54 protein-coding genes and 2 pseudogenes (1 of these 56 running past the window's edge) are annotated in these 56,534 nt (G+C 62.5%); 25 read left to right on the forward strand and 31 right to left on the reverse strand.

Annotated features, from left to right (window positions below; all coding sequences use genetic code 11):
* Positions 1-147 precede the first annotated feature (147 nt).
* Positions 148-354: a hypothetical protein gene (locus NJU76_RS14440; RefSeq protein WP_254529866.1), complete on the reverse strand. Its 207-nt coding sequence runs from the start codon at positions 352-354 to the stop codon at positions 148-150.
* A gap of 255 nt (positions 355-609) precedes the next feature.
* Positions 610-1,494, reverse strand: a complete 885-nt coding sequence (locus NJU76_RS14445) for an IS1595 family transposase (protein ID WP_254529868.1) — start codon at positions 1,492-1,494, stop codon at positions 610-612.
* Positions 1,495-1,794: 300 nt separating this feature from the next.
* Here NJU76_RS14445 and NJU76_RS14450 point away from each other — a divergent pair.
* From NJU76_RS14450 to NJU76_RS14465, 4 genes and pseudogenes are all read left to right on the forward strand, one after another.
* Positions 1,795-2,410 (forward strand): annotated as a pseudogene (locus tag NJU76_RS14450) (ISH3 family transposase); the annotation flags it as partial.
* Positions 2,411-2,809: 399 nt separating this feature from the next.
* The gene (locus tag NJU76_RS14455; RefSeq protein WP_254529870.1) at positions 2,810-4,159 is read left to right on the forward strand and encodes an erythromycin esterase family protein; all 1,350 of its coding nucleotides are present in this window, start codon (positions 2,810-2,812) and stop codon (positions 4,157-4,159) included.
* A 392-nt stretch (positions 4,160-4,551) separates the two neighbouring features.
* Positions 4,552-5,808: a Glu/Leu/Phe/Val family dehydrogenase gene (locus NJU76_RS14460; RefSeq protein ID WP_254529872.1), complete on the forward strand. Its 1,257-nt coding sequence runs from the start codon at positions 4,552-4,554 to the stop codon at positions 5,806-5,808.
* Positions 5,809-5,934: 126 nt separating this feature from the next.
* Positions 5,935-6,600, forward strand: a complete 666-nt coding sequence (locus NJU76_RS14465) for a DUF6517 family protein (RefSeq protein WP_254529874.1) — start codon at positions 5,935-5,937, stop codon at positions 6,598-6,600.
* Between the two features lie 156 nt (positions 6,601-6,756).
* Here the strand turns inward: NJU76_RS14465 and NJU76_RS14470 are convergent, their stop codons facing one another.
* Together NJU76_RS14470 and NJU76_RS14475 are read right to left on the reverse strand one after the other, a co-directional pair.
* Entirely contained in the window at positions 6,757-7,899 is a 1,143-nt protein-coding gene (locus NJU76_RS14470; RefSeq protein ID WP_254529876.1) for an acyl-CoA dehydrogenase family protein, read from the reverse strand.
* A 63-nt stretch (positions 7,900-7,962) separates the two neighbouring features.
* The gene (locus tag NJU76_RS14475) at positions 7,963-9,096 is read right to left on the reverse strand and encodes a DUF7544 domain-containing protein (RefSeq protein WP_254529878.1); all 1,134 of its coding nucleotides are present in this window, start codon (positions 9,094-9,096) and stop codon (positions 7,963-7,965) included.
* A gap of 181 nt (positions 9,097-9,277) precedes the next feature.
* On the opposite strand from NJU76_RS14475, the gene NJU76_RS14480 reads away from it, so the two are divergent.
* The 4 genes from NJU76_RS14480 to glmU all read left to right on the forward strand — a co-directional run bounded on the left by NJU76_RS14480 (position 9,278) and on the right by glmU (position 13,882).
* Complete coding sequence (locus NJU76_RS14480) at positions 9,278-10,087, forward strand: RIO1 family regulatory kinase/ATPase domain-containing protein (protein ID WP_254529880.1); 810 nt, start codon at positions 9,278-9,280, stop codon at positions 10,085-10,087.
* Between the two features lie 82 nt (positions 10,088-10,169).
* Positions 10,170-10,523, forward strand: coding sequence for a hypothetical protein (locus NJU76_RS14485; RefSeq protein WP_254529882.1), 354 nt, complete (start codon positions 10,170-10,172; stop codon positions 10,521-10,523).
* Positions 10,524-10,877: 354 nt separating this feature from the next.
* Positions 10,878-12,410, forward strand: coding sequence for an aldehyde dehydrogenase family protein (locus NJU76_RS14490; RefSeq protein ID WP_254529884.1), 1,533 nt, complete (start codon positions 10,878-10,880; stop codon positions 12,408-12,410).
* Positions 12,411-12,691: 281 nt separating this feature from the next.
* Entirely contained in the window at positions 12,692-13,882 is a 1,191-nt protein-coding gene (gene glmU / locus NJU76_RS14495) for a bifunctional sugar-1-phosphate nucleotidylyltransferase/acetyltransferase (RefSeq protein WP_254529886.1), read from the forward strand.
* A gap of 455 nt (positions 13,883-14,337) precedes the next feature.
* Here glmU and NJU76_RS14500 read toward each other — a convergent pair whose 3' ends face one another.
* The 6 genes from NJU76_RS14500 to NJU76_RS14525 all read right to left on the reverse strand — a co-directional run bounded on the left by NJU76_RS14500 (position 14,338) and on the right by NJU76_RS14525 (position 19,093).
* Entirely contained in the window at positions 14,338-15,186 is an 849-nt protein-coding gene (locus tag NJU76_RS14500) for a carbon-nitrogen family hydrolase (RefSeq protein ID WP_254529888.1), read from the reverse strand.
* 58 nt (positions 15,187-15,244) lie between these two features.
* Positions 15,245-15,679, reverse strand: coding sequence for an SRPBCC family protein (locus NJU76_RS14505; RefSeq protein ID WP_254529890.1), 435 nt, complete (start codon positions 15,677-15,679; stop codon positions 15,245-15,247).
* Between the two features lie 126 nt (positions 15,680-15,805).
* Positions 15,806-16,030, reverse strand: a complete 225-nt coding sequence (locus tag NJU76_RS14510; protein WP_092928986.1) for a DUF7123 family protein — start codon at positions 16,028-16,030, stop codon at positions 15,806-15,808.
* Between the two features lie 213 nt (positions 16,031-16,243).
* Complete coding sequence (locus NJU76_RS14515) at positions 16,244-16,429, reverse strand: DUF7525 family protein (protein ID WP_254529892.1); 186 nt, start codon at positions 16,427-16,429, stop codon at positions 16,244-16,246.
* A gap of 167 nt (positions 16,430-16,596) precedes the next feature.
* The gene (locus NJU76_RS14520) at positions 16,597-17,628 is read right to left on the reverse strand and encodes a phosphate signaling complex PhoU family protein (RefSeq protein WP_254529894.1); all 1,032 of its coding nucleotides are present in this window, start codon (positions 17,626-17,628) and stop codon (positions 16,597-16,599) included.
* 130 nt (positions 17,629-17,758) lie between these two features.
* A complete protein-coding gene (locus NJU76_RS14525; protein ID WP_254529896.1) occupies positions 17,759-19,093 on the reverse strand; it encodes an ATP-NAD kinase family protein in 1,335 nt (444 codons plus the stop codon).
* A gap of 162 nt (positions 19,094-19,255) precedes the next feature.
* Here NJU76_RS14525 and NJU76_RS26570 point away from each other — a divergent pair, with 162 nt between their 5' ends.
* Positions 19,256-19,381 carry a hypothetical protein gene (locus NJU76_RS26570; protein WP_256566069.1) on the forward strand — a complete coding sequence of 42 codons (126 nt, stop codon included), beginning with the start codon at positions 19,256-19,258 and terminating at the stop codon, positions 19,379-19,381.
* Between the two features lie 33 nt (positions 19,382-19,414).
* Here NJU76_RS26570 and NJU76_RS14530 read toward each other — a convergent pair whose 3' ends face one another.
* Positions 19,415-20,098 (reverse strand): competence/damage-inducible protein A, encoded by a 684-nt coding sequence (locus NJU76_RS14530; RefSeq protein WP_254529898.1) that lies wholly within the window; start codon positions 20,096-20,098, stop codon positions 19,415-19,417.
* Positions 20,099-20,266: 168 nt separating this feature from the next.
* Here NJU76_RS14530 and NJU76_RS14535 point away from each other — a divergent pair, with 168 nt between their 5' ends.
* The 4 genes from NJU76_RS14535 (at position 20,267) to queC (ending at position 22,998) form a co-directional block, all read left to right on the forward strand.
* A complete protein-coding gene (locus NJU76_RS14535; RefSeq protein ID WP_254529900.1) occupies positions 20,267-20,623 on the forward strand; it encodes a winged helix-turn-helix domain-containing protein in 357 nt (118 codons plus the stop codon).
* Between the two features lie 328 nt (positions 20,624-20,951).
* Positions 20,952-21,431 (forward strand): 6-pyruvoyl trahydropterin synthase family protein, encoded by a 480-nt coding sequence (locus NJU76_RS14540; RefSeq protein WP_254529902.1) that lies wholly within the window; start codon positions 20,952-20,954, stop codon positions 21,429-21,431.
* A gap of 1 nt (position 21,432) precedes the next feature.
* Positions 21,433-22,227, forward strand: a complete 795-nt coding sequence (locus NJU76_RS14545; protein ID WP_254529904.1) for a 7-carboxy-7-deazaguanine synthase QueE — start codon at positions 21,433-21,435, stop codon at positions 22,225-22,227.
* A gap of 30 nt (positions 22,228-22,257) precedes the next feature.
* Complete coding sequence (gene queC, locus NJU76_RS14550; protein WP_254529906.1) at positions 22,258-22,998, forward strand: 7-cyano-7-deazaguanine synthase QueC; 741 nt, start codon at positions 22,258-22,260, stop codon at positions 22,996-22,998.
* Positions 22,999-23,083: 85 nt separating this feature from the next.
* Here the strand turns inward: queC and NJU76_RS14555 are convergent, their stop codons facing one another.
* From NJU76_RS14555 to NJU76_RS14570, 4 genes are all read right to left on the reverse strand, one after another.
* Positions 23,084-24,481: a PQQ-like beta-propeller repeat protein gene (locus NJU76_RS14555; protein ID WP_340681221.1), complete on the reverse strand. Its 1,398-nt coding sequence runs from the start codon at positions 24,479-24,481 to the stop codon at positions 23,084-23,086.
* Between the two features lie 218 nt (positions 24,482-24,699).
* On the reverse strand, positions 24,700-25,926 hold the full coding sequence (locus tag NJU76_RS14560; protein ID WP_254529910.1) for an iron-containing alcohol dehydrogenase family protein: 1,227 nt from the start codon (positions 25,924-25,926) through the stop codon (positions 24,700-24,702).
* A gap of 117 nt (positions 25,927-26,043) precedes the next feature.
* Positions 26,044-28,695, reverse strand: coding sequence for a PAS domain S-box protein (locus NJU76_RS14565; RefSeq protein ID WP_254529911.1), 2,652 nt, complete (start codon positions 28,693-28,695; stop codon positions 26,044-26,046).
* 167 nt (positions 28,696-28,862) lie between these two features.
* Positions 28,863-29,822 carry a VOC family protein gene (locus NJU76_RS14570; RefSeq protein ID WP_254529912.1) on the reverse strand — a complete coding sequence of 320 codons (960 nt, stop codon included), beginning with the start codon at positions 29,820-29,822 and terminating at the stop codon, positions 28,863-28,865.
* Between the two features lie 216 nt (positions 29,823-30,038).
* Between NJU76_RS14570 and yqeC the strand changes: the two genes are divergently transcribed.
* The gene (yqeC, locus tag NJU76_RS14575) at positions 30,039-30,788 is read left to right on the forward strand and encodes a selenium cofactor biosynthesis protein YqeC (RefSeq protein ID WP_254529914.1); all 750 of its coding nucleotides are present in this window, start codon (positions 30,039-30,041) and stop codon (positions 30,786-30,788) included.
* A 15-nt stretch (positions 30,789-30,803) separates the two neighbouring features.
* Here the strand turns inward: yqeC and NJU76_RS14580 are convergent, their stop codons facing one another.
* Both NJU76_RS14580 and NJU76_RS14585 read right to left on the reverse strand, forming a co-directional pair.
* Complete coding sequence (locus NJU76_RS14580; RefSeq protein ID WP_254529916.1) at positions 30,804-31,442, reverse strand: molybdenum cofactor guanylyltransferase; 639 nt, start codon at positions 31,440-31,442, stop codon at positions 30,804-30,806.
* Positions 31,443-31,529: 87 nt separating this feature from the next.
* Positions 31,530-32,084 (reverse strand): hypothetical protein, encoded by a 555-nt coding sequence (locus NJU76_RS14585; RefSeq protein ID WP_254529918.1) that lies wholly within the window; start codon positions 32,082-32,084, stop codon positions 31,530-31,532.
* A 279-nt stretch (positions 32,085-32,363) separates the two neighbouring features.
* Here NJU76_RS14585 and fdhF point away from each other — a divergent pair, with 279 nt between their 5' ends.
* Positions 32,364-34,490, forward strand: coding sequence for a formate dehydrogenase subunit alpha (gene fdhF / locus NJU76_RS14590; protein ID WP_254529920.1), 2,127 nt, complete (start codon positions 32,364-32,366; stop codon positions 34,488-34,490).
* A 33-nt stretch (positions 34,491-34,523) separates the two neighbouring features.
* Here fdhF and NJU76_RS14595 read toward each other — a convergent pair whose 3' ends face one another.
* Entirely contained in the window at positions 34,524-34,952 is a 429-nt protein-coding gene (locus NJU76_RS14595) for a DUF8054 domain-containing protein (protein ID WP_254529922.1), read from the reverse strand.
* 245 nt (positions 34,953-35,197) lie between these two features.
* Here NJU76_RS14595 and NJU76_RS14600 point away from each other — a divergent pair, with 245 nt between their 5' ends.
* Genes NJU76_RS14600 through NJU76_RS14610 form a run of 3 tightly spaced genes read left to right on the forward strand, consistent with a single transcriptional unit; the run spans position 35,198 to position 38,983 of the window.
* A complete protein-coding gene (locus NJU76_RS14600; protein WP_254529924.1) occupies positions 35,198-36,100 on the forward strand; it encodes a hypothetical protein in 903 nt (300 codons plus the stop codon).
* 6 nt (positions 36,101-36,106) lie between these two features.
* A complete protein-coding gene (locus NJU76_RS14605; protein WP_254529926.1) occupies positions 36,107-37,816 on the forward strand; it encodes a pyrroloquinoline quinone-dependent dehydrogenase in 1,710 nt (569 codons plus the stop codon).
* 30 nt (positions 37,817-37,846) lie between these two features.
* Positions 37,847-38,983 carry a cupredoxin domain-containing protein gene (locus NJU76_RS14610; protein ID WP_254529928.1) on the forward strand — a complete coding sequence of 379 codons (1,137 nt, stop codon included), beginning with the start codon at positions 37,847-37,849 and terminating at the stop codon, positions 38,981-38,983.
* Between the two features lie 70 nt (positions 38,984-39,053).
* On the opposite strand, the gene NJU76_RS14615 is transcribed toward NJU76_RS14610, so the two are convergent.
* From NJU76_RS14615 to NJU76_RS14640, 6 genes are all read right to left on the reverse strand, one after another.
* On the reverse strand, positions 39,054-39,944 hold the full coding sequence (locus NJU76_RS14615) for a DMT family transporter (protein ID WP_425604303.1): 891 nt from the start codon (positions 39,942-39,944) through the stop codon (positions 39,054-39,056).
* Between the two features lie 72 nt (positions 39,945-40,016).
* Complete coding sequence (locus tag NJU76_RS14620; protein WP_254529932.1) at positions 40,017-40,613, reverse strand: nitrous oxide reductase accessory protein NosL; 597 nt, start codon at positions 40,611-40,613, stop codon at positions 40,017-40,019.
* Positions 40,614-40,720: 107 nt separating this feature from the next.
* Complete coding sequence (locus tag NJU76_RS14625; RefSeq protein WP_254529934.1) at positions 40,721-41,200, reverse strand: SRPBCC family protein; 480 nt, start codon at positions 41,198-41,200, stop codon at positions 40,721-40,723.
* Positions 41,201-41,275: 75 nt separating this feature from the next.
* Entirely contained in the window at positions 41,276-41,704 is a 429-nt protein-coding gene (gene lrpA1, locus NJU76_RS14630; protein WP_254529936.1) for an HTH-type transcriptional regulator LrpA1, read from the reverse strand.
* Positions 41,705-41,825: 121 nt separating this feature from the next.
* A complete protein-coding gene (locus tag NJU76_RS14635; protein ID WP_254529938.1) occupies positions 41,826-42,761 on the reverse strand; it encodes a thiamine pyrophosphate-dependent enzyme in 936 nt (311 codons plus the stop codon).
* A 3-nt stretch (positions 42,762-42,764) separates the two neighbouring features.
* Positions 42,765-44,669 carry a 2-oxoacid:acceptor oxidoreductase subunit alpha gene (locus NJU76_RS14640; protein ID WP_254529940.1) on the reverse strand — a complete coding sequence of 635 codons (1,905 nt, stop codon included), beginning with the start codon at positions 44,667-44,669 and terminating at the stop codon, positions 42,765-42,767.
* Positions 44,670-44,982: 313 nt separating this feature from the next.
* On the opposite strand from NJU76_RS14640, the gene NJU76_RS14645 reads away from it, so the two are divergent.
* Positions 44,983-45,807 (forward strand): OsmC family protein, encoded by an 825-nt coding sequence (locus NJU76_RS14645; RefSeq protein WP_254529942.1) that lies wholly within the window; start codon positions 44,983-44,985, stop codon positions 45,805-45,807.
* Positions 45,808-45,972: 165 nt separating this feature from the next.
* Here NJU76_RS14645 and NJU76_RS14650 read toward each other — a convergent pair whose 3' ends face one another.
* Together NJU76_RS14650 and aroC are read right to left on the reverse strand one after the other, a co-directional pair.
* Positions 45,973-46,752 (reverse strand): PHP domain-containing protein, encoded by a 780-nt coding sequence (locus NJU76_RS14650; RefSeq protein WP_254529944.1) that lies wholly within the window; start codon positions 46,750-46,752, stop codon positions 45,973-45,975.
* 91 nt (positions 46,753-46,843) lie between these two features.
* Entirely contained in the window at positions 46,844-47,995 is a 1,152-nt protein-coding gene (gene aroC, locus NJU76_RS14655) for a chorismate synthase (RefSeq protein WP_254529946.1), read from the reverse strand.
* A gap of 134 nt (positions 47,996-48,129) precedes the next feature.
* Between aroC and NJU76_RS14660 the strand changes: the two genes are divergently transcribed.
* Entirely contained in the window at positions 48,130-48,501 is a 372-nt protein-coding gene (locus NJU76_RS14660; RefSeq protein WP_254529947.1) for a DUF7344 domain-containing protein, read from the forward strand.
* Positions 48,498-49,229, forward strand: a complete 732-nt coding sequence (locus NJU76_RS14665) for a DICT sensory domain-containing protein (protein WP_254529950.1) — start codon at positions 48,498-48,500, stop codon at positions 49,227-49,229. Before NJU76_RS14660 ends, NJU76_RS14665 begins: the two co-directional genes overlap by 4 nt.
* 151 nt (positions 49,230-49,380) lie before the next feature.
* On the opposite strand, the gene NJU76_RS14670 is transcribed toward NJU76_RS14665, so the two are convergent.
* Both NJU76_RS14670 and aroA read right to left on the reverse strand, forming a co-directional pair.
* Entirely contained in the window at positions 49,381-50,523 is a 1,143-nt protein-coding gene (locus NJU76_RS14670) for a thiolase family protein (protein WP_254529952.1), read from the reverse strand.
* A gap of 96 nt (positions 50,524-50,619) precedes the next feature.
* Positions 50,620-51,918: a 3-phosphoshikimate 1-carboxyvinyltransferase gene (gene aroA, locus NJU76_RS14675; protein ID WP_254529954.1), complete on the reverse strand. Its 1,299-nt coding sequence runs from the start codon at positions 51,916-51,918 to the stop codon at positions 50,620-50,622.
* Positions 51,919-52,170: 252 nt separating this feature from the next.
* Here aroA and NJU76_RS14680 point away from each other — a divergent pair, with 252 nt between their 5' ends.
* Positions 52,171-52,611 (forward strand): universal stress protein, encoded by a 441-nt coding sequence (locus tag NJU76_RS14680; protein WP_254529956.1) that lies wholly within the window; start codon positions 52,171-52,173, stop codon positions 52,609-52,611.
* Between the two features lie 188 nt (positions 52,612-52,799).
* On the opposite strand, the gene NJU76_RS14685 is transcribed toward NJU76_RS14680, so the two are convergent.
* Both NJU76_RS14685 and NJU76_RS14690 read right to left on the reverse strand, forming a co-directional pair.
* Positions 52,800-53,105, reverse strand: coding sequence for a hypothetical protein (locus NJU76_RS14685; protein WP_254529958.1), 306 nt, complete (start codon positions 53,103-53,105; stop codon positions 52,800-52,802).
* Positions 53,106-53,526: 421 nt separating this feature from the next.
* On the reverse strand, positions 53,527-53,931 hold the full coding sequence (locus NJU76_RS14690; RefSeq protein WP_254529960.1) for a DUF5518 domain-containing protein: 405 nt from the start codon (positions 53,929-53,931) through the stop codon (positions 53,527-53,529).
* Positions 53,932-54,296: 365 nt separating this feature from the next.
* On the opposite strand from NJU76_RS14690, the gene NJU76_RS14695 reads away from it, so the two are divergent.
* Both NJU76_RS14695 and NJU76_RS14700 read left to right on the forward strand, forming a co-directional pair.
* Complete coding sequence (locus NJU76_RS14695) at positions 54,297-55,325, forward strand: AI-2E family transporter (protein WP_254529962.1); 1,029 nt, start codon at positions 54,297-54,299, stop codon at positions 55,323-55,325.
* A 207-nt stretch (positions 55,326-55,532) separates the two neighbouring features.
* Complete coding sequence (locus NJU76_RS14700) at positions 55,533-55,985, forward strand: universal stress protein (RefSeq protein WP_254529964.1); 453 nt, start codon at positions 55,533-55,535, stop codon at positions 55,983-55,985.
* Here NJU76_RS14700 and NJU76_RS14705 read toward each other — a convergent pair.
* Positions 55,984-56,327, reverse strand: a pseudogene (locus NJU76_RS14705) (transposase); the annotation flags it as partial. The gene NJU76_RS14700 and the pseudogene NJU76_RS14705 overlap by 2 nt on opposite strands.
* A gap of 186 nt (positions 56,328-56,513) precedes the next feature.
* On the opposite strand from NJU76_RS14705, the gene NJU76_RS14710 reads away from it, so the two are divergent.
* Positions 56,514-56,534, forward strand: partial view of an AI-2E family transporter gene (locus NJU76_RS14710; RefSeq protein WP_254529966.1) — the start only. It continues 1,194 nt past the right edge of the window; the window shows 21 of its 1,215 coding nt (coding positions 1-21); it begins with the start codon at positions 56,514-56,516; the stop codon falls past the right edge of the window.

The raw sequence follows: 56,534 nt of genomic DNA on the forward strand, positions 1-56,534 counted from the left end.
TTCCGCCTCTATCACCGCTGCTATTTCCTCTTATAGTTCGTCAATGAGTGGCTGGCCTCGGCCTATACCCGTGCTTCGGAGCGACCGAGTGAAAGCGTCCGCCGGACACTGAAAGTAGTTCTTCAGACGCCGTCACGAGGTCGCCGTCTAGCTGCCGTGTTTGTCGTTCAACTTGGGGAAACACTGCGAGCAGGGCGTATAGCCGTCGTCTAAGAGGTCTTCGACAGGGCGGCGTTCAAACTCGTGGCTGCGGTCGCCCATCGTTTGCAGGTCACAGAAACTTGACCACTCGTCTTCGTCTTTTGTTGACGGCCAGTCCGCTGGGTTCTTCGGGATTGCACCGTGTTGGCTCATGCTCAGTCGATCACATCGGATTAGGATGAGTGTCTGCTTGGAGAAGATATGCAATCAACCGTCTTGATGAGTTCCTTGAACTCCTCGACGGCTTGACACGCAGGTCAAGGCCGTCTACAGTAATACAGCGAGAGTGCCTCGGGGCTTGACCCCGAGGGTGAATCGCGTAAGCTATATGGCCCATTCCACCGTATTGAGGAACACAGTTGCGACGTGGATTAAAGACCTTCGCTCTTGCGTAGCCCGTTGTTGATTTCATAGAGTTGCTTGGATAGCGTGTTTGAGTGCGTCTCGTCCCGGTTTTCGATATAATTCTCGGCGGGGTTGGAACGCTCTGAGATATTGTGTTAGCTTATATTTCGAGATACCTCGATGTGGCGAGAGCCACTGTCGTGTCAGCGACGCGTGGCTCTCGCAGGTATTGACGTGGATCTCGTCGTCGGCGTATTCACCGACACCGTGGACGACGTATTCACGAGTGAATGCGTCGTCCTCTTCGAGTGGGTCGTACGCTCGAAAGCCGTCAGTAAAGACGGTCAGCGACTCCTCTTGGCGGTCGGCCAAGAGGAGTCGAATCGTCGATTCGTCAGCGGCTTTCGCTGGGATCACGTACCGCTGCCCCGTCCCGCGATCAGCGAGGATGAACACGGGTGGCTTGTCGCCATCATACGTTCCGCGCCCACGCGTGGAGAGGCCACGCGAGCGCGACCAAGAGTCGCGCTCGCGGCCTTTCTTCCCGGCAGATACGTACACTTCGTCGATTTCAACCGGCCCGACGAGATCGAGGGAAGGCGCATCGAGCGCTCTGGCGAAGCGCTCGATGCGCCGGTGGATCGTCTTGTGTGTCACCTCGATTTCGCACTGTAACTGCCGGAGACTCGTGTTAAACCGGAGAAACGCGTATATCGAGAACAACCACCGGCGGAGCGCAATCTTCGAGTGAGCAAAAATCGTGCCCGTCTTATCGTTGAATGTGCGGTCGCAATCCTTACAGAGATACCGCTGAAAGTGCCCATAGCTGCCGTTTCTGACCGTGAGGTCAGAACGGCAGCGAGGACAGGTAACACCGTCACGCCAGCGAACCTGTTGGAGCAGGTCCGCTGCGACCGATTCCGACCCAAACACATCTAGCGGAATCATCCGTGTCGGGCACCGCTAACGCGGTGCCCTTGTCCTCTTCGACTTTGCAGCGACAGCTCAGCAGTATCAACAATCACCTACGGAAGAGCGAAGACCTTAATCCGAAGCAACTGCGCGCAGTTGCGAGGAAATGCGACACCTCTCAAAACCCGCGCCTTCGGCGTGGTGCGACGGGTGTTGTCGGGCGGGGTGGAGCCGCCGACCCTCACGGACGCACCGGGCGTTCGGGTGTAAATTCCAGCCGACCCATCACGGGAAGGTCGAGGGGAATTACATTCGCCTGCGTTCATCCGTCCGTTTTTGGACGGCATGGACAAAACGGTGAAGCCTCGGGGCTTGTCCCCGAGGTACTTCACCAATAGCACCTGTCTCGAACTACTGTACGCGCACAACTATGCCTACATCATGCCAATCGTTAAGGTGGGGCGAGACGATACAAGACGAACTTAGCAGAGGCTGAAGTCGCGTGATCGAACACGAACTCGCTGGGCGGGTAACATTCCCTGTGTTCATGGATTGTGTCTACCAGCGAAGACGATACGACGAGCACGGGGTGGCGCGTCACGGCTACGCTGCTGACGCGCCGTTCATCGACACACCACAGGATGCACGAGAATACAATCGCAAGCGCTTCGGCATCGAGTCGAGCTATCGATTAGCCAAGCAGAGCCTCGCTCTTACCAGTTCTCGGGAGACTGGACTTCGGCAGGTGTTGTTCGTGGTGAGTCTGTTGCTCCAGAACGTCTGGGGGTACCTTCACTGGATGTACGTGGCGGCGCCCCGCCGAGGGGGGCGCCGCCTCTGGGAGTGGTCGTTCACGGGGTTCTGTGAGATGATGGTTCGTGCTGCTTGGGCAGCTCTCGGTGTGCGCAGAGCTGTCCCAACGAACCAACCACTCGACCGGTTCTTCCGGTAGTTGTCCCTAAGTTGGGGTAGCGGTCGTGAGTAGCAACATTGTCGCGTCGGCGGCGATCCGCCGCCGCCAGCGACTGACCGACGTCGGAACTCACTATCACCATCGTTCCGAAGGCTATCCTGACATCACAGACGTAGATTCAGTGCCTACTGGAGGAAATCGTGAGCCTCTCGATGTGATCAATTGATCACAGGTCGAATCCTCGAGCGAGAGCAGATCGAGCACGTTCGTCCGGAGATGCGGTTCCGGATTACACAGCGTTTCGATTCTCCCGTTTGGTTGCCCCATTTTTGGTCAATCAATGTGGCGTTCGTCGGCGATTTATCCGCGAACGCGACCGACGCTCGCAAGGATCAGTTCGAAATCGATTCGCGGGGAACGACTGTGCGGGTGAATCACGTGACCACACGCCGATTCGAAACGACCGATACCAATCCGTCTCGGGTGGTCGAGGCGATCGCTGAACGCGCGACGTCGATCGAGGACGGGTTCGACGCTCTCGTGGACAGCATCGCCGACGCCGACGTGGTCCTCCTGGGGGAGGCGTCTCACGGCACGTCCGAGTACTACCGCCTGCGGGCGCGGTTGACGGCCCGTTTGCTCGAGGATCACGATTTCGCGTTCGTGGCGGTCGAAGGGGACTGGACGGACTGCTACGACGTAACAGAGTACGTCACCGGTCGGGCTGACGCGACTGCGGCGAGCGACATCCTCGACGGCTTCGAGCGCTGGCCGACGTGGATGTGGGCCAACTGGGAGGTCGCCGAGTTCCTCGACTGGCTCGCAAAATACAATGCGGGCCGGGCCATCGGCGACAGGATGGGGTTCTACGGTCTCGACGTCTACGGCCTCTACGAATCGATGGCCGCCGTGATCGACGCCCTCGAGGATCTCGATCCCGAGTTGGCCGACCGCGCCAGAGACGCCTACCACTGCTTCGAACCGTACGGGGCGGACGCCAGCGAGTACGCCCGATCGATCCGACTGATTCCGGAAGATTGTGAGGACGAGGTGATCGACGTCTTGCAGACACTCCGAGAGGATGTTGCCGAATTCCACGCCGACCACGACGGGGACGATCCGCTCGCGTTCTTCGCGGCCGAGCAGAACGCCCTCGTCGCGAAAAACGCCGAATCGTTCTACCGCGCGATGGCCCGTGGCGGGGCCGACTCGTGGAACGTGCGAGATCGGCATATGAGCAGAACATTAGAGCGGCTGCTCGAGTTCCACGACGGACAGGGGATCGTCTGGGCGCACAACACGCACGTCGGCGATGCCCGCGCGACGTCGATGCACGATCGCGGACAACTCAACCTCGGGCAACTCGCTCGAGAAGAGGTCTGTGACGACGACTCGGACGTCGCCATCGTCGGCTTCGGGTCCCATCGTGGCACCGTCATCGCCGGCACCGAATGGGGTGCGGAGATGGAACGGATGCGGGTCCCCGAAGCCAGAGCGGGCAGCGTTGAGGACGTCTTCCATCGGCTCGACCGCGAGGACGTCCTCCTCGAGTTCGCTCGCGGGTACGCCACGGCTGACGAGTCGGAGCGAGGTCCTCTTGCAGACCCTCGCGGCCACCGCGCGATCGGAGTGGTTTACGATCCGAATTACGAGGGCAGTAACTACGTGCAGACGGTGCTGCCGGACCGGTACGATGCGTTCGTCCACGTTGACGAAACGACCGCGCTCCATCCGTTCAATATCCAAGGCGGCGAACGGCCGCCGGAGACGTATCCCTGGGGCGTGTAACCTGCTCGTGCACGGCGGTCCCGTTGCGTGCACCCGCGGTTACGGGCGGCGCCGGTGACCGAGCGACGTCGACGCGGTGCGACACCCTAGTTAGCTGCCTGACATGTAACGTCCAACTCACCCGTGTCGTTTCTGATCCGGGTGGTATGGACGGACTCGAATCGATCTTCACTCGTGGCGTATATGTCGGTACACGAATCTCTATCAATGAGCCAACAGCTATATCATCGGAAGCGAGTAGAACTGCTCTGGGAACGACGATCGACCAAACGATCGAGTTACGGTCGATACCATTCCAGTATATAATCATATTGAGATACCTAATATTGTAACTAATGGACTATGAGGGGCATTCGTCACGTTTATTTCGGTTTCCTCGGAAGCAATGTACAATGTCTGACGACGCAAACCCATTCGAAAGCCTACAGTCGCAAATCGACGAGGCAGCGACATACCTCGACGTTGGCGACGACGTGATCGAGCGACTCAAACACCCCGAGCGAGTCCTCGAGACGAACCTCACGATCGAACGCGACGACGGTGAACTGGAGCGATTCAAAGCGTTCCGGTCGCAGTTCAACGGCGACCGTGGGCCGTACAAGGGCGGAATCCGCTACCACCCGCAGGTGTCGCGCGACGAAGTCAAGGCGCTTTCCGGTTGGATGACCTACAAGACCGCGATCGTGGACATCCCACTCGGCGGCGGAAAGGGCGGCATCATCATCGACCCCGACGAGTTCTCCGAAGCGGAACTCGAACGGCTCACCCGTGCGTTCGCTCGAGAGCTCCGACCGATGATTGGCGAGGACCGCGACGTTCCCGCGCCCGACGTGAACACGGGTCAGCGGGAGATGAACTGGATCAAAGATACGTACGAAACGCTCGAGAACACGACCGAGCCAGGCGTTATCACGGGTAAGGCGCTCGACTCGGGTGGCAGCGAGGGTCGCGTCGAAGCGACCGGCCGCTCAACCGTCCTCGCCGCGCGCGAAGCATTCGATTACCTCGGCAAGGAGCTTGAGGGCGCGACGGTCGCCGTCCAGGGCTACGGCAACGCCGGCTGGATCGCAGCGAACCTGATCGACGAGATGGGCGCGACCGTCGTCGCGGCCAGCGACTCGAGTGGCGGCATCTACAACCCCAACGGATTCGATCCGGTCGCGGCGAAAGACCACAAGAACGAGACCGGCAGCGTCGTCGGGTACGCAGGGAGCGAAGAAGAGATCACCAACGAGGACGTCCTCACCCTGGACGTCGACCTGCTGATCCCCGCCGCACTCGAGAACGCAGTCGACGCAGACCTCGCCGAAGATGTCGAAGCAGACGTCATTTCCGAAGCCGCGAACGGTCCGCTAACTCCGAGGGCCGACGAGGTACTCGAGGGGAAGGACGTCTTCGTCATCCCCGACATCCTCGCGAACGCCGGCGGCGTTACCGTCTCGTACTTCGAGTGGGTCCAGAACCGCCAGCGCTTCTACTGGTCTGAAGAGCGCGTCAACGAGGAACTCGAGACGCTCATCGTCGATGCCTTCGACGCACTCGTCGAGACCTACGAGGAACACGACCTCGACAACCCCCGGACCGCGGCCTACGTCGTCGCGATCCAGCGGGTCGCCGACGCCTTCGCGGAAGCCGGTAGCTGGCCCTGATCTAGGAGCTAATCCCCTTCCGAAGCGACGTTCGGATTCCCACCCGAAGGAGGGAGGGACGTCTCGATCGACAGGCCTTCTCGATCCCAACAGACACTTATGATTTGAATCGTCATATGTATAGAGATGAATCGACGAAACGCCCTGGCGGGTCTGGGGGCCGCCGGTCTCGCAGGCCTCTCGGGCTGTCTGGGACTGGTCGGGATGGCCGAACACAAGTCCTCGCCGGCGGGCGCCGAGGCCAGCACTCGTGACGAGACGGGATACGAACAGACCAATGTGAAGAAAATCAACGTCGAGAGGGACGTTCCGGGCGGTGGTCTCACCGGGACGGTATCGGTCGGGAATCACATGACCAAGCACGAGAAGGCCGTCGAGATACCTCTCCTCGGTCGACAACGCGGGGCTGTTTTCAACGTTCTGACAAGTCCGAAGGTCTCACTCCTCGGACAGCAGCTGAATCCGGTCAAGGACATGTCGACGAAAGAATTGATCGGGCTGGTCGAGAATAACTACAGCGGAATTGACAACATACAACATCAAGCGGACGCCGAGATTACGATCCTCGACGAATCGACGACGCAGTCGCGGTTCACGGCGGACGCGAAATTCAACGGCCAAAGCGTCACGGTCGATTTCCTCATCACCAAAGCCGTCGACGCCGGCGACGACCTGCTCGTAACGATCGGCGTCTATCCCCAGCAACTCCGGAGTCAGGAGGAGCCGAACGTGACCGCCCTCACCGAAGCGGTGACGACCGAGGTCGACAGCAGCGCCTCGAGCGACGGGTAACCACAGGCGACAGCGGGTTCAAAAGCGGGGGACTCGGGACGCACGAACGATACGGACGGCAACGAAAGTGACGACGGCAATTTCGGCTGAACGCGCGTCCAGCGACTTCCGCCACGTCCGTTTTTCGCGTTTTCGACGACGATGACTCGAGACCGATCAGAGACCGAGTTCTCGACCGATGACCAGGTGCTGAATCTCGCTCGTTCCTTCACCGATTTCCATGAGTTTCGCGTCCCGATAGAACCGCTGTGGGGCGAAATCGGTCGTGTAGCCGTACCCGCCGAGTACCTGAACGGCGTCCTCGGCGACCTCGCGGGCGGCCTCGCTGGCGTCGAGTTTCGCCAGCGCGGAGTCTCTGGTCACGGGGTCGCCTGCATCGTATTTCCTGGCGGCCTGCCGAGTGAGTAGTCGTGCTCGTTCCGTCTTGCGATACATATCGACGATCGTGTCACGAACGGCATCGAACTCGCAGATGGGCTGGCCGAACTGTTCGCGCTCCTGACTGTAGGTCTTCGCGTGTTCGTAGGCCCCCTGTGCGAGCCCCGTCGAAAGCGCGGCGATCGAGATGCGTCCGCCGTCGAGCGTCTTTCTGGTCTGGGTCCAGCCGTCGCCGTCGTCGCCGAGCAGCCGGTCCTCGGGCAAGCGCACGCTCTCGAGCGAAATTTCACAGGTCGGTGAGGCGTTGAGCCCCATTTTCTCCCAGACGGTGGTTACCTCGAAGCCGTCGTCCGCGCGCGGATCGACGATAAACGTCGAGATGCCGCCGTACCTCGCATCGGGATCAGTCACGGCCTTGACGAGGACCGATCCCGCCTCGGAGGCGTTCGTAATGAACTGCTTGGTTCCGTCGAGGATCCACTCGTCACCCTCCTTCGTCGCGTGGGTATCCATATCGGACGCGTCCGACCCGCTCCCGGGTTCGGTCAGTGCCCACCCGCCGACGTAGTCACCCTCTGCGAGCGGCCGCAGCCACCGCTCTTTCTGGGACTCCGTGCCGAACAGTTCGATCGGTTTCGACGCGAGCGAGGTGTGTGCGACGTACGAGAGACCGATCGCCCCCGAGACCCGACCGATCTCCTCGGCGACGACTGCGTACATGAGCGTGTCACCGCCGAGGCCGCCGTATTCCTCCGCGATGGGGACGCCCATCACGTCGAGATCGGCGAGTTGTTCGAAAATCTCCGCGGGGAACCGATGTTCGTCCTCTATCTCCTGGGCGATCGGCTCGATTTCAGTCTCACAGAAGTCCCTGACTGTCTCCCGAATCATCCGATGTTCGTCGGGTAGATCGACGGCCATACCTGATACTCGATAGCGTCCGAAATAAGCTCACTGCCGATACACGACCGACGCCGTGTACAGCTATCGCCAGCTCCCCTCCTCATCAGAACCGTCAGCTTCGTCGGTCTCGTCGGGTTCGTCTATCCACCCGCTCGAGTCGTCGGATTCGTCGATCGAGTTACGGTCAGATGGACCCGTCTCGTCCGGCCGGGTACGCCAGTTCGCCGACTCTGCACGGGCCGCCGCGCGCTGGTCTGGAATCAGGTCGAGATCGGCATCCGTATCGCCGAGGAGCAACAGTGCGTAGTACTCGAAATAGGTGACGAGAGGCGCCCAGACCACTCCGATCAGGAGTAGTCCGAGCGCGACCCCGAGTAAACCGACGGGAATCGAAAGGATGCCACCGATCGGACCTAACACGAACACCAGAATCACGATACTGACGACGAACGGAATCGCGAGGATCAGACCGACGATACTGACGACGAACCAAGCGGCGACCCCGGCCACGAGTCGCAGGATCCAGATCAACAGCACGAAGACGCCGTACTCGGCCCAGTTTGCTCGCAACGTCGTCCAGAACCGCCGCCAAGCGGCGAGGACGCCCCGATCTTCGATCATCATGACGGGCGCGACGAATATGGACGTAAACTGCATCAGAATACCGTAGAGGAGCCCGATCACGATCGCGTACGGGAGGAATACCAGAATCGAGCCGAAAGTGAGCGCCCCCTGCCCTCCCATCGCCAGGAAGACGATTGCCAGAATGGGTCCGACTAAGAGGATCACAGTCGGGAGCGTGAGTCCGATCCGAAACAGGAACAGCCGGAGACCCCGACTGAGATGGGCTCTGAAGTACTGTCTGATGTGGACGTCGGACGTCCGAAGCGACTCGAGAAAGACGAACGTCATGACTGCGGCGACAAATCCGTACGCGAGCCAGATCACGAGCCCGACCGCGAGAAAAGCGAGTCCCCAGAACAGGAGCTCCGACGTGGGGATCTCCCCCTCGACCACCGGTAATGCACCACCTTGCTCCATCGGGTCAGTCGTAACGGTTCCGGCGTTCCCTCCCGAAAACGCCGGTCCGCCGACGCCAAACGAGGCTACGAACAGGACGATGACGGCGAGCCTGAGCCATTGTCCTACACTGATCGGCGTCAAGAAATCCCGCGTCACGTCGATAGCATCACTCAAGTTATCGATCGCTTTCATATTCGTTCAGTAGCATGTTTTGCGTGATAGTAGTACTGTTTCATCGAACGGTGACGTATAACCGGACACGTTGGTTCACCCGACAATTGATAATCGACGCACACATATTCGTTCAGTATTGATATGTTCTGATTGTAATGCTTCGGGACGCATTTAACGCCGCCGGCCCTGATTGGAACGTATGGACATCCGCCGGCTCGCACGTGGGACCGTCGAGTGGAGCCGCATCGAGCGTGTGATCCGCACGCTGGCGGATCGCTACGACCGCGAGGAGGTCCGCGTGGAGTTCCTCGATGCGGATAACTGGCTTTCGACGCCCTGCGTCATCGACGACCGGTGGTTCGTCAAAATCGTTTCCCGGCAAAATGCACTGGTCCACGCCGTCTTGACGACCGGGCGAAACGTCGGCGCGTTTTCCTCGGGCACCGAGGGCTTTTTCGATCGGTTCGATACACCCCTCGAGATGGTCGAACACGAATACGAAGCCACCGAACGAATGCGAGAGATCGGCGTCAATGCGCCCCAGCCGATCGATGCGTTCGAGGTCAACGGACTCGGCGTCCTCGTTCTCGAGTATCTCCCTGCATTCGAGTCGCTCGACGAGGTCTCCGACGAGATCGTCTCGGATCGTGCACCGGAACTGTTCGAAATGCTCACGAATCTTCACAAACACGGACTCGCCCACGGCGACCTGCGAGCGGAGAACGTTCTCCTGTATGACGACGAATTCTACTTCATCGACGCCACGAGCGTCCACGCCGACCGAGTCGACGAGACGACCGCCTACGATCTCGCGTGCGCACTAGCCATCCTCGAGCCACGAATCGGTCCTCGAAACGCCGTCAATGCAGCCGCGACGGCCTACGATCCAGCGACCCTCCTTTCCGCACGCGAGTTTCTCGACTTCGTTCGTCTCCGACCCGACCACGAGTTCGACTCGACGACGCTTCGTAGCGAACTCGAGAAGGCGGCTGATCTGAGCGACCGGTGACCGGGGCGTCTGATTCGAATCCCGAAACCGACAGGCCACTGCAGGCACCATCGGTTTTCGCGGACTGGCGCGACGACCGGGTATGTGCTCGACATTCACCGCCGGGGACGTCGGCAAGCAGGTCGAAACCGAACGCGGTGAACCGATCGGCTCCGTCAGGATGACCGAAGCAGAGATGGCACACGTCGATGTGAACAAGGACGCGGCAAGCGCGACCGTCCCGTTCCTCGAGGCCTACGCCGACGAGGGAATCGTTCCGATCGAAAAACGCGCGGTGTCCGAGATCACCGACGATGCGATCCGTCTCGTGGACGGCCCGAATGACCACGGAGCGGACCCCGTCATCGAGCGCGACGAAACGACCGCGGATCGGCCCGTCAGCGATGAGCAGCGAACGCTCGGGACGCAACCCGGCGCGCCCGACGACCCGGCCTAGAGCGAGGAGGGCTGGACAGGGAGAGTCTCGAGCCCTCGACGGAAGGGATGACGGAGACCGGCGACGAGCGACACCCGGATATGGAGGACGCCCCGCCGGAGGGTGGTCGGACCGTCACCGAGGAACGTGGGGAACCCGAAGACCGGTAACCGAGTCGACGGACTCGACCGCCACACCTACAACCGTCGACCGGTCGAAGTGGTCCGAACAGTGATCTGACGGATGTCGAACGAACGGTCAATCGACACGGTCTGAGCGAACGAACGGGTTCAGTTCGGGCCAGGAATACCACACACGTCTCGCCTGACGTGAACCACCATTAGGATTTTCACCGTACCCGTCATCTGCTCTAGTATGAGTCAGCAACTCACCGAACAGGTACACGGTCACTACATCGGCGGCGAATGGACAGACGGCAGTGGGAACACTTTCGAGAGCGAGAATCCCGCCACTGGGGAGGCACTGGCGACCTTCCAGCGGGGGACCGAGGCCGACGTCGATGCCGCTCTCGATGCCGCGGAATCGGCCTTCGAGCAGTGGCGCGACCTCTCGTACATCGACCGTGCAGAATATCTCTGGGACATCTACCACGAGCTTCGAGATCGCCACGAGGAACTCGGCGAGATCGTCTCGAGGGAGTGTGGAAAGGAGATTTCGGAAGGGAAAGCCGACGTGACCGAAGCCTGGCACATGGTCGAGTGGGCGGCCGGCAACGCGCGCCACCCTCACGGCGATATCGTTCCGTCGGAGGTCGCGGGCAAGGATTCCTTCATGCGACGCAAACCGCGAGGTGTCGTCGGCTGTATCACCCCGTGGAACTTCCCGGTTGCGATCCCGTTCTGGCACATGGCGATCGCGCTCGTCGAGGGCAACACAGTCGTCTGGAAACCCGCCGAACAGACCCCGTTGTGCGGGCAGATCATCGCCGAGATGATGGACGACGCTGGCGTTCCGGCAGGCGTCTTCAATCTGGTGCAGGGCTTCGGCGACGCGGGTGCGGCCATCACCGACGACGAACGCGTGAACACCGTCCTCTTTACCGGCTCCGCGGCGGTCGGCCACGAAATTGCCGGCAAGGTCGGAGGCGAACCCGGCAAACTCGCGGCCTGCGAGATGGGCGGCAAAAACGGGATCATCATCACGGAACACGCCGACATGGATACCGCCGTCCACTCGGCGATTATGTCGTCGTTCAAAACGACCGGCCAGCGCTGCGTTTCGAGCGAGCGTCTGATCGTCCACGAGGACGTTTACGACGAGTTCACGGAACGGTTCGTCGACGTCGCCAGCGACGTCGCTGTCGGTGACCCGCTCGACGAAGACACCTTCATGGGCCCGGCCATCGAGGCCGACCACGTCGAAAAAATCCGCCACTACAACGAGCTCGCCCGAGAGGAAGGTGCGACCGTGCTGGTCGACCGGTTCGAACTCCCACCAGCAGAGATTCCAGACGGGTCCGACGGTGGCCACTGGGTCGGCCCGTTCGTCTACGAAATCAACTACGAACCGGATCTGCGCTGCCTGAACGAGGAGTGTTTCGGTCCGCACGTCGCGTTACTCGAGTATTCGGGCGATATCGAAGACGCAGTCGACATCCACAACGACACACCCTACGGGCTGGCTGGCGCGATCATCTCGGAGGACTATCGGCAGATCAACTATTTCCGGGACCACGCCGAGGTGGGGCTCGCGTACGCGAACCTGCCGTGTATCGGCGCAGAGGTCCAACTCCCTTTCGGCGGCGTCAAAAAATCCGGAAACGGCTACCCCAGCGCTCGAGAGGCCATCGAAGCCGTTACCGAGCGCACCGCCTGGACGATGAACAACTCGGAGGATATCGAGATGGCACAGGGGCTATCGGCCGACATCAAAACCTCGGAGGACTGACCGGCTCTGGACGGATTGATCCATCGCGCCCGCTGCCGACCTGGTCCGTCGGAGCAGCGGGAGGAACGTCCACCTCTGACGTAGTCCGTCGGGGCCGAACCGGGGCGGTCACCCTTCTCGTCCGCCATCGGATCCGGCAGTCGGCTGCCGAAAACGAACGTGGGTCGCCGGACACGTGCGAGATCAGCGACGGTCCAGGTTTCGAAACTGATCCAGTGGAGACGGATTAACGCCGACCGAACGAATCGCTTATCCGACGATTCGTCGAAGGAATACCCAGCATGAAGGCAGTCGTTCTCGCAGCGGGACAGGGGACACGGATGCGACCGTTATCAGAATCGGTTCCGAAACCGATGCTGCCGGTCGCCGACCGACCGCTCGCGGCCCACACCGTCGACGCGGCAGTCGACGCGGGCGCCGAAGAGATCGTTCTGGTGATCGGATACGAAGCCAAGGCTGTTCGAGGCTACTTCGGCGACGTGTACCGGGGAACTCCCGTCTCGTATGCCGTTCAGGAGGAACAAGCGGGGACGGCCGACGCCGTCAACGCCGCACGTGACTTTCTCGAGGGATCGTTTGCTGTCCTGAACGGCGACAATCTCTACGATCCGGCTGCGATCGACCGATTGTTCGACGCGTGCCCAGCTATCTGTGCGATCGAGGTCGACGAACCGAGCAATTACGGCGTTCTCAGCACCGACATGGGGACGGACGGCCGGGTGACCGAAATCGTCGAGAAGCCCAACGATCCGCCGACGAACCTCGCCAACGCCGGGGCGTATGCGTTCCCCGCCGAAGCGCGCGAGTGGCTCGAGGTGCCCGAAAGCGAGCGCGGCGAGCGCGAGATCACCGACGTCGTCACGCAGGTAATCGACGAGTACACTGTCACCCCTGTCGCCCTCGAACGGTGGCTTGACGTCGGCCGACCCTGGGAGTTACTCGAAGCCAACGAGTGGAAACTTGGCGAACTCGACCGGCGAATCGACGGCGAGGTCAGCGGAGACGCCAGGCTTGAGGGGGGCGTCGTCGTCGAACCGGGCGCAACGGTGCGCTCCGGCGTCGTGATCGAGGGTCCGGCACTCATCCGCGAGGGGGCGACCGTGGGGCCGAACGCCTACGTTCGCGGGGCGACGGTGATCGGCCCAGACGCGGAGATTGGCCACGCCGTCGAAATCAAAAACAGCGTTGTCTCGCGCGGGACGTCGGTCAGTCACCTTTCGTACGTCGGCGATAGCGTCCTTGGCCGGAACGTCAACCTCGGCGCGGGGACGACCGTGGCGAACCTTCGCCACGACGACGACGACATCAAATTCACCGTCAAGGGCGACCGGATCCCGACCGGCCGTCGAAAGCTCGGCGTCATCACGGGCGACGAGGTCAAAACGGGGATCAACTCGAGTCTGACACCGGGGCTGAAACTCGGTCCCGGCTCGACGACGCGGCCCGGCGAAACGGTCGGGCGAGACCGGTGACCGACCGATAGACAGTCTCTTCGTACCGCTTTCGGTCCGGTCGCTGTCCGTCTGGCCGATCGAACGGTAGTCGGTCGGATTGCTTCCGTCTCGAACGGGTGCGCGGTTTCGTTCTATCCCCGTTCTGATTCCATCACGCTGCCCAGCCACAGTTTCGTGGCGAAAATGGACGAACGCCGTACGGACACCCCGTGTTGACCGTGCTGACTCGAGTGTACGTCGTGGCGCGACGAAAGGTGAGATGAGGCGAGGAGGCTGCTGTGGGCGTGTTCGCTCGGTCCCGGGAACCGAGCGTCGACGGGCCGGAGCGACGCGTGGTGCCGGTTCTGACGTGAAAAGCGTCTATCCCGGCATGCGATGCAATGAGGTGGTCAACCAAAAAGTCAGCGGTCGGCGCGAGGAGACGAACTGGTCAGGACGGGCTCGAATTCGGAGCCACCGACGGTCGGAATCGCTTAGAACCGACGGTCCCGAAGGGCGGGGAATTCGTCGCGGACATCGGCGACCGTTCGAGGATCGATCTCGGCCGTGATAAGTGCCGGTTCGTCGCCGCTCGAGGCCAGCGAGATGCCCCACGGGTCGTAGACGCTCGAGCGTCCGAGGAGCGTGGCCTCCTCGAATTCACCGGACCCGTTGATCGTCGCGACGTACGCCTGATTTTCGATTGCTCTGGCCCGCGAGAGCGTCTGCCAGTGTTCGATGCGAGGATAGGGCCACGCGCTCGGAACGAGAATCAACTCGACGCCGGCATCGACGAGCCGCCGGTAGAGTTCCGGGAACCGAAGGTCGTAACAGGTGGTCACGCCGACGGTCATGCCACCGATCGTCGCCGTCTCGAGCATCTCGCCGGGAACGAGAAGATCGGATTCCGCAGAATCGTAGCCGAACAGATGATGCTTCCGGTAGACGAGCCTACGTTCTCCGTCCGCGTCGAACAGCGCCGCGGTGTTCGAAAGCCCGCCCGCTGCCGGCGTTTCGACGGACTCCGTGGCCGCCAGATCCTCGACGATACTGCCCGCGAGGACGGCGATTCCGTGGTCAGCCGCGGCGTCCCGGAGCCGCGTAAACGTTTCTCCACCGAGCGGCTCTGCATTGCGCGCGTAGCGGTCGAACGCGAAGTACCCCACGTTGAATAGTTCCGGGAGCGCGACCAGATCGGCGCCGCGGTCGGCGGCCCGCGACACCGTCGCGAGCGCCCGATCGACGTTGGCATCGACCTCGCCGGCGTCGACGTGGAGTTGTGCCAGCGCGATCGTAAGGGAGTCGCCGGTATCGGCGCCGTCGACGTCCGTTTCGGTACTCATATTCCGACCGTGGCCGCCCCTCCTCATTATCGTTACTGTGTCCGTGGCAGAATCATCGTTACTGTGTCCGCTGCAGGTCGCGCTCGAGCGCGTGGCGGAGATTCTCGAGTTCCGAGTCCAGGTTCCGTTTGAAGAACTTCTCGACGCCCGGCAGTTTGCCGTCGACGACGAATCGGTTCTCGAGTCGAGTACCGCCGTCCGTGTCGGTGATCTCGTGTTCGCCGGTGACCTGCATCACTTTCGATTTGCCGACGAATTTGACGTACTCTGGCGGCGTGCGCGTGACGTCCTCAGTGTCTACGCGAATCGTTTTCCGAACGAGTGGGATGGGAAGTTTGACGTCCCATGCGACGCGCCGCCCGTTCTGATCGGTTACGGAATACTTCTCGACGACGCTTATGGCCTGGGCTCTGTTCGCCGGGTCGGCGATGAACTCCCAGACTCGATCCGGCGACGCCGAAACTTCGAACGACCGGTCGACGCGGACAGTCATGGCAGTATCTGTGCGATTCGTGGATAAAAAGTCCGTGGACCGGCGGTCGTCATCGACACGAGCGGTAGCGACCGGGACCCCGGACAGGAACACGGTCTCACTTCGGCCGGGCCAGACTGGCCGGCGTTAGCTGATCGTGACTCGCCAGGTCGTCGATCGGGCACGTCCCCATTTCTCGATGTCGACTTCGTCCGTCTTCTCCGCGAGGTGTGGCAGCCGTGCGCCGACCTGTTTCGACGAGAGGCCGATCGCGTCCGCGATGTTCTTCGCGCGGAAGTATTGCTCGCCACGGGCGGCGCTCTCGCGGAGATACGAGATGATTCGCCGTTCTTCATCGGAGTAGTCGTTCATCGTCCGTACCTCCCCTAGGTGGTCAGCGCTCTTAACTTTTAACGGCCTTACGCCCCAGTCCCGCCGGAATCGCGAGGGTCGGTTCGATCGGTGCCCAGTTACACACGAGTAACCCATCGGGCCGTTCGCGGAGTGACAGTCAGCGTACTTCGAGGTAGAAACCCACCCTAACCCGACCTCGACGAGCGAACGAAGTGAGCGAGTAGGGGGTATTTACTCCCAGTAGAGGTGGATGCTGACGACCGCCAGCGAGCTAAAGAGTACCGCCGCCGCGAATCCCCAGGCCGCCGCCGTCTCCGGTGCACCAGCAACCATCGCGATTGCCCCGATCACCGCCAGCGCGCTCAGTGCAAGCGCGAGTCCAACGCCCTTGTCCGTGGTCTCCGATTGCGTAGCCATGCTCGGCCGTTGTGTGTAGGGTCTCTTAACTTCACTCATTCCGAGGGATCCGGCGCGCGTCGGCCCTCCTTTCCACATCGACGACCCGCTTTCTCTGACCCACGGCCCGCTTCGTCACCTCGGTTGCTCGCGCGGTGCGAGCGAAACCCTCGTTTACGGCGACGCGATCACTTGATCGTGGTGTGGTCCGATTCCTCGTTGAGTGCGAGATTGGCCGCGATTTCGGCGTTTCGCATCGCGTACTGGGCAGTCTGTTGGAGGCTGACGAGGACCTCACGGATACGAAGCAGGTCTTCGTTGTCCATCTCCGGCAGATCAGCGAGAATTTCCTGCTCGCGGTTGGCGACGTCGTGGAACAGTTTCCGGACTTCGTTAGACTTGTCGTAATCGCGTTCGACGGCCGCTTCGACGGCCCGCGAGGTGATGTCGTCGACGAGGTCGTTCAGTTCCCGGATATCACGCATCACAGAACTGTCGACGTTCAGGGTGTGACCTTGGGTCTCGATAACGATCTCGGCGATGTCCTCCGCGTTGTCGGCCGTCAGCTCGAGATTCTTCGCGATCGAACGGTAGCCGATCAGCGGAAAGCCGCTGTTCAGCCCAACGGCTCGCGCGAGGTTGGGGTTCTGATACGCCGTGAAGATCAGCCGCAACAGGAGGACGAAGATCTTGTTGGCCTGTCGCTCTCGATTCAGCGCGCGTTGGGCCAGGTCGGGATTGCCGTGGGCCAACGCTTTGATGCCCTCGCCGCGCATCGTCTGTCCGGTTCGCTCGAGGCGCTCGAGAAGATTGTCGAGCGTGAAGTCCTCGGGATCCACCGAGCAGCGAATCGAGATGCTCTCGGGCGTCTCCTCGATGACGCCCAGGCCCATCAGCTGTGTTTCCGCCTGGTAGACTGCGTTGATGTGGGCCGATTCGAGAGCGCCGTCTTCGCGCTCGATGCGAATGATGCGCCGACCGAGAACGTACTGGGCGACGATCGCCCGTTCGACGGCGTCCGCGTCGAGGTCGTCGGTGTGGATGATCGCTTCCGTTTCTTCTGTACTCGCGGACTCGGGCATCACAGTGAGAGTGCCTTTCCCGCTGGTCCGAAGCGACACTTCGTCGCCCTTTTCGACGCCGTGTTCCGACGCCCACTCCGCCGGGAGCGTCATCGCCAGCGTCGACGGCCCGAGTCGTTGCACTTTCCGCGTTTCCATATCCAACCGTACGAGCGACCCTACCTTAGTCTTGACTATATGGTCATTATATATCGTCGCAACGTTATATGGTTGTGTTCTGCGTCCGGATGGCCTATGACCTTATACAATTTGATCGTCCAGTGGGCGGTCAAACGACGTTCATCAACCGAGTCGTGAATCGACCCGTCCGGACCCGCAGCCAGCCCCGTAGCTGCTCGTCGGTCTCGGCGTCATCGGTGTCGACGTGCAACGAATCGATCTCGTCGAGTTTTTCTCCGGTGGCGACGACCGTGATCTCGTCGGCCCGACGGATCACTGACGGCGAAATTTGGTGGTTTCCTCGTCCGAAAACGAAGCCCTGGCCGCCGATCGGTGAGACGACGATCGTGACCGGCTCTTCGAGAACCGCGAGGATCTCCGATTCGGACGCGTCGCGAGCTAAAACCTCCCCCTTCCGTCCGTATCGGTCCTCTCCACTTGCACCGCCCCGCTTTTTTTTACCGTCTCCGCCCCCCGTTTCATCACCACCGTCGCCCTCTTGGCCTCCGCCGTCTGTTTCATCCTCGCGCCCAGTTCCATCCACGGCCGGGTCACTGGATTCGACCGACTCGTCGGTGCCGTCGGTCGCACGCCAGACGTCGACGCCCAACGGCGAGGGATCGATTCCCAGTTCCGTCTCGATCGCACCGACGGTGCTCCCGGGGCCAAAGACGTAAGTCCGATCCGGTTCGACCTCGCGAGCGAACCCTGCCGCTAGCGAATCGACGCTGCCGCTCGATACCTGTTTGCTCGACTGAACGTCCGGCGCGACAGGGACCGGGACGACGGCCCGCAGTTCCGTGCGTACCTCGCCTTCGCGATATGCGTCCTCGTCGATATCGTTGACCTCGCGGGTCTCGACGCGGTCGAACTCGGCGGCGATCCGGCCAGCGTCGGCCGGCGTCATGCCGAAGACCGACGAGTAGATCTTGACGCCCGCCGGGACGCCGAGCATCGGCGTTTCAGCGTCCCGTGACGCGGCGACCGCTTCTGAGGGATCGGCTCGAGATTCCTCGCTCGAGGCGTGTGCCTCGAGGACACTCGCAACGTCGACAGCGGTACCGTCGCCGCCGACGAATAACACGAGATCGACGCCCCGCTCTAGTAGCGCGCTGACGGCCGCACGAGTATCGGCGGCTGTCGTCCCTGCGGATGCTGGATCGGTCGAGTCCGATTTCCCGTCTTCCCCCGCTGGGTCGTAGACGAGTACGGGATCGTAGCCGGCGTCTCGCGCCGCATACTCGCCCATCACGCCCGCGGCCGTGTAAACTGTGATGTTCGGGGCACGTCGGTGCAGCGATCGCAGGGCTTCGCGCGCTCGCTTCGGGGCTCGCGGCTCGGCACCGCGGCGGCGCGCCTCCTCGAGTTTCCCGTCGGTCCCCTTTAGCCCGACCCGGCCGCCCATCCCCGCGATCGGGTTGACGACGACACCGATGGTTTCCATATCGAACCGTGAGGGCGCCAATCGGAAAGCCATATCGCGTCCCGGAGCGGGGTTCGTGACTCGAGCGGAGACGCGACCGCCAGGAAGCGACACGCCCGACGACCGAGACCTGGCGGACAGCGTTTCTGAACAATTAAGGGGGATGGCTCCCGACCTCAGATCATGAATACACTGAACGACGTCGTTCTCGCGACGGAAACACAGTTCCCGATGTCCGTCGTCGGCTGGGGTGTACTCGTACTGGGGCTGCTGGTGACCATCGCTTGGATGCTCTACTTATACAGATGATTTGACCCGGGACGCGTGACAGCGGTCGTCGTCCTAGACCAGATCGACCCGTTTTCGAAGCCACGAAGCAGCTTCTTCGACGGTCTCTTCGTCGGTGCTCTCGAGTTCGATCCGAACCGATTCTCCTGGATAGCTCCCGACGGTGACGTCGAACCTGTCGCGGAGTTTGGCGATCCGCTCGACGAGCGCACTCTCGGGTTCGTCGGCGACGACCGTTTTCCTGTACCTCGGCGTTCCCTCGAATTCGTGTGCGATCGTCTCGAACATCGATTTCATCTCCGACGGGACGCCGGGAAGGACGTAAACGTCTTCGAGCACCGCGCCAGGAGCGACACCCACCTCGTTGTGAAGTGCTCGCGCGCCGTCGGGCAAGTCGGTCGTTCCAGACGCCAGATCCTGGCGACTGTACCCGTCTTTTTCGAGCCAGGCGAGTGCGGCTTCGTGTGTCTCGAGCGAACGACCGAGCGCGGCTGCGACGCCGTCCATAGTGAGATCGTCGTGAGTCGGGCCGAGCCCGCCGGTGACGATAACGGCGTCGTACTCGGCTCGATATTCGTTGACCACGCGGGCGATGTCGCCGACGCGGTCCGGAATCGTCGTGACGCGTTTGACGGTGACGCCGCGATCGTCGAGGCGCTCACAGAGCCAGGTTGCGTTCGTATCCGTCGTTCGTCCGGCAAGTAGTTCGTTGCCGACCGTTACGACCGCGACTTTCATATCGCTCCGTTCGTGCCCGGTCCCCAAATGCATCTCGCCCTCGACCGTGGCCCGGGCCGCTATCGGTCCCCGTTCATCCCGAACACGGTTCGTGCCGTCAACATGCATATAAGGTGGTACCTCAGTCAACCATAAGATTCAATTCAGACAGTTGGTAATGAAGAGTGTATGTCTCGGAGTCGAACAGAACACAACGAAGCGGATTCGGCCGTGGTGCTCTCCGCGCTCGGGAGCAAATACAGCGCGGAAATCCTCTGCGCAGCGGGGACGCCGAAATCCGCGCAGTCGTTGAGCGAGGCTATCGAGATTCCGATCGCGACCTGCTATCGTCGGATCGAAGAACTCGTCGACGCTGGATTACTGACCTGTGAAGGCCGGCAACTCTCGGACGAGGGACGACGGACGAACATCTATCGACGAACGCTCGACGAAATCGAAATCGATTTTTCTGACGACGCGCCGGAATTTTCCCGACAACGGCGCACTGAGGCCAAAAACAGGCTGCAGGACCAACTCGAAGACTGATACGGTCTACTGTACCGATGTACCGGTGCAACCGCAGGACGGTCGCGGTTGCATCGGTAATGACTTACAGGAGTCCGTATGAAACGGGTGACCGGCGGATCGGCCTGCTGTGACATGATCCAACGAGCGATTCCCGCCGGTACAGCCCCCTACCCACCCTCGAGTCCCGATATACTCACGAGGTCCCTGCAGAGTGGTCTGGTCTTGTTCACCATCCCATCGGGTCTCGCGAGCGCTCGCATCGCGACCGTCGGACCAACGGCCCCGGAACTACGACCGAGTGCTCACATTCGACCATCCTTAAGTATTCTCAGAAGAATATCCCAGTATGGTAGATTCGGGAGAGTCGCGCGACACTGGAGCCGCTATCGCGACGGACGACGCCGTCGTTGGGGCCCGTCGCGTGTTGCACGTCGGCCACGACCGTCCGATTAGAATCAGCGCAGGGCACCGCATACAGCACCACGACGGGAAGTGTTCGCGGCCCCACGGGCACAATTACGACATCGCGGTCTCCGTCGCAGGCCAGCTGACAGATGAGGGCTGGATCGCAGACAAAGGAGATATTACAGACGTACTATCCGAGTGGGATCACATGTTTCTGCTCGAGGCCGGTGACCCGCTCGTCGACGCTTTCGAGGCGGCCGGTGATGGTGATGGAATCGTGGTCCTCGAGCAGCCGCCGACGGCGGAGGTGATGAGCGTCGTTCTCGAGCGAAAGCTCGAGGCGGCTCTACCCGACACGGTCACCGAAATCGCCGTCCAGGTCAGTGAGACGCGGGAACTCCGCGGGGGAAGCGAGATCTGAGATGCCGGTCTCCGATTCCGTCGACCTCGGTCCCGGAGCCGACACCGACGGCGACACCGCGGACGGACTCGACGATGTGGAACTTCCGATCAACGAATTGTTCTACTCGCTCCAAGGCGAAGGGACCCTCGCGGGCGTCCCCTCGGTCTTCGTCCGAACCAGCGGGTGTAACCTGCGCTGTTGGTTCTGTGACTCCTATCATACCTCGTGGGAGCCGACACACGCCCGATTGAGTCTAGTGGAGATCCTCGCGGAAATCGACTCTCACGACGCTGACCACGTCGTTCTCACCGGCGGTGAACCCCTGCTCCACGAGGGGAGCACCGCCTTGCTCGAAGCGCTCGCCGACCGGAACTACCACACTACAGTCGAGACGAACGGGACGATCTTCCGAGACGCACCGATCGACCTCGCCTCCATCAGCCCGAAACTCTCGAGCAGCACGCCCACGCCCGAACGCGACCCCACGGGAACGGGTGAGTGGGAACGTCGTCACGAGACCGATCGGATCGACCTCGACGCGCTCGCTCGCTTGATCGAGACCTACGAGTTCCAACTGAAGTTCGTCGTCACCGACGCCGACGATGTTTCGGAGGTATGCAACCTGCTCGAGGACGTACGGGCGGCCGCCGACACGCGAATTCGGGACACCGACGTTCTGCTGATGCCCGAAGGGGCGACCCGCGATCGACTCGCGGAAACCAGACATCGTGTCGCCGACCTCGCGATGGAGTACGGCTTCCGGTATACCCCGCGACTACACGTCGACCTCTGGAACGATGCCCCCGAGACGTGATCCGGCGACGACCAATACGACACCACAAAGATGAGTGATACCAACCACACGACGAATTCCGAAGCCGACGAACCGACCGCAAAACGCGCCATCGTCCTTCTTTCGGGCGGCATGGACAGCGCCACCGCCGCCTACGAGGCCCACGACCGGGGCTACGAGATCTATGCGTTGCACACCTCCTACGGCCAGCGAACTGAGGACCGCGAGCTCGAGTGCGCCCGCCAGATCGCCGACGAACTCGGCGCCGCGGACTTCCTGCGGATCGAAACTGGTCACCTCGAGGCGATCGGTGCCTCGAGTCTGACGGACGACGAGATGGCCGTCGCCGACGCGGACACAGAGAGCGACGAGATACCGACCTCGTACGTCCCCTTCCGGAACGCGAACCTGCTCGCGATGGCCGTCTCCTACGCCGAGGCTACCGATTGCGAGGCAGTTTTCATCGGCGCCCACAGCGAGGACTTCTCGGGCTATCCGGATTGTCGTCCTGCCTTCTTCGAGGCCTTCAAGCGCGTCGTCGACGTCGGAACGAAGCCCGAGACGGAAATCTCGATCGAAGCGCCGTTCGTCGACGGGTCCAAAACCGACATTGCCGAGCGGGGTGTGGAACTCGAGGTTCCGTACGAACACACGTGGAGTTGCTATCGGGGGAACGAACCCGCGTGTGGCACCTGTGATGCCTGCGCCTTCCGCTTACAGGCGTTTCAGAACATCGACGTCCGGGATCCGATCGAGTACGCCGAACGGCCGGCCGACGACAGTAATCGGTAGCGTCTCGACGAGGTTCACTCACGCACACTGACCGAGGGGTCCGTTCGAGCGGTCGTCCGATACAGTAGTCTCGAGCCGCCACCGGTTAGTCGGTCCGTTCGTCGGAATTTGTTCGACGGCGAAGCCACTCGAGGGCGATTGCACCGCTCGCGATGCCGATGGCGGGAGTGAATCCCGGGGTACTCTCTGCGTTCGATTGGTTCGATTGGTTCGATTGGTTCAATTGGTTCGATTCTTGTTCAATCTTCCCGGCATTCTTGCCCCGAACTGCCAGCAGGGTCCCGTCGACTCGCGCGTAGAGGGTTCCGTCGACGATGGAGAGCTGATCCGGTCGAGCGTCGGTGGTGAAACTCCATTTCGGACTCCCGTTTCCGGTGTCGAAGGCGATCACACCGGTCTTCCCGGACGGTTTTTCGACAGGCGCGTACACGGACCCGTCGTCGGCGATCGGTTTTCCGACCCACGTTAGCTCCGCCGTCGACTGCCAAACGTTTTCGCCGCTCTCTCGGGCGTAGCCGGTGACGACTGCCCGTTCGCCCGAATCGGAATCCGCGTTGCCGACTGCGTAGGCCCGCGCCGAGGTCATCGCATCGATCGATCGGGTCGGTAGTGTGGCTCGTTTCTCGCCGGTCTTCGTCTTGAAGAGCACCACAGAATCGGCTTTAGTGGCCGCGACGAGGCCGTCGGCAGCGATCGGTATTCCAGAAAATCCGTTGGTGGCCCAGTTTTCCGCGAACGAATCTGTCCATCGCTCGTCGCCGGTTTCGGCGTCGCGTGCGAATAGCCGCTTGTTGCTCATAGCGAAGACGGTATCGTCCGCGACGGCGACTGGCCGTCTAACCAACAGATCGCTGTGCTCTTGCCCATCGATGGTAACCGGTTTCGGCCTGAACTGCCACTGCTTCTCCCCCGTGTCCGCGTCGAGAGCGTACAGGACCTTGTCGACGACCAGAAACACCGACCCGTTCGCGACGATCGGTGCCTGATTCGACGCGTACCCCAGATCGGCCTTCTTCCAGCGGACGTCCCCGCTTGCGGCGTCGAGGGCTGTTAGCGTCGGGCCGGACTGGTCTCCGCAGATGTAGACGGTGTCGGTAGTCACCGCCGGCGACCCCACCACACTCCCGAAATTTCCCAAAGAGATGTTCCATTTCCACTTACGTGACCCCTCGGTCGCGTCGATTGCGTGTACCCGCCCGTCGTCTGTGGTGAGATAGACCGTTTTGCCGACCACAGCGAACGAACCCGCACGACCGTACGTCCAGGGGATTGTAAGAGGCGGTTTCGGCCCGACCGCCTTCGAGACGGATCCGGTATTCCCCGCATCTCCGTGTACCATCGACCACCCGTTGGTCCCCCCAGCCGTCGTCGAACCGCCGGTCAGTGTGCCCTCAGAGTCCTCAGTTGCGGTTGCGATACCCCCTCCTAAAGCAACCGTCAGTCCGGCACACGTCAGAAACCGCCGTCTACCGTGATCGGTCATTCTACCAGAGACAACGATTGATAGCTGTTACTTATCGATTCGATAGAACCGTTTCGGACGCGAAACCAGGATACAATACGTTCCAATCCACGTAGTGGCCGGGCTGGTGGTGCGTCGCAACCACGTTCGCTCGTCGACTCTCGCGACGTGGTACTCGACTCGAAGACGTCAGAATCGAGCGCCGCTTCGGTTCCTAGGCGCAGTCTCGAGGCGTGTCCCTACCACGCTGCCTCGAGGACGTCCTCGATTTCTTCGACGGTCGGGTCCAGTCCCGGCGGCGCGTTCGCCATGAACGAATCGGCCTGGATCGCCTCGGCGATTGCGGTGACCTCGCTGTGATCGAGGCAGTCGATGTCACGGAGCCGCGACGGGAGACCCAGTGCGTCCCGAATCGCAGTGATCGACTCGAGGACTGCTTCGGACCGATCGTCGGCGTCACCGACACCGAGAGCGTTCGCGAGCAGGCCAACGCGAGCGTCTACCCCACCCCGTTCGAAGAGGTACTCGAGGACGTGGGGCACGACGATTGCGTGGGCTACCCCTTGCTGTACGTCCTCCGTTCGCGACAGCGCGTGGCCGAACGCGTGTACGACCGAGACCGTCGTCTCGCCGGGTCGTGAGATGCCGTACTGCACCAGCACGACGCCTTCGAGTATCGTTTCGAGCGTTTCGTCATCTCCGTCACCGTTGCCGAACGCCCGAAGGCCGCCACAGAGTTTCTCGAGTCCGGCGGCTGCCGTCGCGTCGGTGATGGGCGTCGCGTTACTCGCGTAGAGCGTTTCGACGCCCTTGTCGAACCCATTCATCGCGGACCCCGCCAAGATCGATTCGGGCGTGGTCGCAACGAGTTCCGGGTCGTAGAACGCCGCTACGGGCATCAACGCTGGATCTGAGACCCCACCGCTGATCTCCGCGTCGATCGGACTCGAACCAGGTGCAGCAGTAAGGCCCGCGGCCATCGAGAGGTCGGCCCCTGCGAGCGTCGTTGGGACCGTCACGACCGGGACGAGCCCGTCGTCCGGGACGGTAACCGTCCCCCGTTCGGCGAGTTCCGTTGCCACGTCCTCGTGCGACCGATCACTGGCCGAGAGGACGCTGATCACCGTCGCGACGTCGAGGCTACTCCCACCACCGAGGCTGACGAGGACGTCCGCGTCCGCAGCCTCGAGCGCGTTTCGGCCCTCGAACGCTGTCGCGAGCCGCTTCTTCGCCGTCGTCTCGTCGAAGACGCCAGCCAGCCGGTCACCCAGTCCCGCTTCGACCGGGTCGATCACCGCAGCCGTCGTACCGACTGTCGAGCCACAGACGATCAGCGCACGCTCGAGGCACTCGCGCTCGAGTTCTGCCGCGAGGTCGTCGACGCTTCCCGGACCGAATCTGATCGTCGACGGGTTATACTCGAATCGGAACGCGCCGTCGCGCACCCCCGGGTGAGATGGACTCATACTCCTCGTTCGGCAGGACCGGAGTTAAAAGCGAGAGCAGCGGCGATCCGCTCGGGGTCACAGCGCGAGTGCGCTGGAACGTGGGGGACGCTCGGGTATCCGGCCCAACGATCGGCTTCACTCGTCGGTAGCGTGTGCCACGGGGAGCGTGAACGAAACCATCGTTTCCACGCCCGGCTCTGACTCGAGCCAGATTTCGCCGCCGTGACGTTCGACGATGCGCTCACAGAGCGCGAGACCGATCCCGGACCCGGGATACGTCTCGCTGCTGTGAAGCCGTTGGAACACCTCGAAAACCCGTTGCTGGTTCTCCGGCTCGATTCCGATCCCCTCGTCGTGGACCGAGATCACCCACTCACCACCCCGCCGTTCCGCATCGACGTGAATCCGGGGCGGTTCGTCACCGCTGTAGGTGATCGCATTCGACACTAGATTCTGGAACACGTGGCGCAGCTGGATCGCATCGCCGACGACGCGAGGAAGGTCAGCGCTCGTAATCTCGGCGTCGGACTCTTCAATCGTGATCTGTAGGTCGGACAGCACGTCCTCGAGAACGGCTTCGAGGTCAACCGGCTCGAGCGGGCCACCCCGTGTCTCGATACGGGAGTACTCGAGTAACCCGCCTATCATCTCGCGCATTCGATCCGCGCCGTCGATGGCGTATGCGAGGAAGTCTTCGCCATCCCGATCGAGGTCGTCGGCGTACCGGCTCTCGATCAGTTGGAGGTAACTCGAGACCATTCGCAGGGGCTCTTGCAGATCGTGTGATGCGGCGTAGGCGAACTGTTCCAACCGTTTGTTGGAGTTTTCGAGCTGCGCGACGGTCTCCTCGAGTCTGCGCTGATTTGCCGTACGCTCGGTGATATCCTGGGCCATCGTCACGCCCGCGAACACGTCACCCCGTTTGTCGGTGACCGGGGCTGCGTGGACGACCCACTCTCGCCCGGCGTAGGAGAGTTCCACCGACTGCTGTTCGCCCTCGAACGCGGCCAGGAGGGCGGGTTCGAGTTCCTCGCTCGTCTTTGACGGCCAGATGTCGGAGAATCGTCGTCCTTCCAGATCCCCGGGCTCGTCCGGAATCCGGTCGAACCCTTGCCCGGCCGCCAGCGTGTACTCGAGATCGTGGTCGAACAGGGTGACGATACCGTTCGGGAAGTACTCCGCAATGGTGCGGTAGCGCTGCTCCGATTCCTCGAGTTCGCGTTCGTATCGTTTTCGCTCGGTGACGTCGCGGAAGTACACCGAGATACCGGTCTCGGATGGATAGAGGTTCGCTTCGACCCAGAAGTCGAGCTCGTCGTAGTACAGTTCGTAGCTCGTCGACTCCTGGGTCTCTCGCGCAGTGTGGAACGCCTCCCTGACGTCGTCGATCTCGGCAGCAGACGGAAAGACGTCCCAGAGGTTCTCACCGAGCAACTCCCCCTCTGTGCGCTGGAGGAGTTCTTCGGCACGTTCGTTGACGTGAGTGAACCGAAAGTCGTCGTCCACCGCGTAGAACGCATCGGAGATCCGTCCCAGGACTCGCTGGAGTTCGCCTTCGAGTTCTCGCTCGCGCCCCCGTCGATCGGACATGTCACGAGTGATTTTCAAGAACCCTCGAAGAACGTCATCGTCGTCCCACACGGGCGTGATGGTCACGTTCGCCCAGAACTGGCTGCCGTCTTTCCTAACATGCCGTCCTTCCTCCTCGACGGAGCCGTTCGCGATCGCGTTCTCGAGGGTTCGTTCCGGAACGTTCGCCGCCCTGTCCGCTTCGGTGTAAAACGTCGAGAAGTGTTTCCCGAGGATTTCCTCGCTGTCGTACCCGTTGATCTGTTCTGCACCGCTGTTCCAGCTACTGACGCGGCCGTCGGCATCCAGTTTGAAAATCGCGTACTCCTCGATAGCGTCGACCAGCGACTGGAACGCGTTCTGACTCTCTTGAAGCGCGTCTTCCGACCGCTTCCGATCCGTACTATCGGCGTAGAGTTCGATCCGACCGCCGGCGTAGCGCCCCGACGTGATCGGTTTGCTCTGGTAGTCGAGCCTGTGATCTTCGAGGTCGGTGTCCGCATCGGCGTTGACCCGACACTCGAGGTGATCGATGTACGCGTCCTCGTCGTACGCTGTAAGGACGCTGTCGGTGAACGAGTCCGGTTCGGCGATCCGTTCCGAGAGCGTCTCTTCTACGACCGACCGTATGTCACGTCCAACGACCGCCTCGCGATCGAGTCCGAAGTACTCCTCGATCGACCCGTCGATCCACCCGACATCGAAGTCCTCGTCTGTGATGAGCACGCCGACGCCGGCCTCAGCGGTGTTCGTCGAGATCGACTCGGACGACGGGCGTGCCGACTCGAGCACGGTCGTTCGCGTCGTCCCGGATCGGGGTCGTGCGACGCCGATCGTCCCCCGGAACTCGTTGGCTTCCACGAGCGGCGTCACTCGCAGTTCGCACGAAACCCTGTCGCCGTCGACGGTTCGGACGGAGAGTTCGAAGGGAGGAATCTCGTTCGAGTCGGCTCGCAGATACTCGTGCAGTTCGCGGTCGATCACGTCCACGTCGGCCTCGTCGAGGAGGACGGAGACGTGTTCGCCATGTAGTTCGTTCCGGGCGTATCCCGTCAACTCGGCGAGCGTCTCGTTGACCGCGACCAGGTGTCCGTCGGCATCGAGCTGGTAGATCCCGTCGTCGATCGTTTCGATCAGCGTCCGGTACCGCTCGAGCGCCACCTCCGCATCCGCCTCTCCCCAGAAGCCCCCGTCGGTGGCGTCCGATCGTGTACTCATGCTATAAGTGGTAGCCGCTGAGAGAGATAAAATTCCCGCCGCGTGGTTGCAAGTGGCTCGCAGACGCGAGTTTCACAGGCGCTTTCACGGCTGTTCGATAGCCGCATCGGCCGATGCGGAGCCGCCGACGCGATAGGCCTCCTCGGATCTTTGGGAAACGAAGGGGATCAGTTCTCGCCCGGCTCGAGTGCTGGCCCGTCGAACGGCGGCAACTCCGCCTCGATCGCGTCGCGCTCGTCTTCGAGCCGCCCCGGGAGCGTCAGCCGCGAACCGAGTTTCTCGAGATCCTCGTCGACCGTGAAACCGGGCTCGGGCGTCGCCATCTCGAAGCGGATGCCGCCGGGCTCGCGGACGTAGATCGACTGGAAGTACGTCCGATCGATGACCACCGAGGGTCGCAGTCCGGCTTCGGCGAAGGCCCGCCGCCAGCGCTCGTGCTCCGCTTCGCTCTCCGCTTCGAACGCGACGTGGTGAACCGTTCCGACGCCCATCCGTCCGCGGTCGACGTCGGTCTCGACCAGGTCGACGAGCGAGCCGGGACCGCCGGTCGCACTACAGTAGCGCCGCCGGCCGTCCGCCTTGGCCTCGAACTCGTAGCCCAGCACGTCGGTCAGGATCGTTTCGGTCGGCCCGAACGAATCGACTCCGAGCGTCACGTTGTAGCAGCCCTGCAACTGGTGTTCGATGGGGACCGGCCCGTCCGTCCAGGGGCTGGCGTCGAACTCGGCGTCGGCTGCCACGAGTTCGAGTTCGATCCCGTCGGGGTCGGAAAACCGAAGCACGACGTCGTCGAACCGCGAGTCGTCCGTCACGTCGATTCCAGCGGCCTCGAGTCGGTCGCGCCAGTAGTCGACCGAGTCCCTCGGAATCCCGTAGGCTGTCGTCTTCGTCTGACCGGCCCCGAACCGGCCCTCTCGCCCTCGATCGGTCCACGGGAAGAACGTGATGTTCGTGCCGGGTGTTCCCTCTCCGTCGCCGAAGTAGAAGTGATAGGTGCCGGTATCGTCGTGGTTGACGGTCTTCTTCACGAACCGCAGGCCGAGGGTGCCGACGTAGAAATCGGCGTTTCGCTGGGGGTCACCAGCGATCGCCGTCACGTGATGGAGTCCGGACGTATTGGGAGACATTGCCGTCCATAGGGGCCGGTCCCTTGAATCGCTTGCTCGCGCTCGCATCACCAGGAGATGCACGGGTTACCGCTCCGTGACTGATTTCGAACCGTCGGGGGCCGAGAAGGATTCTAACACGCCAGGATCTGCCGATAGAACGATGGTGACTGTAACGATGCCCTGCCTCGAATCGTTCGACCCAACTGATTAGAGTGGCACGGTGGTAGCGCCGGTATGGACGTCCTCGAAGCGCTGCGGGCCGAAGCCGGTGTCGTTGCCGTCGTCGGTGCCGGGGGAAAAAAGACGACGCTATACGCGCTGGCTGGGCACGCCGCCCACGAGAAGAACAGACGGGTGGTCGTGACGGCGACGGTTCGAATCCCACCATTCGACCAGCGCGTGGCGCAGGTTCTCCTGACCGACGAACCGGCCGCGGCTCTCGAGGGGACGACTACCTGGCCCGTGGGGGTCGTTCCTGGATGGGACGGAACGGATCGGTACGGTGGATACGACCCCGCTGTCGTCGATCGACTCGCAGCGACGTGGGGTGCTGACCTCGTCCTCGTCAAGGCAGACGGTGCCCGAACGAGGGAGTTCAAAGCGCCCGGTGATCGCGAACCACGACTCCCCCGCAACGTCGACACCGTCCTCCCTATCGCGAGCGTTCGAGCCGTCGGGAGTCCGCTTTCGGCCAACCACGTTCACCGACCTGAGCGGGTGGCGGCGATCACGGGCTGCGACCGTGGCGATCCGATTCGACCAGTCGACGTGGCTCGAGTCCTCGCGAGCGAGCGTGGCGGGCTGAAAGGCGTCCCCGACGGGACGACAGTCGTCCCGCTGCTCAACAAGGTCGACGACGGAGACCTGCGAGCGGTTGCCGAGGAGATAGCGACGGAGCTACTCGAGCGAGCACCGTCCGTCGAGCGAGTGGTACTGGCGCGGATGATCGCCGACGATCCGGTGGTCGAGATCGTCGAAGCGTAGGATACCAGTCGCGTCTCACTCCCCCTCGAGACGGGCTGCGACCGCCTCGAATTCCTCGCGAGTGTTGACGTTCTCGAAGGTCTCGAGGCCGGCGTGTTCGCGAACCTCGGCCTCGTCTATGACGACGCAGTCCAGTTTGGATAGTGGGTCCATGATCCGGCGGGCGTCACGTTCCAGGGCGCGCTCGCAGGCGTCCACCATGGGATCGACGCGGTAGACGGCCTGCGTGGTCTGGAACCACTGGTCGTCGAGGCGCGGAACCGCAGCATCGTGGCCGCCGACTCGCTCGAAGAGGTGATCGACGAGCGCCGGCTCGACGAAGGGCATGTCGCAGGCGACGACGAACGCCGACGGCGTCTCCGTGGCGCGCAATCCGGTCACGATGCCAGCCATCGGCCCGCGGTCGGGAATCGGATCGACCGCGAACGACACGTCCGGGACGCCCTCGAGCGCGGTGCGGATCGCCGCTACCTGCTCCGCGCGGCAGTTGATCACGAGGTCGTCGACGACCGATTCGATCCGGTCGACGACCCGTCGGATCATCGGCGTCCCGGCGAGGTCGCTGACGGCCTTGTCCGCGTCGCCGAACCGGCTCGAGTAGCCGCCTGAGAGAACGACCCCCGTCCGTTCCGCTCGTCCGGTCTCGAGAGCCATGTTCGACACTTCGTCAACTGCGAGTAAAAGCATCCGGTCGCCTCGCCGGTTCGCGTCCGGCGGTTGCCGGCCCGAGGAACCACGCAGTCACTCCGACAGCCGCCAGATCGCTCGGTAGAGCGTCCAGAGGTCGCACTCGAAGCGATCCGCCAACGAACGACACCGCTCGAGATACGCCTCGTAGTCCGAAATCGACGGGGGATCCGGGTAGGGACGGGAAAGTTCGCCAGCAGTCCGGAGCGCCGACCACTCGCGGGGACCGAGGACGACGTATTCGTTCGGATCGATGAACATAAGAAACGCCGAGGCGACGGGGACGTCGACGGCCTCGAGATCGGTCAGGTGATCCAGGCGGGCGGTCGCCTCGGTCGCGTCGACGGCGTCGGCGATGGCGTGCCGGACGGCATCGAAGTCCGTCTCCCAGAACTCCTCCTCCACACCACGTCGTTCGTCGTGGGGATAGTCGCCGAGGAATCGCCGGTAGTACCACCTGACGACCCATGCCGCGTCGCGACGGCCGTATTCGCCCGTCTCGAATGCGGCCGGAAGCGTCTCGATGGTCTCCTGTTCGACAGTATACAGGGGTTCTTGCTCTCGATACTCTCGAGCCTTGGTTTCTACGACCGACCGCGTGAGCTCCATCGTCCAACGGTTTCTCACGAGTATCTGTCATCGTTTCCCTCTCACAGACCACGATTCCCTGGCGTTTGTCTCGTCGTCCCTTTTTTCGACGCCATTTCGTTCCGCAAAACACGGTTTCCGTCAAAACGGCCCCGTTGTCAGCGCATTATTCCGGCGGGACCTTGTCGTTCGGATTTCCCTCCCGATTCATCAATCGCACCGACATACCTCTCGCATGGTAGAAAACGTCATGCACGGTCGGGTGGAGGCATGCACGTAACGGGGTAATGGAAGAACACGATGTCCAGTGAGAAACACGATCCGGTCGAAACGATCTGTCCGTACTGCGGTGTCGGATGTGGTATCAAGATCCAGCAGGGAGCGGAGCCGGGCGACGTCAGGTTCGTACCCTGGGGCGACGCGCCGGTCAACGAGGGACGCATCTGCATTAAAGGCGGAGCGGCCACGGAGGTCGTCGACCACGAGGACCGACTCACGAATCCGCTGATCGAGGAAGACGGCGAATTCCGCGAGGCCACCTGGGAGGAGGCAACCGACTACATCGTCCGCGAACTCGAGCGGATTCGCGACGAGTACGGTCCGGACGCGATGGGCTTTCTGGGGTCTTCGAAGGTGATGAACGAAGAGAACTACCTCCTTCAAAAGCTGGCTCGCCGGTACGGCACCAACAACGTCGACAACTGTACGCGGATGTGTCACGCCTCGACGGTCTGGGCGCTGCGGACGAGCCTGGGTGCGGGGGCGATGACCAACAGCATGCAGGACCTCCGCGATGCCGCCGATCTCTTCTGGATTCAGGGGGCGAACCCGGGAGAGCAACACCCGATCGCCAACAGTCAGTACTTCCGGCAGGCCGTTCTCGAGGGCGCGACCGTCATCCAGGTCGACCCGCACGCGAATAAGACGACGCGATCGTTCCAGATCGACGAGACGGAGCGCCACCAGCACCTGCAACTGAACCCGGGGACGGACATCCCGCTGTTGAATATCGTCCTGAAGACGATCCTTGCGCACCACGAGGAACACCCCGGGGACGGCTGGATCGACGAGGAATTCGTCGCGGAACGCACGGAGGGGTTCGAGGACCTGAAACAGACGCTCGAGGAGTTCGACAGAGAAGCGGCCGCCGCGGAGTGTGGCGTCTCGCTCGAGGAGATCGAGCGAGCGGCGGAGAAGTACGCGAGGGCGGACAACGCAGCGATTTTCACCGGGATGGGGATGAGCCAGCACGCCTGTGGCGTCGACAACGTCCAGAACGAAATCAATCTGGCGCTGATCACGGGCAACCTCGGACGACCGGGGACGGGCGTCAACCCGCTGCGCGGACAGAATAACGTTCAGGGGACCTGTGACGTCGGTGCGATGCCGAACGTGTTGCCGGGCTACCAGCTCGTCGACGACGACGCGGCCCGCGAATCCGTCGAGGACGTCTGGGGCTTCGACGTTCCGGACGAGCCCGGACTCACGAACGTCGAGATCACGTACGAAGCCGGCAACTCCATCGCGGGGCTCTACGTCATGGGCGAAAATCCGGTGATGAGCGAGCCCGACGCCAACAGCGTCGCCGAACGGCTCGAAGACCTCGAATTCATGGTCGTTCAGGACATCTTCATGACCGAGACGGCCGCTTACGCCGACGTGATCCTTCCCGCTACTACCTGGGCAGAACGCGGCGGAACCGTCACCAACACAGACCGCCGCGTTCAGCGCATGCGCGGCGTCGAGAAGATTCACGAGAAGACGAAACACGATCTCGAGATCGTGAGCGAACTCGGGACACGCCTCTTCGATTCGGGCTTCGACTTCGACGACCCTGAGGCGGTCTTCGAGGAACTCCGACAGGTCTGTCCGAGCTACCACGGGATGACCTACGACCTGCTGGGCGAAGCGGGGATCCACTGGCCCTGCTACGAGCCCGGCGACGAGGGCGACCCGTTCCTCTACGAGGAGTCGTTCGAAACTGAGAGCGGCCTGGGTCACATCGAGGGTGTCGAACACGTCCCGCCGGCGGAGACGCCCGACGACGAGTACCCGCTGATCCTCACGACCGCGCGGCTCGAGGAACACTACAACACCGGGACGATGAGCACGCGTTCGCCGACGCTCAACCGCCAGCACCCGGAGAACTTCGTCGACGTCCACCCCGCCGACGCCGAGCGCTACGGCATCACGGACGGCGAGACGGTCCGGCTGCGCTCTCGGCGCGGCGAGATCACGCTCGAGGCCCAGGTCACCGAGGACACCAAGGAGGGCGTCGTCTGGACGACGCCGCACTTCGCCGCCGCCTCCGCCAACCGGCTGACGAACCACGTCCTCGACGAGCGAGCGAAGATCCCCGAGTACAAGGCCGCCGCCGCGGAGATCGACGTCGGGATCGAACCCGTCGACGCGAGCACTGACGACTGAGAGCCGGCCGCGGCCCAGTCGTCAGCCGCCGAGTCAGCGTTCACATCTCGGCAGTCCGCACTCCCGCAAGCTCGAGCCACGGCTCGCCCTGGAGTCGGTGACGACGAGGTCGGCCAGCGGCTGGTCGCACGCGTCACAGGCGGCGTGGACGGCGATCCGGGGCTGCCGCAGCCTTTGAGGGTTCCATCGTTGCGGCCACTGAACCGATGCAGGCCGGATAGCAGCCCCGTAGCAGTTGGAACCCGGCCAGGAGGTCGCGGTATCGACAGCGGTGAGAATACGTATGCGTTCGGCGGGTGTCACCGTCTCGACCGTCGGCGCGTTCGCGGGCGACTTTCCGAAGCGCTCGAGGACACGCTCGGACAGGTGCTGTCGGGTGAGCGTGGGCGTCCCCGGGACTAGATAGCTTCGCAACCGGAGCAGTGCCAGCGAGGTGCCGAGCGTATCACGGAGACCGATCACCGGGTACCACTATCGGTCGGTGCGCCCCGGCCAGTCGAAAATCGCGTCGCGACGGTCGCCGAGTAGTTGGTGACGGACTGCCGATGCCTGCCTCACCGGAAACGAGACTATCCGCGACGCCACAGCGGTCCGTTAATAATATATTACTTTTGCATTCGACATTCATTCATGTATTGTTCATATGCCAGGAACTCATTGAGAAGCATTAACAATGCACTCAGTGGCGGGTTATGTGTTGTGGTATCATGCCACAAATATCCACAGCAGTAGACACGACGGTTACGGAACGACGCGATCTGGCGACGGCACTCGGCGTCGACGCGCCGGGGGACGGGAACGTGACGTGGACGCGGCTGGCGGGACAGATCGAACCGCGGTCCGACTCGTCGTTCGCCACACGGGGCGAGGCGATTCGGGCCGACCTCGAGGGACGACTCGATCCTGAACTGCTCGAGCGAGAACGGGAAAACGTTGCAGAGGCGATCGAACGCTTGCCGGATGTACGGGCAATGGGCGTTCCAGACGAGCCACGCAGACTGTATACGGCGGTCGCAAAACCGGGCTGGCGACTCTACGAGCACCTGGTCGACGTAAATTTTTTCGAAAGCCTCGACGAGAACCTGCCCCGATTCACGGCCGAGCACATCGAAACGACGGCGCGCGAACTCGTTCTGGCGGAGCCGCTGTCGTCGGCGCTCGACGAGGCCGGGTTCGACGAAGCGGAGAAGACGGCGCTCCTGATCGACGTCGCGAACAACGACGAACGGCTCGCTCGGTGGGTCCCGTCGAATCAGATCCCCGACGGCGTCGAGTTCGACACCGAGAACGTCCCGCCGCTACACCGACGCGCGATGGGCGGGGCGCTACTGTGGATCCGCGGACTCGACAGGCACCTCTGGCAGAACGAGGTGCTGCTCACCGACACGATCCTCGACGACGCGGTCAGATACGTCAAGGCCATGCTGGGCGGACTGTTCGTGTCGGCGACGGCCGCCCACGACCTGGCCACGGATGGACGGTTCGCGGACGAACAGTTGACCGCCGCGCTCACCGCGGGAACGGCCGTCCAGATCGTCAGCCAGGAGGAACTGCTCCACGACGTCTTCTACATTACGGACGACGTGCGCGCGCCGAGCGAACTGAGGTGATCACGCATGGCACTACGCAACGACAAGGCGGTACAGGCCGCACGCGACATCGAACTGAAAGAGATCGAGGACGGCTATACGCTGGTCGGAGGGCCCGAGGACGCGGTGACCGAACAACACGACATCGGTCGCATTCAAGAGACCGACGTTACCCAGGAGATGCTGAGCAACTCGGGGGACGACCCCGAGGCGTGGCTCATGTACGGCGGAAGCTACGAACAGCACCGGGCCACGACGGCCGACGTCATCACGCCGGAGAACGTCGGCAATCTCGAGCTCGAGTACGAGATGGCGGTCGGGACGGGATCGAGCATGGAGGGGACGCCCATCGTCGTACCGGGCGACCCGCCGATCATGTACCAGACGAACGGGCCGAACCACATCAAGGCGATCGATCCCCGCGCGGGCGAGGTCCTCTGGAGTTACACCTACGCGCCACCGATCGGGGTCGAACTCTGCTGTGACGACAACAACCGTGGGGCCGCCGTCTTCGGCGACAAGGTATACATGACGACGCTCGACTCGGGCGTCGTCGCGCTGGACCGCTACTCCGGCGAAGAGGTCTGGTACGCCTCCACCGCCGACCACGAGGAGGGCTACTCCGCGACGTGGGCACCGGTGGTCCGCGACGGGACGATATACACGGGCAGCGCGGGCGGCGAGTACGGCGTCGTCGGGTTCATGGCCGCTATAGACGCCGAGAGTGGCGAGATCCAGTGGCAGACCGAGACGCTCCCCGAAGACGAGTGGATCGGCGAGAGCCGCGAACACGGCTGTGGGACGACCTGGATGACGCCGACGATCGACGAGGAGCGCGACGTTCTCTACACGGCGGTCGCGAACCCCGGGCCGGACTTCGACGGGACGGTCCGGCCGGGGCCGAACTTCCCTACCTGTGGGACGATCGCGCTGGATCTGGAGAGCGGCGAGTTCCAGTGGGGGTATCAGGGTAGCCCCCACGACGTCTGGGACTACGACGCGGTCGCGCCGCGGGTGTTGCTCCGCGACGTGGCCACAGAGAACGGGCAGCAAGACATCGTCGTCGGCTCCGACAAGGTCGGCTGGGTGTTCCTGCTCGATGCCGAGTCCGGACGGCTCCACGAGCGCAGCCAGGAGATCTGCCAGCACATCAGTATGTGGCAGATGATCCCCCACATCAGCGAGGACGAGCGCGTTCCGTTCGTTCCCGGTGCGCCCGGAGGGAACGACTGGCAGCCGCCGTCGTACAACCCGGCGACGGGACTGGTGTACGTCGTCCATCAGAACTTCCCGCAGGACCTCTACTGGCGGTACGAGGAGTTCTCCGAGGGCGACCCGTACTGGGGCGGCGGGCTGGACGATCCGGCGTCGGAGTTCCCCGACGAGTGGAACGGGAACATCACCGCCTTCGCGGCAGTCGATCCGGCAACGGGCGAGCGCGTCTGGCGCGACTGGATCACGAGCCAGGAGGAACGCTATATGTGGGGCGGATCGCTATCGACCGCGACGGGGCTCGTGTTCAACGGTACTCAGAAGGGGAACTTCGTCGCCTACGACGGCGAGACCGGGGAACGGCTCTGGCAGTACGGCTTCGACGTGCCGATCAGCGCCTCGCCGATGAGCTGGTACGACCCCGGGACGGAGAAGCAATACGTCGCCGTCCAGGTCGGCGGGAGCGGCTGGCTCCGCCAGGGGCCACGCGGCGACACGCTCGCCGTGTTCTCGATGAGCGCCTGACAGACACCGATACGATTGACACACCAACCCATGACGAACGATCAACGCTCACGTGACGTTTCCCGTCGCGGCGTGCTGAAGGGGACGGCGGCGCTGACCGGAACGGCCGCAGCCGCCAGCACCGCAGGCGCGTACCGCGACGCGATCGACTTCCCCCTCCCGGCCGTACAGAACGACGACGAGGGGCGCACCTTCTCGCTGCTCGGCATCGTCGGCGGCTGGATGGGGATCTCACCCCACGAAATCGACGCCGTCTCGAATCCGCCGCTGCGACTGATCGAAGGCGAACAGCACCAGGTCATCTGGACGAACGGCGACGGCGCGACGCACAACTTCAACATCACCAGCGGCAGCGCAGTCGGCGACCAGGGCGAGATACTCGAGTCCACGCAAACGGTGACCGAACAGGGGGAAACCGTCTCCCTCGAGTTCACGCCCACCGAGGAGATGTCAGAGTACTTCTGTGCGCCGCACCCGGCCCAGATGCGCGGCCCAATCGAACTGATCGACCCAGACGAGTCCCACGAACTGGTGGTCCACGTCGAGACCGAGGCCGGCGACCCCCTCGGTGCCGAAGTCACTCTGGACGACAGGCACTCGTTCTCGAACATCGCCGCGCGACCGGATCCGGCCGAGCAGGCCGAAGATCAGCAGGCCCTCGCCCGGTTCGACCTGCTCGAGAACGGCGAGTACGAACTCCAGGCCTGGACGTACGGCTACGAACAGGTCTCCGATACGGTGACGATCGACGGCGCCAATCAGGAAGCGACCGTCACGCTGCCGCCGATCGAGCCCGGCGAACCGACGACCACCTTCTCGATGCGACTCGAGGACGGTCAGTGGGTCGGCGTCTCCCCCGACAGCATCGCCGACCAGACGAACCCGACGCTCGAACTCGAGGCCGGCCAGCCCTACGCGATCGAGTGGGAGAACGCGATCGGGCGCGACCAGCCGGCAGGCGAGAACAGACACTACCAGCCGCTGCCCGGCCACAACCTCGTAATCGCCAGCGGCGGCGACACGAACGAGAGGAACACCTACGTTCGCTCCGACTTCCTCAATCAGGCGGGCGGCTCCCAGACCGTCGAGTTCGTCGCCAGCGAGGAGATGGGCGTCTACCTCGACCAGGCACAGCTCGACGCCATCGGCGAGATAGACGTCCAGTAGCCCGCTCGTCCGATTTTTTCGCCCGTGCGGCTCGTCTTCCGAGGGACCTCGCGCTCCGAGCGGACACGTGCTATCGAGCTCGATCGAGCGTCACGAGGGCAATTCCCGCGATCACGACGACTGCACCGAGGGCCGTGACAGCGCTCGGATATTCGCCGAGCAAGACGGCCGCGAGCAGGGTCGCACCCAGCGGTTCTCCGAGCCAGGCGACGCTGACCACGACCGATTCGAGGTGCTTGAGGACCCAGTTGCTCACCGTGTGGCCGATGATACCGGGACCGACGGCCAGCCCGACGAAGAGAAGCCACTCGCGGGTCGGATATCCGATATACGCGTGGCCCTGCACGCCAACCAGGAGAAACAGCGTGACCGCACAGACGCCATAGACGACGGTCACGTACGGGAACAGCGGAACGCGCTGGCGGATCGAGCGGCCGGCCAGCACGTAGCCGGCGACGGTCACCGCACCGAGCACTGCGAGCGCGTTGCCGTACAGCGTCGCGTCGGAGAGGCTCGTAGTTCCTGCGTCGCTGACCGTCATGACGGCCGCGCCGGCGATCGTGACGAGGATTCCCAGCACCGTTTTCGGGCCGACGCGCTCGCCGAGGAGGAGCCCTGCGCCGACCGCGACGAACAGCGGCTGACTCTGGACCAGCGTGACGCTCGCGGCGACGGTCGTGTGTGCGAGGCTCTCGAACCAGGCCGCGAAGTGGACCGCGAGTGCCGTCCCGGCGACGACGGCACCCCCGAGATCGCAGAGCGAGAGCCGTGCGAACGCCCCGCGGTGGAAAATGAACGCGACGGGTGCGACCAGCGCCGTCGTGAAGAGCACCCGGTAGAAGGCGGCGACGGAACTCGGGGCCGCACTCCAGCGGACCAGAATCGCGCTGGTGCTCGTGGCGAACACGGCGAGGGCGAGCGCGGCCGCGGGTGACACCTCGTAGTCGACGCGCACAGCTATCGCTCTCGCTCGAGCGGTAAAACGGGTTCCGGAACCGGCCCCGAACGTGCCGCGGCGGTGGCGTGCGGTCCGCTACTCGTTCGGGAGCCGATTTTCCCGGTATATCGACGCGATTTCGAGGTCGACCTCCTCGAGGCCGACGATGATGTCGTCCTCTGTCAACTCCTCCGCGTCCCACTCTTCGAGAAATGCGATCGCGTCCTCCCGGTCGGCGTAGGGGCGCGGATCGATGCCCATCGGATCGTCGGCGGCCTCCTCGTCGGTTATGAGAACGAAGTGGGCCGCGGTCGCATCGATGAGATCGCCGGTTTCGTAGTCGGTTGTCCACGCGCCGGCGATCGGCGACTCCGGCGTCGACGATACTTTGTACGCGAACAGACAGCCCGGCGAGTCAAACACCGCCGCCAGTCCGTTTTCGTGGACGAGTTGCCCCTTCCCGAAGTACTTGGTCGCCGGCATCCCGCAGACGGCACAGCGGTGTCCCTCGGGGAACTCGAACGGGCCGTCCGTGACGTTCTCGATGGTGGGCTCGTACACGTGTGCAGGGGGTTCGTCACCGCTTTGGTCTTCGGGCTGCTCTCCCCCGAGACAGCCAGCGAAACCCGCGGCCAGTCCCGCCCCGAGCGAACCCAGAAGTCCCCGGCGCTCGAGCCCATTGCGGTCGGTCATACGCGATGCTACCGGTGGAACGGTCAAAACGATCTTGGTACGCCCATCGAACGTCTGCGATGGAATCTGAACGGACCGACCGTCCTCTGGGAACCAGCCGCTATCGGTCACTCGAGTCGCGCTTTCGCGAGCCGATGACGGGCCCGGAACATGGCCTCGAAGCCGACCTGAGAGAGCGGTGCAATCGCATCGCCGATCCCGCCCAGCGGGAGTTCGTAGGTGACCCGATCTCGAACGACCGTTCGGTTGCCGTCAGCGTAGAAGGCGTGCGTGTGCTCCCACCGGTCGAACGGTCCGTGGACCATCTCGTCGCGAAAGTACGCGGATCCTTCGTGGCGCTCGCGATCCGTGATCACCGACGTCCAATGCTGGCGCGGTCCGATTCCGAAGGGGCGGATCGACAGCGCGACCTCCGAACCCGGCTCGAGAACGTCTGGAGACGGCCCACCGTCGGGACCGATCACGCGTTCGACGCGCAGGTGCATCCAATCGGGTGTGACCGCCTCGAGGCCGGAAATACGAGAGTTGAACTCCCAGACGTCTTCGAACGGTGAGTCGACGGTCGTTTCACGTTCGTAGGTGGGCATGGATCGTTCACACCTACGGTGGCGAGCATCAAAACGTCGGTCCCGACGACTGACGGCAGATCCAGCGGTTCGGGGTTATTTCAGGCGCTCCTGCAGAAACGACGGATGTGCGGCGGTGACGCCGTCGATTTCGAGCAGTTCTTCGGCGATGATTTCCCCCAGCGAATCGCCGTCCTCGGCGCGTACTTCGGCCATCAGCATATGGTCCCCGCTGGAGCTGTACAGTGCTTCGACCTCCTCGAGTTCCTTGATCGCCTGTGTCGCCTCCACGTAGCGTTCGCTCGCAACGTCGAGTCCGACCAGGGCGATGGTCTGGCTCGAGAGCTTCTTCGGGTTGATGTCGGCCGAGTAGCCGACGATGACTCCCTCCTCCTCGAGCTGGTTGATGTACTTTCGGACCGTCGGTTTCGAGACGTTCGCCCGCTCGGCAATCTCGGCGTAGGACGCTTGCGCGTCCTCCTCGAGGACCTCGAGGATGCGATCTTCCGTCGCCTGGGTGCTCATGTGAGTATGTTTTGCTCCGCCGGAAAAATATCTTTTGTATACGAAAACGACGGATGTCCTACTGGACGCGGCGGTCAACGGGCGGCACGGAGCCGATCGGCCGCGGACGGGTGCGGCCGACTCAGGTGTGTCGGTCTAGCAGGTCGTAACTGCGCTCCCACTCGGCGTCGTCGTCGAAGTAGCGCTCGGCCAGCGGCTGATCGGGCATCTCACCGACGGTGTGTTTCTCCTCGGAATACGACGGCCGGTCCTTGTCGACGTAGTACCGCCCCGTCAGGACGGTCCCTTCGTTGAGCACGTCCTCGGTTTCGTGCATCATCTCGGCGGCCTCGCGCCGGTCGGTTACGTCGAAGTCGTAGTCGTCGGACTCCTGTACGTCGACGTAGGGGACGTACTGGCGGGCGTCCTTGTTCCACGTCGGACACTGCGTGAGGAAGTCGATGTGGGCGAAGCCGTCGTGTTCGATGGCCTCTTTGATGATATCCTTGGCCTGATTCGGGTTGACGGCGGCGGTGCGGGCGATGTAGCTCGCGCCAGCGTTCAGCGACAGCGACAGCGGCCGGATCGGCGTCTTCGCGCTGCCGGACGGTTGGGTCTTGGACTTGTGGCCCTTCGGACTCGTGGGCGAGGTCTGGCCTTTCGTCAGCCCGAAGATTTCGTTGTTGAACACGATGTAGGTCATGTCGTGGTTTTCCCGGGCCGAGTGGATGAAGTGGTTCCCGCCGATCCCGTAGCCGTCGCCGTCGCCGCCTGCGGCGATGACCTCGAGTTCGGGGTTCGCGAGCTTCGCGGCGCGAGCCACGGGCAGCGAGCGCCCGTGGATTGTGTGGAATCCGTACGTGTCCAGGTAGCTGTTCAGTTTGCCGGAACAGCCGATCCCGGTGACTGTCAGCACCTCCTCGGGCGTCTTACCGACTTCCGGCAGGGCCTGTTTCAGCGCCTTCAGGACGCCGAAGTCGCCACAGCCGGGACACCACGTTGGCTGTGGTTCGACGCCGGGGGTGAACTCGTCCCGGTCGATCTCCCGTTCCTCTCCAATCGCGTTGAATGCACTCATATGTTAGTCACCTGTTGCGGGTTCGATCCGTACCTGTGCGGTCGGTTGGCGGTCCTCCTCGGCGAGGTTGACCTCGTAGCCCTCGACGATTTCCGCAGGCTCGAAGGGCTCGCCGTTGTACTTCAACAGGCTGGTCATTTTGTCGCCGAACCGACCAAGCTCCTTCTGGATCAGACCGCGGAACTGCGCGGTAGCGTTCATCTCGACGACCATCGCCTCGTCGACGCTCTCGAGGAACGCCGTCACCTCGGTTTCGGGGAACGGCATCATGTCGGAGACGCCGAGTCCCGCGACGGAGTGGCCGTTCTCGTTGAGACGTTCGACGGCTTCGCGGACGGCGCCCTGGCTCGAGCCCCAGGTGATGACGCCGTACTCGGCGTTTTCGTCGCCGAAGGTGGTCTGATTGGAGGTGTGCTCCTCCTCGAGTTCCTCGCGGATGTGCTCGAGCTTTTCGAGTCGGCGGTCCATCTGGAAGACGCGGTTGTTGGGGTCCTCGCTGATGTGACCGACCGGGCTGTGTTCGTTGCCAGTCGCGAGGAAGCGACCGCCCTTCTGGCCGGGGAGCGAACGCGGACTGACGCCCTTCTCGGCGTCGTCGTAGTTGAATCGTCTGAATTTCCCGCTCGCGTCGTGAGCGGCCTCCCGGAGTTCCTCCTCGCTCATCGTCGAGCCCAGATCCGGCGCGGGTTCGCGGTCGAAGAATTCCACGTCGACGTTGGTGTTCTCTCCCGAGAGCTTCTGGTCGTAGATGATGATCGTCGGAATCTGGTAGTCCCAGGCGATTTCGAACGCGAGTCTGGTCTGCTCGTATGCCTCTTCGACGTTCCCGGGCGCGAAGACGACGCGCGAGGAATCGCCCTGACTGGTGTAGAGGACGAACTCGAGGTCGCCCTGTTCGGGTTTCGTCGGCATTCCGGTCGAGGGCCCGGCCCGCATCGACTCCACGAGGACGAGCGGCGTCTCGGTCATCTCGGCGAGTCCGAGCGGTTCGGACATCAGGGCGAACCCGCCGCCCGACGACCCGGACATGGCCTTCGCGCCGGCGTGGCTCGCACCGACCGCGAGCGCCGCCGCGGCGATCTCGTCTTCGACCTGCTCGGAGACCCCGCCCATGTCGGGGAAGTTCTGGCTGAGGATGGTGAACACGTCCGTCCAGGGCGTCATCGGATAGCCGGCGATGAACCGGCAGCCGGCGTCGATCGCCCCGTACGCGATCGCGTTCGAGCCCGACAGCAGCGCCTGTTCGGTCTCGTGAGTGCCTTCCGGCGCGCGTAGTTCGTGGTCGAAGTCGTACTCCTCGTTGATCGTCTCGTAGGCTTCGTGGAGGATATCGAGGTTCGCCTGGAGGACGTCCCCGCTCATCGCGTCTTCCATCAGGTCCTCGATGTGGTCGAGGTCCATCTCGAGCAGTGCCGCCGTGACGCCGACGCCGGCGGTGTTTCGCATGACCTCCCGGCCGTACTCCCGCGCGAGCGATCGGAGGTCAAGCGGGAACACGTGCCAGTCGTTCTCCTCGGCGCGGGCCTCCAGATCGATGTCCGCGACGTCCTCCTCGCTGATGAGGCCCTCGTCGTAGACGATGATTCCGCCCTCGCGGAGCTCATCGAGATTTTCCGAGAGAGGCTTGATCTCTTCGTTCCCGTAATAGGCCTCTTCCTGCGGGTTACGGGCGAACGAGTCGCCCAGTGCGAGCAGGAAGTTGTAGCCGTCTCCGCGTGACTGTACCTCGTGGTCTGCGGCCCGAATCTCGACGTAGGTGTGGCCGCCGCGAATTCGCGACGGATAGTGCCGATGGGTGAATACGTCGAGTCCCGAGCGCATCAGCGCTTTGGCGAAATTCTGGCTCGTCGAGTCGATTCCGTCGCCGGAACCCCCCGCGATTCGCCAGATAAGTTCATCGCTACTCATAGGTGATCAGTGGCCAGTGGCCAACCGTACTCGGAATTTTGCCCTACGTTGCCTAAAGACTTTGCTATAGATTACCAAGGATCTTTCGTGAAGAATGGACATCCATTGAAGAATATGTATGAACAATCATTATCATACAAGGAAAACGAGTTTAGAATTGTCCAGATTCGATCGGGCATTTCCGTTGCAGATAGCGGGGTGTGTCGCCGAAACCATTCCGCGCAAGCCGTCGATGGGGACGTCCGTTCCCGTCCCCGATCGTCGATTTCGAGAGGGACATCCCTTTTATCACGGGTACACGCTACGAACTCACATGGGCTACATCGTCCGAATGCCGGCGCTGGGTCCCGAGATGAAACGCGGGACCCTCCTCGAGTGGACAGCGGTCGAAGGGGAGCCAGTTTCCGACGGAGCGGCAATCGCCGAAGTGGCAGCCGAACCGGAACCGGACCTGAGGCCGAACTCGCGTGTCGGAGTGGTCGAGGCGCGCGACGGCGGCGTTCTGCGTCGGACATACCTCGAAGTCGGCGAATCGGTGCTGCCCGGGGCGCCGATTGGCATCGTCGCGCCGGGTGCGTGCGCCATCGAGGATCTCGAAGCGGCGGCGGCGACCGACCTCGAAGCGGTCGCAGAGCGCGTCGAGAAATCGCGGCCGTCGCCCACAGAAGGCGGCGCGGGCGCAGCCGCCGGCACAGGCGAATTCGGGACAGCACGTCGGGGCGAACTCGAGATGCCCGGTCGATCGGTCGCTGCGACGAACGCCGAGGGGATGCGAGGATCCATCGAGGCTGGTTCCTTCAGGTGGACATTCGACGAACCGGAATCGAGCGGCGGCACCGAAACCGGTCCGACCCCGGTCGACGTCTTCCTCGGCGGACTCGCGGCGTGTCTGTCGCTCAGCACCAGGTACCAGGCGACGAAACGTGACGCGTCGGTCGACGAGATCCGGGTCGACGTCGACGCGGCACCAGAGCGTGGCTCCGTCGAGCGGATCGAGGCGATGATCCGGATCGACGCCGACGAGGACGACGAGACCGTCGAGCGAATCGTTACCCTCGCCGAACGGGGCTGTCACGTTTCACAACTTCTTCGGGACGATCTGGCGATGACGCTCTCCTGGGAACGACGGCGACGGTGAAAATGGGTGCCGGCCGTCGCCGAGTGCCCGATCACGGCCGGTCGCGCTCGAGCCCAGTTTCACCGTTCCGGACGACCTCACGCCGACACAGAACAGCTCCGCTGTTACTCGGACCGAGTCCGCTAGTAGTCGGAACGGGTTCGCGGCCACCCGTTATGGTTCCGGCTACCAGACGCCCCCATCGGGGGTGACGGGCTCGAGGCCAGCCTCCTCGACGAACTCGGTGAGAAAGTCGACGCGGTCGGGAATCTCGTCCGGACGATGGGAGTCGGTGCCGACGGTCGCGGCCACGTCGTGTTCGCGCAGCACAGACAGGAAGGGGTCCGACGGGTGGACGATCCGTGCATCGGCCAGGGCACGCCCGGCGTTGATTTCCGGAACGGTTCGGGAGTCGGTGAACGCCTGGGCGACCCGTCTGTAGTGCGCGTCTGTCGCGCGTCCCCGCAACGGCGGTGTCCGCTCGAGCAGATCGACGTGAGCCGCGATATCGAACAGTTCGGACTCGACGAGTGTGACCAGTTTCTCGAAATACTCGTCGACGACTGCATCGCGCTCGGCCTCGGTCATCTCCGCGAAGTGTGACGCGATCTGGACGTTCTTCCCGCCGACGTCGTGAACGCTCCCTATCGCGTAATCGAAGCCGGCCTCCGAGAGAAATGCGTCGATCGCGGCCTCGTCACGTGGGTCGTAATCCATCTCGATGGCGTCGTAAATCTCGAGACCGAACTCCTCCCGCAGTCGCTCGATCCCTTGTCGGCGGCGCTCGTGAGTGAGGTCGAGATTGAACCCGTATACGCTCCGCATCGATTCGTGGCGGTCGCGTGGTGCCACGTTGCAGTGATCGGCGATACCCACACCCTCGAGACCCGCCGATTCGGCGGCTCGAATCATCCCTCTGAGAAAGTCGCCGTCCGAGTAGTTCGAGTGGACGTGAAAATCCCGCATACGTCGCCGACCACGAGGGACTTATTAGTTGTTGCGTTTACAGAATTACCGTTCGAAACGACAGGAACCAGTGTCTGAACGCCGACGCGAGCTACTCGTTTCGAGGGTTGCTCGGATGGTACTCAGTATCGTACTTACCGGGCTGGTCGTCGACGCGGTCCGGATTGAGCCGACCGCCGAGGAGCATGAAGTCAACGAGCGTCAGCGCGAGCATCGCCTCGACGACGGGAACACCTCGAGGCGGAAGGACGGGGTCGTGTCGACCGATGACCTTCTCTTCTTTGAGTTCGCCGGTCTCCCAGTCGGCCGTCTGCTGGGGTTTCGGAATTGAGGTCGGCGCGTGTAGCGTAACTTCGCCGTAGATCGGCTCCCCCGAGGAGATGCCGCCCTGAATGCCGCCGTGGTCGTTTTCGACCGGCGTCGGATTCCCCTCGTTGTCGAACTCCCAGTCGTCGTTTCGCTCTTTCCCCGTCCACTCGCGGGCCTCCCGGCCGAGGCCGAACTCGAATGCCGTCGTCGCTGGCACGGCCATCATCGCCTGTCCGAGACGGGCCGACAGCGAATCGAACCGGGGTGCGCCGAGTCCGACGGGGACGCCCCGTGCCTCGAAGTAGATGCTCCCGCCGATCGAGTCGCCCATTTCCTGATACTCCTCTATTAAGGTCTGCATCTCCTCGGCCGTGTCGGGATGTGCACAGCGCACGTCGTTTTCCTCGGAGCGTGCCACAATTTCCTCGAAGCTCACCTCGGGGGCTTCGACGTCGCCGATCTGGTTGACGTGGGCTTTGAGTTCGATCCCCTGTCGTGAGAGCAGTTTCTTCGCAATCGCGCCCGCGGCGACCCAGTTCACGGTCTCCCGGGCGGAGGAACGGCCGCCGCCGCCCCAGTTTCGCGTCCCGAATTTGGCCGAATACGTGAAGTCGCCGTGGCTGGGTCGTGGCGCGGTGATGAAGGGCTCGTACTTGCCCGACCGTGCGTCCTTGTTCTGGATCACCATCCCGATCGGCGTCCCGGTCGTATACCCGTCCTGAATCCCAGATTTGATCGAGACGGCGTCCGGTTCGCCGCGGCTGGTCGTGATCATCGACTGACCCGGTTTCCGGCGGTCGAGATCCTCCTGAATGTCCTCTTCGGAGAGTTCGAGCCCGGCGGGACAGCCCGAGACGGTACAACCCATCGCCTCCCCGTGGCTCTCGCCGAACGTAGTCACCTGAAAGAGGCGACCGAAGCGGTTGCCGTTCATTACCCTGTTCTCAGGGACGCGGACACTTAGCCCTGCAGGATTCGCATACGGAATGCGCTCCGTAACCGTCGGCTCGCAGGACGGTTGCAAATACCGCGTACAGGTATTTCAGTAACGATCCCGTACATTGTACAATGGGCAACGAGCAGTTCGATCCCGACCCGTTCGCCCTGTACACAGCGACCGGTGAACTCCCGGCCGACGACGTGCTTCGTCTCTTCGCTGATCGACGCGCCCGTTACGCGGTCGTCTACCTCGCCGATCATCCGACGCCGACGCTCGAGGAACTCGCCGACGTGATCGCCGCGAAGGACGCGAGCGTCGAAGGGACCATCGCCACACCTGCCGACCGTGATCGCGTTCGTATTCGACTCTATCACGCGATACTTCCCAAACTCGAGTCGCTGGGGTTCATCACGTACGACGGCGAGACGAACGCCGTCACTGAGACCGACATCCCACCGGTAGTGATCGACGCCCTGGGGGTGACCGACCGATCGTCATGAACTCGCTTGGAACGTTCATCGAGACGATCGACCGACAGCGAAAAACGCTCGAGGTCCACACAGACATCGATGCGGTCGTTTCGGAACTCAGACGCCAGTTCGAGACGCGGAACGTGGACCTCGTTCATCGCTCGCTCGGATCGCTCGACGAGACCGGATTCGTTATCGTCCGGGACCCAGACGGCGAGTTCCGTGGCGCGCTGGGTATCGACCAGTTTCAGGCCGTTCTCTCGCCGCGAACCCACCCTTCGTGGGAACTCGCCGAAACCAATCAGGACCGATCGGCGCTCTTCGATTTCCTCGACAACACGTTGTTTGCGTCCTACAGCCGTCGGCAGATGTTAGCAACAGCCCGCGAGATCGAAGAGCGAGCGTGGCGCATCGGCTCCGGCAATCTCTATAGCGGATTCCAACGGGCGAGCGCGTTCGCCGCGCAGACCGAGGTCTACGACCGGCTGGGAAGCCACGGATCGCTCGCGGTGACGGTGTTCCTCGACGATGCGTGGGACGCGTCCGTCCCGGAGGGTGTTACGGTGGTGTCCGAACCGGACAGCGAACTCGGCAAGTACTGGCTCGTCGTGTTCGACGGCGGCGATAACGAACTAGAATCCTGTGCGTTGATCGCCGAAGAACGGCGACCGGGGGAATTCTACGGGTTCTGGACGTACGATCCGCCGACCGTTCGTGAACTGATCACGTACCTCGAAACGACCTACGATATCGCGTGAACGCACCCCGTGGTTAAGCCCGAGGCACTCTCGCTGTATCTTCTGTAGACGAGCGAGGGTGCCGATGTATGCACCGAGCTAACTGCGCTCGGTTCCGATCGTCGAAAACTGCGTAGGACGTCGATCCGATCAGTTCGCTACGAGTACCGGATCAGGGGAGTTCGAACTCGATCGCCGCACCCTGGCCGAAGCCGACGCACTCGGTCGCGATTCCGCGATCGACGCCGCGGCGGTTCATCTCGTGAACGAGCGTCACCGGGAGGCGCGCGCCCGAACACCCGAGCGGGTGGCCGATAGCAATTGCGCCACCGTTGACGTTGAGTTGCTCGTCCGGGATGCCGAGTTCGCGCTGGGAGTACAGCGTCTGGCTGGCGAACGCCTCGTTGATCTCGACCAGCCCGTAGTCGTCTAGCTCCCGACCGGCGCGTTCGAGGAGTCCCTCCGTCGCCGGAACTGGACCGACCCCCATGATAGTGGGGTCGACGCCCGCGACGTAGCTGGTCCCGACCTCCGCGAGGATCTCGAGATCGTTTTCGTCGGCGACGTCACGGCTGGTCAGCAAGACGCCGGCGGCACCGTCGGCGATCTGCGAGGCGTTTCCGGGTGTGACCGTCCCGTCCTCTTTGAAGACCGTCGGGAGGTCGGCGAGCTTCTCGGGGGTCGTCCCGGGACGCAGCCCTTCGTCTTCGTCGTGGACACCATCGGCGGTCTCGAGCGGGACGATTTCGTCGTCGAATCGGCCCTCCTCGGTGGCTTCGACCGCGCGTTGCTGGCTGCGTGCGCCGTACTCGTCCTGTTCCTCGCGGGAGATGTCGAACTTCTCGGCGACCTTCTCGGCAGTCATCCCCATCGCCAGGTTGCGCATTCCGTATCGCTCCTCGAGACCGGGATACAGATCGCCGCTGTCGCCGCCCCCCATCTTGACGCGGCTCATGCTCTCGACGCCGCCGGCGATGACCGCCGAGTGGCGGCCCGCGGCGATCGAATCGGCGGCACTGATGATTGCTTGCGCGGAGGACGCACACTGTCGGTCGACGGTCGTCGCCGGAACTCCTTCCCCGAGTTCGGAGAAGAGCGCGATCTGTCGCGCGATATTCGTCCGCTGTTCCGAGCGCTGCTGGGCGCACCCCCACATCAGGTCGTCGACGTGATCCCCGGAGAGCCCCGTCTCGGCGAGCATCTCGTTGACCAGCGGAATCGAGAGGTCTTCGCTTCGGATGTCCGCGAGCGCACCGTCTTCCCTTCCCTGGGCTGTTCTAACAGCGCTAACGATTACCGGCTCATTGCCTGACATTGTATACCAACATTTCCTGTGGACATAAATAGCTACTCGCTCCGGAAAGTTCTCACTCGAAACGATGAACGGACGATGCGATCGCGGATCGAGGTGTCACTTCCGTCGCTCGAGTCCGGCGCCCAGATCCTCGAGCATCCCGAAGAAGCCGGGGAACGAAACGTCGACGTGGTCGGCTCCCCTAACGGTCGTCTCGCCGGTTGCGACCAGCCCCGCGAGCGCGAGCGCCATGATTATCCGGTGATCGTCGCGTCCCGAGACCGTCGTTCCCTCGAGTCGCGAGTCGCTCCCGTGGATCGTCAGGGAGTCGGGCTCTTCGGTCGTTTCGACGCCCATCTTTCCTAGCTCCTCGGCCATCGCGCTCACCCGGTCGGTTTCCTTGTACCTGACGTGCTCCGCGTCGACGATCTCGGTATCGCCGTCCGCGACCGCACCGAGCGTCGCGATCGTCGGCAGTAGATCCGGCGTGTCCTCGACGGAGACACGAATCCCGGACAGCGGTGCCGACACGACGTCGATCGTCCCCTCCTCGCGGTTCCAGTCCACGTCCGCGCCCATCCGGTCGACGAGTTCGACGATGGCGCTGTCGCCCTGCGCGCTCGGGTGAGCCCCTTCGATGCGGACGCCCGCACCTTTCTCACCGGCGATCGCACCTGCGGCGAGCGGATACGAGATCGACGAGAAGTCGCCGGGGACCGCGTATTCGCCGCCCACGGGCGCGTAGATCTGTCCACCCGCCACTTCGAAGCCTTCGTCGGTTTTTCGTGCGCCGACTCCGAAATCCGCGAGTACTTCGAGCGTTATGTCGACGTACGGCGCGGATTTGAGTTCCGTCTCCAGATCAATCGCGAGCCCGTCATCGGTGACCGCACCGGCCATCAGTAGCGCGGTGATGTACTGGGACGAAACGTCGCCCGGGATCGACACCTCGCCGCCGGTCAGCGGCCCGGTGACGACAAGCGGGGCCTGTCCGTTCCCGCGAGTGCTGTAGGCGTCGACCTCGAGGTCGGCGAGGGCCTCGAGCAGCGGGCCCTGGGGCCGAGACCGAAGGGATTCGTCGCCGGTCAGCACCGAGGTGCCGTCGGCCAGGGCCGCGGCGGCGGTGACGAGACGCATCGTCGTACCGCTGTTCGCGCAGTCGATGACGTCCGCGGGCACGTCGGGCCGGCCGTCGAAGCCCTCGATGTCGAGGGTTCCGGTTTCCCGTCGGTCGACCTCCCCACCGAATAGGTCCACCGCGCGGGCGGTCGCTTGCGTGTCTGCGCTCCAGAGCGCGTCCCGCACTATCGCCTCGTCCGCGTAGCCCGCCGCGAGGATCGCCCGGTGGGTGTAGCTCTTCGAGGGCGGCGCACGCGCCGTCCCCGAGACACTCGAGGGCGTGATGGTGACGTTCATGGTCGCTCTGTCGTGTGGCCCCGCCTTACCGATACCGATCCCCGTACTGGAACGGATTCTCGGACCGGTTACAATCTCCGTAGCGAATGTGAACCTGCCGTTCGATACGTCCCGCTTTTTCTCGCGTCCCGTCGAGCGCTCGAGAGCCCGGAATTCGGCACACGACCCCGTCAGGTACCTCCACAGGCCGTCCGGTTCGACGGCGGGACGGTCCACCGAGGAAATTTGGTTCGCGTCGCCGTAAGAGCGACTATGACCGCACGGATTCTGGTCGCGTTCGACGAATCTACGCAAGCGAATATCGCGTTACGGTACGCCCTCTCGACGCACCCCGATGCGGAGATTCACGTACTTCACGTCAACGATCTGGAGGAGTGGTACAGGAACGAGGACCTGAACGATTTCTACCCCGAGGACGCGTCCGAAAAGTCACTGGAAGCCGCGGAAACGCTCCTGGAGAGGGCCGAGGAGATTGCACGAGAGTACGACGCGGAAGTGCGTACGGTGTCGATCGATGGGGATGCAGCGTCCACCATCGTGAGGTACGCGGAGGACCACGACGTCGACCACATCGTCGTCGGTAGTCACGGCCGCGAGGGACTGGTTCGATATTTACTCGGAAGCGTCGCCGAACACGTCGTTCGACGGTCGCACGTCCCCGTGACGGTTATCAGAGAGGAGCAGCCACCGTGAGAAATCTGGCTGGCTCCTCGCGACGCAACCGTCTCCGAAAAATCGACGACGTGAACGATTTTATGCCCATGCATCCGGTAGCTGTCGGAAAACCTGACGATCGTTGGCCCACGATCTGATCGCCCCGCCGAGTGCGCCGGGAGGAGCGTGAAGTACTTCGGGGACAAGCCCCGAGGCACTCGCCTTGTTCATCTGTAGAACGCGAACAGGAGTACGCCGTACTCCGGGACGAATCCTGCGAAGAAGAACGTCGCGAACGTGACGACTACCATGTCGAGCAGTGACGCGAGGACCGTCATTATCCCGCCGTGGACGGCCCCGGAGATGACGGTGCCACCGGCGAGAAAAGCGGTGACGATACCGCCGAGGATACCGATGGTCACCCACGAGAACGCGAGGATCTCCGGGTTTATCGCGACGACCAGTCGGCTCCTGATCACGGCGAAGACGATAACCAGGAGTCCGATCAGCATCACTCCCCAGTCGATATCCATTACCACCTGCTGCTCTACCTCCACCGATAAATCCCTACTCAGAATTTTGGACTGTGAACGGAAATTTACGTATTCGGAGAGGCTGTCGATACCAGAACGTCGATCATTCAGGTCGTTCGAGAAGCGTCGTTGCATCGCTTGCTGGAGTCTGTCGGCCCGGAGTCACCACCCTCATCCGTTGTGACGGATTCGCGGCCACCGCCACGACTACTCGTACCAATCAGTTTCGAACGCTGTGAAGGAAATACGCACGCTCGCGGAATCCCATCGGTCAGGAATCGTACCTACACCGCCGTTTCACGGCGACAGACCGTGGTAACTCGGACCCAGTTACGAGCCGGGATTGACGGCACGGTAACTCGACCAGCTCGGGGTAATCCGGTTCCAGATTGAAAATCGGGGTGTCGTTCTCGAGACCCGCTCAGGCTCGGGCACCCATCGATTCGGGAGCGGTTCGGCGGTGTTTCGCCCACGAACCGATCGCGCCACCCAGTGCACCGGGGATGGCGTAGAACGCGAGCAACATGAGGCCGAGGACGAGCACTCCGAACGATGCGACGAGGCCCGCATAGAGCAGGGTCGTAAACGTCGTAATGGCTAATAGGATCAGCGACCCGAAGACGGTGGCGATACCGCCGTGGACCGCACCGGACCCCATCGTCCCGCCAGCGAGGTATCCGGCGGTGAGGCCACCGAAGAGCCCGATTCCGCCCCAGTACAGGAACACGACCGACGCCTCCGAACCCACGTAGATGAACCCGCTAATTATTCCCAACGCGAGGGTCACGACGAATCCAGTTATGACTGCTGACCAATTGATGTGCATGATCAATTGTTACTATGCTGTCATTGGTTATAAACCCCATTTCACGTAATACGGATAGTACGATCATCTGAGCAGACATTAAACAGTATAATAAATATATATATATATATATTTTATAATAAAATTCAGTGAATTTATTCAGTAGTGTACTGACATGGATTGCTGAGCCATACGTACGCCGAAATACCTCCTGGTATTAAGTCCTCAACCGGTGTATGACGGCTTGAGAAAACTCTCTGTTCGCCGATCTTCGAGCAACTGGGGAGAGGGTCGGCGAGGATATCCCGTCTCTCGTTGCGTGAGTCAAAAAACATGACAGATCAAGGTACTTTCGACCTCTCGAGAGGTGACAGTGACGGCTACCAATGACCGGGGATGACGACCTGTCCTCGACACGCTTTCTCCGGCTTCTCCTGGTGGTGTTCGGTACGCTGTCTGTCGTTATCGTATTGCCGTTCCTCCAGCCTGTACTGGCGGCTGCATTGCTGGCGTATCTGGTCACACCGATAAACTACAGGCTCTCGCGTCGACTCGGTGCTACCGTGGGCGCGGTCGTCACGATACTGGTCACGGTTATCGTCGTTCTCGTTCCACTCCTGCTGATCCTCGGCGTCGCAGTGGATCAGGCCGTGTCGCTGGCGAGCGGTGCCGAAATCCCGGACATCGCCGCCGTCGAAACTGCCGTCCAAGAGCAGTTCGGAACGGACGCAGACCTCCAAGCCCTCATCGAACCGGTTTCCGGTGCGGTCGAAACCGGTCTCCGCGGCGTCCTGGGTGGTGTCGTCGGTATCGTCGGTGGTATCCCTGCGTTCGTCGTCGGCGCGGTGGTCTTCTTGTTCACCTTCTACTATCTCCTGCGTGACGGAGACACATTCGTCGCCTGGCTCCGAACGGCCGCCCCACTCGAGCCGAACGTCATGGACGAACTGATAGAACGCACCGACGACCTCCTCTGGGCAGCCGTCGTCGGCAATGTTATTGTCGCCGGCTTACAGGCGATACTGACCGTTCTGGCCTTCGTGGTCATCGGCTTCGAGGATCTCATCTTCTGGGGCGTGGTCACGTTCGTCCTGTCGTTGCTTCCGCTCATCGGTGCGTCGATCGTCTGGGTTCCAGCAGTGATTTATCTCGTGATCGTGGGGAACATTCCAGCAGCGGTGGGGCTGCTGATATATGGATTCGTCGTCATCAGTGGCTCGGATAACGTCGTCCGGCCACTCGCGATGCAACGCGGCGCACGCCTCAATTCCGGGTTGCTCGTTCTCGGCATCTTCGGTGGTGTGGCCGTCTTTGGATTCCTCGGTCTCTTCATCGGTCCGGTCATACTGGGGCTATCGAAAGCCATTATCGACCTGTTGGTGGAAATACGCAGTACACCTAGAGAGATCCTCTGAGAAACAGACCTGCGCGAACGACTGGCCGACAGTAGTACTCTGCCTTGTTTAGTGTCGACCCGCTGACCTGAGGCCGTTCCAGAGAACCGATCTGCCTGCCGGCTTCTGCTCAACATGTGCGCGTCTGAGCTGTATCAATACTCTCCTACCGAAGAGCGGAACGGCAAACTGTTACCGCATTCGGGACGCCAGTTGGACGTACGACCCATGCAAACCGTAGACAATCAATCGGTCGGGTCGATGTTGGTTCCGACTGATGGCAGCGACGTCGCGGGCCAGGCACTCGAGAAGGCACTAGCCTTCGCTGATCGCCTCGATGCGAACGTTCACGTGCTATCTGTCGTCGATACGACGGGGAATCCCCTGAAGTTCGGCGTCGCCGAAGTCGACGAACTCAACCGGGCTGGCCAATGCCTGGTCGACGAAATCGTCGATGCCCACGACGACCGTGACGTCGAGATCTACGGTGCGATCCGTCGAGGTCGTCCCGCCGATATGATCCTCAACTACGCCACCGAGAACGAAATCGATCTGATCCTCATTGGACGGACCGGCCGAGGCAGGGTCGCGGACGTACTGCTTGGTAGCACCGCAGACCGGGTGGTTCGGCAGGCATCGATTCCCGTGATCGTCGTTCCTGGATCTGAACCAGACGAATGATGACGGTACTTAACGGATCGCCTTCTCGTTTGTCGTTAGTAATAAAAATAACAAGTATGGAGTGAAGCGCAAAGAACACTTGCGCTAATCGCATGCGGGCATGAACGCGGTCTCGATCAGTTCGCTCAATCTAACTTGACTCCGGCGGTTGTACGTCTCGTCTAAGATCGACTGTTTGAGCTGGATCTCATCACTGTGCTTCTCGATGCGGCCTACGACCCTGTACTCGATATCGAACGGACCGACCGTGTTTCGCGGTTTGTACGAGGCGACCGGCACGACTCCTGCGGCCAGCAGGCGGTCGTGCCAGTCAAAGGTATCGAAGGCGCTGTCACCGAGCATTCAGATCGGCTGGCATCGCCAGCACGTGGGTCGAATCGATCCGATAGGTTGAGTCGAGCAGGCCGCGGCACGATTCAACGGTCGGCCGTACACGGCTACACCGCTGCGCCGTCTCGAGGACAGTTTCCCGGTAATTCAGTACGACGGTGCAATTCCGTTAATAGTGTTGCTATGGTATCACTACCCATGGATGAAACCGATTCACCG

This window comes from Natrinema gelatinilyticum, assembly GCF_024266705.1.
In the GTDB taxonomy this organism is placed as follows: Archaea; Halobacteriota; Halobacteria; order Halobacteriales; family Natrialbaceae; genus Natrinema; species Natrinema gelatinilyticum.

Coding starts and splice junctions, on each gene's coding strand:
- NJU76_RS14440 (WP_254529866.1), bottom strand. CDS start 354: ATGAGCCAACACGGTGCAATCCCGAAGAACCCAGCGGACTGGCCGTCA.
- NJU76_RS14445 (WP_254529868.1), bottom strand. CDS start 1,494: ATGATTCCGCTAGATGTGTTTGGGTCGGAATCGGTCGCAGCGGACCTG.
- NJU76_RS14460 (WP_254529872.1), top strand. CDS start 4,552: ATGTCTGACGACGCAAACCCATTCGAAAGCCTACAGTCGCAAATCGAC.
- NJU76_RS14465 (WP_254529874.1), top strand. CDS start 5,935: ATGAATCGACGAAACGCCCTGGCGGGTCTGGGGGCCGCCGGTCTCGCA.
- NJU76_RS14470 (WP_254529876.1), bottom strand. CDS start 7,899: ATGGCCGTCGATCTACCCGACGAACATCGGATGATTCGGGAGACAGTC.
- NJU76_RS14475 (WP_254529878.1), bottom strand. CDS start 9,096: ATGAAAGCGATCGATAACTTGAGTGATGCTATCGACGTGACGCGGGAT.
- NJU76_RS14480 (WP_254529880.1), top strand. CDS start 9,278: ATGGACATCCGCCGGCTCGCACGTGGGACCGTCGAGTGGAGCCGCATC.
- NJU76_RS14485 (WP_254529882.1), top strand. CDS start 10,170: ATGTGCTCGACATTCACCGCCGGGGACGTCGGCAAGCAGGTCGAAACC.
- NJU76_RS14490 (WP_254529884.1), top strand. CDS start 10,878: ATGAGTCAGCAACTCACCGAACAGGTACACGGTCACTACATCGGCGGC.
- glmU (WP_254529886.1), top strand. CDS start 12,692: ATGAAGGCAGTCGTTCTCGCAGCGGGACAGGGGACACGGATGCGACCG.
- NJU76_RS14500 (WP_254529888.1), bottom strand. CDS start 15,186: ATGAGTACCGAAACGGACGTCGACGGCGCCGATACCGGCGACTCCCTT.
- NJU76_RS14505 (WP_254529890.1), bottom strand. CDS start 15,679: ATGACTGTCCGCGTCGACCGGTCGTTCGAAGTTTCGGCGTCGCCGGAT.
- NJU76_RS14510 (WP_092928986.1), bottom strand. CDS start 16,030: ATGAACGACTACTCCGATGAAGAACGGCGAATCATCTCGTATCTCCGC.
- NJU76_RS14515 (WP_254529892.1), bottom strand. CDS start 16,429: ATGGCTACGCAATCGGAGACCACGGACAAGGGCGTTGGACTCGCGCTT.
- NJU76_RS14520 (WP_254529894.1), bottom strand. CDS start 17,628: ATGGAAACGCGGAAAGTGCAACGACTCGGGCCGTCGACGCTGGCGATG.
- NJU76_RS14525 (WP_254529896.1), bottom strand. CDS start 19,093: ATGGAAACCATCGGTGTCGTCGTCAACCCGATCGCGGGGATGGGCGGC.
- NJU76_RS26570 (WP_256566069.1), top strand. CDS start 19,256: ATGAATACACTGAACGACGTCGTTCTCGCGACGGAAACACAGTTCCCG.
- NJU76_RS14530 (WP_254529898.1), bottom strand. CDS start 20,098: ATGAAAGTCGCGGTCGTAACGGTCGGCAACGAACTACTTGCCGGACGA.
- NJU76_RS14535 (WP_254529900.1), top strand. CDS start 20,267: ATGTCTCGGAGTCGAACAGAACACAACGAAGCGGATTCGGCCGTGGTG.
- NJU76_RS14540 (WP_254529902.1), top strand. CDS start 20,952: ATGGTAGATTCGGGAGAGTCGCGCGACACTGGAGCCGCTATCGCGACG.
- NJU76_RS14545 (WP_254529904.1), top strand. CDS start 21,433: ATGCCGGTCTCCGATTCCGTCGACCTCGGTCCCGGAGCCGACACCGAC.
- queC (WP_254529906.1), top strand. CDS start 22,258: ATGAGTGATACCAACCACACGACGAATTCCGAAGCCGACGAACCGACC.
- NJU76_RS14555 (WP_340681221.1), bottom strand. CDS start 24,481: ATGACCGATCACGGTAGACGGCGGTTTCTGACGTGTGCCGGACTGACG.
- NJU76_RS14560 (WP_254529910.1), bottom strand. CDS start 25,926: ATGAGTCCATCTCACCCGGGGGTGCGCGACGGCGCGTTCCGATTCGAG.
- NJU76_RS14565 (WP_254529911.1), bottom strand. CDS start 28,695: ATGAGTACACGATCGGACGCCACCGACGGGGGCTTCTGGGGAGAGGCG.
- NJU76_RS14570 (WP_254529912.1), bottom strand. CDS start 29,822: ATGTCTCCCAATACGTCCGGACTCCATCACGTGACGGCGATCGCTGGT.
- yqeC (WP_254529914.1), top strand. CDS start 30,039: ATGGACGTCCTCGAAGCGCTGCGGGCCGAAGCCGGTGTCGTTGCCGTC.
- NJU76_RS14580 (WP_254529916.1), bottom strand. CDS start 31,442: ATGGCTCTCGAGACCGGACGAGCGGAACGGACGGGGGTCGTTCTCTCA.
- NJU76_RS14585 (WP_254529918.1), bottom strand. CDS start 32,084: ATGGAGCTCACGCGGTCGGTCGTAGAAACCAAGGCTCGAGAGTATCGA.
- fdhF (WP_254529920.1), top strand. CDS start 32,364: ATGTCCAGTGAGAAACACGATCCGGTCGAAACGATCTGTCCGTACTGC.
- NJU76_RS14600 (WP_254529924.1), top strand. CDS start 35,198: ATGCCACAAATATCCACAGCAGTAGACACGACGGTTACGGAACGACGC.
- NJU76_RS14605 (WP_254529926.1), top strand. CDS start 36,107: ATGGCACTACGCAACGACAAGGCGGTACAGGCCGCACGCGACATCGAA.
- NJU76_RS14610 (WP_254529928.1), top strand. CDS start 37,847: ATGACGAACGATCAACGCTCACGTGACGTTTCCCGTCGCGGCGTGCTG.
- NJU76_RS14620 (WP_254529932.1), bottom strand. CDS start 40,613: ATGACCGACCGCAATGGGCTCGAGCGCCGGGGACTTCTGGGTTCGCTC.
- NJU76_RS14625 (WP_254529934.1), bottom strand. CDS start 41,200: ATGCCCACCTACGAACGTGAAACGACCGTCGACTCACCGTTCGAAGAC.
- lrpA1 (WP_254529936.1), bottom strand. CDS start 41,704: ATGAGCACCCAGGCGACGGAAGATCGCATCCTCGAGGTCCTCGAGGAG.
- NJU76_RS14635 (WP_254529938.1), bottom strand. CDS start 42,761: ATGAGTGCATTCAACGCGATTGGAGAGGAACGGGAGATCGACCGGGAC.
- NJU76_RS14640 (WP_254529940.1), bottom strand. CDS start 44,669: ATGAGTAGCGATGAACTTATCTGGCGAATCGCGGGGGGTTCCGGCGAC.
- NJU76_RS14645 (WP_254529942.1), top strand. CDS start 44,983: ATGGGCTACATCGTCCGAATGCCGGCGCTGGGTCCCGAGATGAAACGC.
- NJU76_RS14650 (WP_254529944.1), bottom strand. CDS start 46,752: ATGCGGGATTTTCACGTCCACTCGAACTACTCGGACGGCGACTTTCTC.
- aroC (WP_254529946.1), bottom strand. CDS start 47,995: ATGAACGGCAACCGCTTCGGTCGCCTCTTTCAGGTGACTACGTTCGGC.
- NJU76_RS14660 (WP_254529947.1), top strand. CDS start 48,130: ATGGGCAACGAGCAGTTCGATCCCGACCCGTTCGCCCTGTACACAGCG.
- NJU76_RS14665 (WP_254529950.1), top strand. CDS start 48,498: ATGAACTCGCTTGGAACGTTCATCGAGACGATCGACCGACAGCGAAAA.
- NJU76_RS14670 (WP_254529952.1), bottom strand. CDS start 50,523: ATGTCAGGCAATGAGCCGGTAATCGTTAGCGCTGTTAGAACAGCCCAG.
- aroA (WP_254529954.1), bottom strand. CDS start 51,918: ATGAACGTCACCATCACGCCCTCGAGTGTCTCGGGGACGGCGCGTGCG.
- NJU76_RS14680 (WP_254529956.1), top strand. CDS start 52,171: ATGACCGCACGGATTCTGGTCGCGTTCGACGAATCTACGCAAGCGAAT.
- NJU76_RS14685 (WP_254529958.1), bottom strand. CDS start 53,105: ATGGATATCGACTGGGGAGTGATGCTGATCGGACTCCTGGTTATCGTC.
- NJU76_RS14690 (WP_254529960.1), bottom strand. CDS start 53,931: ATGCACATCAATTGGTCAGCAGTCATAACTGGATTCGTCGTGACCCTC.
- NJU76_RS14695 (WP_254529962.1), top strand. CDS start 54,297: ATGACCGGGGATGACGACCTGTCCTCGACACGCTTTCTCCGGCTTCTC.
- NJU76_RS14700 (WP_254529964.1), top strand. CDS start 55,533: ATGCAAACCGTAGACAATCAATCGGTCGGGTCGATGTTGGTTCCGACT.